We start from the raw sequence: 57,671 nt of genomic DNA on the forward strand, positions 1-57,671 counted from the left end.
TCAAAATATGCAAATTGTATTCGGCTAAGTCTAAATGAGAACTGTTTTTAATAAATTGTCCCGTACAAAGGAATATTTATGAAATTGTAATAATTCTTAAGTTTTTCTTAAGGTTTGCTCGGTATACTGCAGGCATTGATTCAAGGAGTTTTCATGCGTGTATTAATTGTCGAGGACAATGCATTTAATGCCTTTTGCTTAACACGTCTGTTGCAGTCTGCGCAGCCATCCGTGCAAGTGATCGTGGTCAATGACAGCCTCAGCGCATTAAATGTAATCGAATCAGAGGACGTCTCCTTAGTCATCGTCGATGGCGATTTAGGTGTTGGTGACGGGTTGCTTTGCAATGGCCCTGCCTTGGCAGATGCCCTGTGGGAGTTAAAGCCATCGTTGCCTGTGATTGCCTGGACTGACTCCGAAATAATGCGCAGTGCTTTTGCTGAAACATTCAAACAACAACAGAAATGCTTCAATGATATTTATTGCTGGCCTAAAATCGTCAGCCAGGAACGCATTTCCCTGGCGTTGAATTATCTCGGCAAACAAGCCAGCGCAACACCTGCAGCCAGCATCACCAAGGTTACAGACGCATTACACGCTTAATTAGAGTAAGGGATGAAGCGTGATATCCCGATCGTAATCGACCAGCAACAGGTGATTGGGCGGCACATCCTGCCATTCTGCCTTAAATTTGGTTAATTTTTCCGACGCCACCAACACACAATGATGATCCCCCGTTGCGCCTTTGAAATGGTTGTGTTTGTGCGGCGTAAAACAGTGCCCTGAAAAATAATGCATGGATTCGGGTTTTAGCTTCTTGTCAGAACAATAACGGCTTGCCAGCAAACGCTGCCCATCAGTCAGGCAAATATTAAAATAAGAGGCTTCTTTGGCGCCGAAATCATGGACCAGCCGATTGATTTCCGTCACCGTGGCTTGAAAGATCTCAGCGACAGTCGATAATTGCGACAAATCTTTTCCTTTCGCCAATTGCAGGAACAAGGCAAAAAAATGTTCCGAATCGGTCTCCCCCCGAATCCAGTTGTAAATATCATCCTCAAGCATGTGCCGCAAATGGCGTTTGACTGTGATGAAATTGTCAATGCCGCCATTATGCATCAGCATCCAGTTGCCATGGATGAAGGGATGGCAATTGTAATGAGTCACGCCGCCCGCACTGGCTGCACGCACATGGGCAAAAAAACAGGTGGATTGAATTTTAGCCGTCAAATGCAGGAGGTTTCTGTCATTCCAGGCTGGTGAAATGGAGGTAAACAAGGCCGGTGCGGGACTTAAGTGATGGGCATACCAGCCTAAACCGAAGCCATCACCATTGGTTGGGATGGTGGATTCCCGCGCATGGAGACTCTGCATAATAATGGAATTGACAGGCTTAACCAACACATCTTCCAGTAATATGTCATCTCCCAGATAGGCAACGAGTCGGCACATGATTCCTCCTTGGTTTTATTAACTATAGCAATAAAATCCGGGGAATCGTGCCATATTATTGCGGTTTGAACGCCGTGACGGTAGGGAAAAGCCTCGCTTGGTCATATAGAAACCGGATGTTTGAAAATCCGGCCTGCGAGAGGAGATCGTGCGTTTCGCGCGTGGATCGGAAGCAGCGGAATTTACTATCGATGAGCGTTGTAAATAACAGCTTTTGCAGGCGCAGATGCTCATGGTTTATTCGCGCCATGTCCCATTCCCCCGGATCAGTCGCCGTGGGCGGCGGGGTGATAAAGCTGGTGACTAATTTACCGCCAGGCTTTAATGCGGTGTAAAAGCGCTGGTAGAGCTGCAAAAGCCGCGCGGTGTCTGGTTCGTAAATACTCAAGCCATTGCTGGATAGCAAATCGAATTCATTGCAGTCAGTGATTTCCCAGGCGTCGGCTTGTTCTAAAATAAGCCATTGGCTTAAGCCTTTGGTCGTGGCTAAATGTTTCGCATCTGCCAGTGTGTCGGCATCGTAGTCAATACCAACCAATTGACACGCCTGAATGCCTTCAAAATCAAGATAAAGCAATTCTCCCATCATGCCGCAGGGAATACAGGCCAGTTTGGCGCCGGAACGTAGCATGGTCTGATTTTCTTTAAGAAAAAGCGTAAACCGCTCTTGCGTGGCTAACATCAAGGGGGAGTCATCGAGGATAAATTTTTCCAGCGATGAGAACCGGTCGCCGCGGTTATTTTTTCCGGTTAGCCGGCCCTGGAGGGGGTGTGTCAGCATGTAATGAGTCCAAAACCCATTGATGCCCTGATTTTGTAAAAGAAAACGTCCGAAATCAAAAGACTGCAAGGCTTGAAGAAGATCGAGCTGCTCTGCTACGGAAAATCCATCCTGTGCACCCTGTTGTTTAATTTTTTGGGTTAAACGCGCCACAACCAGCGGCAGTTCTTCCGTTTTTTGCTGATGAGAGATTAATGCAGTCGTCATGTTCATTTTTTAAAAAAGAATTAGACGGCTAAAGTAATGGAAAAAGAGGAATCTGGCAAATGTCAGGTTGGGTATTTGCAATGCCCAACCTGAATGAGATGTTAAGTGCTGATTAATCAGGATAGTTGCGGTTTATTGGCGGTATTGGCATCCTCTTGTTTCGGGGCTTGAACCAAAAAAGAAAGCGAGACCAGAATGTTGGCCACCTCTACTTGCGGTGTGGTAGCCGGTTGATTAGGTCTTCTCTTTTTGGGAATAGAATCACGCTTCTTAAATAATCCTTCATCCGTTGATAATAAGGGAGTCGTTTCGGTTTGTTTTCTCTTGGACGCTGTTTTTAAAAGGCTGTCAGCCTCATTCAACGCTTCCTTTACTTCCGTTTCGAATTCGGCTGTGATATCCAGGATTTTTCGGTAGTATTGGTTTTTATATTCTTTAGTGAGGGTCTTATAAAAAGCACTTATCGTCGTTTGAACTTTTTGCAGCTGCGCACGAAGGTCTGAATCAGCTTGCTCTGAACCCAATTGGTTCTTAATCGATGCTAATTCCCCTGCCGCTTTAAAGTATTCCATTTTTAAGGGACAGAATACAACGTCCAATTCAATATTACTCAATGTCGGTGTCATACTATTCGGTGCAACGGGTTTAATGATGTCGTGACTGGCTCGATAACAGGCGATCGCCTGGTCTAATAACCGATGATGTGTTGCCAGTTCCTCTGTATTTTCAAGCGCCAGGGCCGCATAACTTTTGGCTGCCAACAGGAGCGGGTCAAGGTAAGTCGGTAAATCCACTACCGCAACCGAGGCCAGTAAGCGCTTAACTTTCGAAAAATCAGATACCGTGGTTTCAAATGACTCAATGCTCTTTTTTAAAAGGGCAATCTGACTCTTGTCTTTTTGAAATAGTTTATACGCGCTGCGTAAAGTAGGACCTAATTCAAGCAGTATGTCTATTGTTATCATCATTTCTCCGTTAGGCTTAAGTAAGGGAGCGAATTATAGATAACATCGGGTTAAGGAAATCTTAAGGAAAGCATTATTTTGGTTGAAAAAAACCGCGAATACAGTCCGGTACCGGCACGGATTGATTTTTCTGATAATCGACCCAGACAATTTTACTTGTTCCCTGTGCCATCAATTGGTCATTCTGATACAGATCGTGGTCCATGATAAAACTGGAACGTCCGAGGCTATGCACGCTGCTGGTTAATGTCAAGGTGGCGGGATAAACCACCGGTTTCAAAAAAGTACAGGCGATGTGAATAACGACTGGACCGAGACTTTGCCGCATGTCCAGATTCAATTCCTGCAACCAGTCAATGCGCGCCTGCTGAAAATAGTCAAAATAACGGCCGTTGTTGACATGGCCCAAGGCATCCATGTCGCCCCAGGCGATGGCAACGGTTTTTTGGTGAACAGCAATTTTGGTTTCAGTCATGTTAAATCCATCGGATCGACGTCGATATTCCAGCGGACCTGGTGTTTAGTTATTGTTAACCACTCCCTCATGGCCGTCAATGACTGTTGCAGTAATTTTCGAGAAGGCGATTTCAATAACAATTGCATGCGGTATTGATTGGCTTTGCGCGGCATGGGCGCGGGGGCGGGTCCCATGATGTCAATCGGCTGAGTAAGTAACTGGTTTTTTACGGCATGGAGAAATTGCAGCAAGTGGGCCGGTTTTTTATCCTGAGCGCGAATAACGGCGAGGTAATGGTAGGGCGGCAAGGCGGCCTGCTGACGGGATGCTAACAAAGCCTCGGCAAAGGCATTGTAGCCCTCCTGAATCAGGGTATTTAGTAGCGGATGCGTTGGGAAATGGGTTTGAATAATGACTTGCCCTGGCTTGTCAGCGCGCCCCGCCCGGCCCGCGACCTGGGTTAATAATTGGCCCAGCCTCTCCAGTGCGCGAAAATCCTGATTGTAAAAGCCGGCATCCACATCAACAATCACGACGAGAGTCAATCGCGGAAAATGATGACCCTTGGCCAGCATCTGCGTACCAATAATTAGCTGTGCTTCACCCCGATGAATTTGACCAAGGCGTTCATCGAGTCCATTCTTTTTACGCACTTCATCCCGGTCAATGCGAAGCAGGCGGGTGTCGGGGAATTGCTGGCTTAAGTAATCATAAAGCCGTTGCGTGCCGATGCCGACAGGGACGAGTTCCTTGCCATGGCATTGCTTGCATGTCGCGGGGATAGCCTGACTCAAGCCGCAATGATGGCAAAGCAGCTGCTGGCGTTGGCGATGCAGTGTCAGATGGCTGTCGCAGGCCCGGCAATCCGCCATCCAGCCGCATTGATGGCAAAGCAGAACCGGGGCGTAGCCGCGGCGATTAATAAAGACCAATACCTGATTGCCTTCGCTTAAGTGCGAAGCCATGGCTTTAATTGTCGAATCAGCCAGACCATCGCGAAGGGGGATGTTACGCAAATCCGTGATCTGAATGTGCAGAGGCGACTGATTGAGGGCCCGTTGATTTAAACGCAACAGCGTGTATTTCCCCTGCAGGCAGTTTTGCAGGCTTTCAAGGCTTGGAGTCGCTGAGCCTAAAATGATGGGAATGCCGGCAAGATGCGCCCGCATCAAGGCGGTGTCACGTGCGGAATAACGCACGCCCTCGCCCTGTTTTAACGAGGGGTCGTGTTCTTCATCAATAATAATAAGCCCCAGATCGGGCATGGGCGTAAACACCGCGGTGCGGGTGCCGATGATGACTTTAACCGCTGCGATTTTAGCAAGGTGCCAGGCCTGTTGGCGCTCCTGTTCGTTCAGTCCGGAATGAATCACAGCCATCGGTACGTTCAATCGCTGCTTAAAACGGTGGATCAATTGCGGCGTTAAACCGATTTCAGGCACTAAAACCAGGATCTGGCGCTTTTGCCCAAGTATCGACTCGATGACCTGCAGATAAACTTCCGTTTTACCGCTGCCAGTCACGCCCTGTAAAAGATAGCCATGATAGCCTGAGGTTGCCGCAACAATTGTTTTAAGAGCTGACTGTTGCTCGTCATTTAAGGGTAGCGGCGTTTCCGGGGAGTGATTACCGGGCAGGGGAATGGCTAATTCCTGGGTACGTTTGAGGATACCGCGTTCGCACAGGGCATTGAGCAAACTCATGTTAAATCCTGCCTGTTGCAGTTCGCTTTTGCTGATTGAATGGTTATCGGGTGTGAACTGGGCGAGCAATTGCTGTTGCCTGTGGGCGCGTTCTGGAATTTGAACGGCGGCCTGCTCCATGGGGACTGCCAATTGAAAATAATCAAGGAAAGCCAATTGGGCCTCTTTGCCCAGGCGGTAATTTTTAGGGATGGCCAAGGGCAATACTTCAGACAGCGGTGACTGGTAATAACGGCTGACCCAGTGACACAGGGTCAGCAATGGCTGACTAACCAGTGGGTCTTCATCAAAAAGCCGCTCAATGGTTTTTAAGGCCGCTGTCTCCTGATCAGTTTCACCAAAGCCAATGACAATGCCTATGCGAGTGGCCTTTCGGAATGGCACCAGGACGCGCGAACCCACCGCCGGCAAGGACTCCGTAGGCCAATAATCAAAATAATCGCGGTGGGTATGAAAGACACAGACTTGAACGGTGGATGCCATTATGACGCGCGTTGCCATTCATGGCTGGCTGACTGACCAGGTGCTGAAAACACTTTAACCACCACTTTGTCAATGCGGTGACGATTGAGTTCAGCCGTGTCTTTAATCAATTCCTGTACAAACCAGCGGGAGAGTTCTTCCACAGTGATGTTGGTCAGGGGCATGAGCGTGACGTCTTCTTTCAAAAAAGGAATTTTTTTGTGGTTAAAGGTAAAGTAGAGGTAATTTTCATCCTCGGCATACTTGAGAAACGGCGAAAACTGCGGCATCAAAAACGTCTGATTTAATTGGCGGCAGAGTTTATGAATACGCTCTTTGTAATAGCGGTAATCGAAGGTCATGCCATTTTCTTCTACCCAGGTTGTCAACGCCAGATAAACACTGTACATATGGCCATGCAGGGGTTCGCGTTCGGTGGCGGAAAAAATGGTGGTGTGGCCTGCAGAAAATTTCATGGATTCTTTTTGCAATTCCACCGTGGTTAAATATTTGCTCATTTCACAAACTCACTCGTTTATCATGAAGTAGGAAGCCCTGCAGGGGAAAATCCAACCCTTTGGTCAGGGCAATGACCTTAAAAAGCTCACCCATTTCGCTTGGCTGAATTAACTGCTTCACGGCTTGCTGAGCCCGCAGGCGCGAAACCTCATTGGTCAGCCGTTCGAGTAAGCTTAACAAACCGTTAGCCAGCAAGAAAGAGGCTTGATTGGTGTAACCGGCGACATGAAAGCCGGCATCATAACCGGCCTCGGCTACCTGGGTGAAATCGACATGCGCGGTGATATCCTGTTCGCCGACATGAATGAGCGGGTTGCTGTGGGCATGATGGCGAAAATGACACATTAAAGTGCCCTGATTGCGATCGGGATGGTAATATTCATGGCGCGGGAAGCCATAATCAATAATCAGCATGGCGCCCTGGTTTAAAATCCGGCTGCATTCTTTAAGCCAATCCTCGATGAATAAATTCACCTCCGATTGATAAGGGCAAGGCAGATCAGGTAAGACCTGGTGAAGGTAGTTGAGCAGGCGTGGGTTGCTGGAAGGGTTAAAACGCTCGATGAGTTCACCCCGGTCATTGAGGGTGATCACGCTTTCCAGGATGTCGTCGTCTGTTTTCAAAAAGCGATGAACCGGCATGGCATCCAGCACTTCATTGGCAATCATGACTCCGTTAAATCCCTGTTCTGGCCATCGGTCAAGCCAATGAACCCGATCAAACAGTGCCGGTATTTCCGTTTGAATCAATTGTTGCTGGCGTTGCCGTAAATTACTGCTGACTTCCATAATCAGGTAGCGTTCCGGCAGGCATTGCAAGGCGTCCAGTGCCTTCAATATATCCACACAAAGACGGCCTGAGCCCGCACCAAATTCAAACAGAACAGGGTAGTCGAGCGTCTTGAAAATCTGTTGGCATTGCCCAGCCAATGTTTGTGCAAAAAGCGGGGTTAATTCCGGAGCTGTGATAAAATCACCGTCTACACCAAACTTTTGCAATCCGGCGCTGTAATAACCGCTGCCCGGTGCATAAAGTGCGTGCTGCATGAATTCTACAAAGGGAATTTCACCGCATTCCTGCAGGCGTTGATGGAGCGAAGTTTGGTTGTTCATAGGAAATACCAATAAAAACGGGGAAAATACCTTGAATCAAATGACTAAACAAGAAGACCGTGTCGCCTTAGTGACTGGCGGTGCCCGCCGTATCGGGGCAAGCATCGTCCAATTTCTTCATCAGGCGGGTTTTAAAGTGGCTATTCACTGCCATCAGTCTTCGACCGAGGCGGCTAATTTAGCAAAATTATTGAACAATTTGCAAGCCAACAGTGCCGAAGTTATTCAATGTGACCTGCAACGCAGCGATGCCGGGGCCTCGATTATCAATGACGTGACCCGCTGGGCCGGTCGTCTCGATCTGCTGGTGAACAATGCGTCCGTGTTTTTTCGTACCGATACTCAGCAATGGCAGGTGGACGATCAGAACCGTCTGTTTCAGATCAATGTGTTTGCGCCCTTTGCCCTAAGTACCGCTGCGTTTCCCTGGTTACAACTACAGAAGGGAAGCATCGTCAATATTACCGACATTCATGCGGATAACCCCTTAAAGGGCTATGCTTTGTATTGCCAATCCAAAGCAGCCTTAGCCATGCAAACCAAAGCGCTGGCGCGAGAATTTGCGCCGCTCGTGCGGGTCAATGCCGTGGCGCCGGGTGCCATTGCCTGGCCTGAGCATGAAAACAGCTTAAGTCTTAGCGCCCGTGAACAAATCATTGCCCGTACCCCCTTAAAAAGCCATGGGCAGCCTGAATACATTGCTCAGGCCGTATTGGCTTTAGCAAATAATGCGTTTATTACTGGCCAGATTTTAAAGGTCGACGGCGGCCGCAGCCTCACGTAAACGGGGTGAATGCAAGTAATCCGCGATAGCGGCCAGGCTGGTCAGGGCATAAAAAGCCGGCAGTTCAAAGGCCGCAAGGCGGTTCTTAAAATAATAGCGAATCAGGGATTTGCTTTGTAAAACGGCTTGGTATTCATTCTCCTGTTCACTTAAATAAGCCAAATGCAACAGGAACAACTCGATTAAATGTTCCTGGCTCACTGTCAACGCGGGTTCTTGCAGCAGTTGTTGATAAAGCCAGGGTTTTCCAGTGCCTGCTCTGGAAATCATAAAGGCATCACAACCGGTTTCAAGCCATGCCTGGTGCAGGGTTTCGGCATCATGAATATCACCATTGGCAATAACCGGTATGGCAATATGGCATTTAATGCGTGCAATCTGCTTAAAATTGCAGGCAATATCGTAATCATCCACCCAGCGGCGGCCATGCACAATCAGGGCATCAGCGCCGGCTTCCGTAATCTGCTCGGCCAGAATCAAATCGTTGTCATTCCCCTGGATACGGATTTTTACCGTCAAGGGACAGGGGGTGGCATCCTTTACCGCGCGAATAATGGCTTTCAGGGTGTCGGGTTGTTGCAGCAAGGCGCTGCCGGCGCCTTTTTTGCGAATTTTGGTTTTCGGGCAACCGCAGTTGATATCCAGTAAATCAGGTTGGAAGGCAGCCAGTTTTGCTGCCGCTTCAGCCATCAACCGCGGATCATGACCAGCAAGCTGATAACATAAACGGGTCTCTTCCGGCGCACGAAACAGGTAGCGGCTGCTAAAATTATGTTTATAGACTACATCGTGCGCGGACATCATTTCGCTGACACAGTAAGCCGGCGGTACAAAGCGATAAAACAAGCGTCTGAACGCGCTACAACTGAATCCGGCCAAGGGGCCCTGAATCAGGCGGTTGGGTAAAGACAGCGTGCCGATATGCAGCGGTGTTTTGAGAAAGGATTGCATGGGGTACAATGAAATAAAACAATCAATAATTGAGCGTATTATACACATCCATTATCATGATGCATGATTTGCTCCGCTTAAGGCACACAACGACAGAGGAAGGCCATGGACAAACACTATTACTCGCCTATTGAGATGCTTAAGATTGCAAGTCAGCATGCGTATTGTGCGCAGCATCTGCTGCAGAATGACGCTGAAGTTAATATTGCCCGCTACGGGGTCAGCGATGCCCTGGCGCCCATTTCATCCTTAATGTATACCGCTTTTGAGATGATGTTTAAAGCCTTCCTGCTGCACGATCATCGCCCGGTTAAACAACATAAAAATTTACAGGAACTGGTTGAATTAAATATTGATCTTGGCTTTTCCAATCAGGACATTCAACTCATGAAAAAATTGTCGCGGCAGGTGGCTTTCCGTAAAGGGATTGATTATGAATTGTGGGAAAATCGCCAGCAACAACATGTTTTTTGCATCGACATTCTAAGACTTTTTCAGCGGTTGCATGAATTGATGCCACTGGAATTGCAATACGATTATCAGGCTTAAATGCGGGTAAACAACCTGGTCTAACCTTGAATAAAGGCTCAAGGTTAACCGGTAACGAAGCAGGAAGCCAATTAATTAATGGAGCGGACAACGTCAAATTCTTCGTATAAATCCACGTCTCGATTAATCAGGGTTTTTAAAAATTCTTCGAGGTCATGCTGGGTCAAAACCAAGGAGATTTCTTCTTTTACTTTTTTCACAGGTTGATGGGCGTCCATGTCGTTCATGATAGCTTCCTTTCTTTTCTAATCCGGTATCTTTAAGGATAGTGCAAGAAAAAGAATAATCCAGTGAGTGTTAACCTGGATAGGACTAACGGCTCTTTCCTGGATGCGTTATACTGACCTGTTTTTAATTGAGTAGCTTAAATACGGTGTTTGAACGGGTCTTATGAATATTTTACTTGTAAGAATTGGCCGCCTGGGTGATATCGTCATGATCCTGCCCGCAGTGAAGGAAATCCAGCGCTTATATCCAAAGGCCACAATCCATGTCGTTACCAGCCCGGATGGCATCCGCCTGCTGAAAGCATTTGGCTTAAATCCTGGCACCATGGTCCAATATAAAAATAACATTTTGTCGCGATTGTGGGAGCTTTACAAAGTCAGGCGATTCATTCGTCGGCAGCCATTTGATGTGGTGTATTGTTTTGAAAGAAAAAAACGGACGCTCTCCTGGCTGCCCGCGCCGGCTAAAATAATAGAACCAAGCCATGAATTGCAACATTATGCCTGGCGTTGTTTAACATTGGTGACCGCCTCACCTGAACAGGACTATAAACGCCATTATCTCCCTGTGAATCCTCAAAAAATACCACCTCTCCATGCCTTTTTAAGTACCCAGGGAATTGCATGCGACACGATTCTGATTGGATTGCACCCGACCTACAGCGGATTTAATAAATGGGGTAAAGGCAAGGAGAGCAGGCATCGGTTATGGCCCTGGCAACACTTTGCAAAGCTTGCCTTGATGCTGGCTGATTATGGCAAAAAAAACGGCATGGATATCAAGGTCGTTATGGACCTATTGCCTGAAGAGCGTCGATTGGGAGAGCAAATCCAGGCGGCTAGTCAGGGCCGTGCCGTGCTGTTACCGACAGAACCTGATTTCCAGCGGTACCTTTGTTTTCTACAACGTTTGAATGTTCTGGTGGTGGCCAATACCGGTGTCATGCATCTCGCTGCAGCGCTCAATACGCCGCTGGTGGCCTTGTTTTCCGAGCTTCATCCCGGCGATTGCGGCCCCTACATGCCTGAGGAGCGTTTTAACGTTCTGCGGGCTGAAGACACGGCCAATCCTGAACGTGGTTTAGAGGCGATTGCAGTGGAAGCAGTCTTTGATGCTGTTTTGGCTTTGCTCATGAACCAGTCGATTAACCGCCCCGGGCAAGCCAGAGCGGTTGATGTTATTACAGGGTAAGCATGAAGGCAACCAGGTCCTGTTTTTCCTGGTTGTTGAGTTGCAATTCAAGGACCTGATTAAAAAATTCCACCGTGTCATCCAGTGTCAACAAGCGACCGTCGTGCAGATAAGGGGGGCTGTCTTTAATGCCTCGCAGCGGGAACGTTTTAATCGGCCCGTCGGCACTTTCCATTAAACCATTCACTAACTCGGGCTTAAAGAAGCGCTCGGTTTGCAGATTGTGCATGGTGTTGTCTGTGTAATAGGGCGGTGTATGGCAGGTCGAGCACTGGGCTTTGCCAAAAAACAAGGCCTGGCCGCGTAACTCAGCTTCCGTGGCTTTTTGGGGATTAAGTTTACCGTCCCATCGTAATTTGGGGGCGGGTGGGAAATCCAGCAGGGCTTGAAATTCCGCCATAAAATGGACCTGACTGCCTCGCTCGAGTATATTGACGCCTTTTTTAGTGGCAATAACCGGATCACCATCGAAGTAAGCGGCGCGTTGTTCGAACTCTGTAAAGTCCTCGATGGTTTTTAGGGCACGTTGTGATCCAAACAGGCGTTGGATATTCACGCCCCGTAAACTGGGTGTATTGATGCGATGCCTGAATTCCTGGGGACGGATATCACCGACCAGATGAGTGGCCTTGTTGGTGTGCCCATTTGCATGGCAATCAAGGCAGGCAACGCCCCGGCTGGGTGTAAGGGTCCGGCGATCATCCGTCTGGTTAAACTGTTGCTGCGGAAAAGGGGTAACCAACAAACGCAGCCCTTCCAGTTGTTTGGGGTTTAACAGGCCATTAAACAAATCGAAATAGTTATTGATAGTGACCAGTTGCCCTTTGGATACATCGCCCAAATCCGGACGGGTGGTCAGGAAGATAGCGGGTGGGAAAGGTGGCAGAAAATGATCGGGGATATCGAAATCCAGGTCAAAACGGGTTAAATCCCGTTGTTCCTGGCGCTTGATTTCATCAATCACAAAATGAGGAAACAGCATGCCGCCTTCGGCATGATGGGGATGGGGCAGGGGTAAGAAGCCTTTGGGGAATAGGCCTTTTTCCCTGATTTCTTCAGGTGTCATTTTAGATAGGGATTCCCAGGTGACGCCGGCTGGCAACTTCACCCGAACACCTTCCTGCACCGGTTTACCGCCAGTCATGGTGGCGGTTTTGGAGGGCTTATTGCTTAAATCATACCGTTGATTCAGCAAGTCATTGTGTTGTTTGGCCAAGGATTCTTTCTGTGACTCCATGCGCTTGACCACCTGTTGAAAGTCTTCCTTCATAATAACCGGCATATAGCTGGTTGGCGGTGAGGCCTGGGTTGCCAACGACAGGCTGCCGAGCAGTGCCAAGGTGAGACCTTGCCTTTTCTTATGCATAAATAATCCTTATTCTGATTTCCCTGAAGTCTTGTGGTTGCTGGTATTCAAGACGATAGTTTTTATTATAAGGTTTATGATTAAACGGCGAAAGTCATTCGACATACATTCCATCGGTAAATAGTTGTTATAATTAATAGAATACTCCGTGGATTGAAGGAACAACCATGAGGCGAGTACCGTTTAAAAAGTCCCAGGTAGGCTCTATTGGTGTGGAACTCGAATTTCAAATTATTTCACCCCAAACGTATACGCTGATTCCGCGGGCAAAAGATCTTATTCGCAGTATCCGTGAAAGTGATTTCAGCAGGCAAATTATTCCGGAAATTACCCAAAGCATGATTGAAATCAACTCATCGGTGCATGATTCGCCTGCCGAATTGCTGCGGGAATTTGCCACAATACATGCCTTTTTAATCGAGAAGGCGGCGGCGTTAACTATTCGTTTCTGCGGTGGCGGTGTGCATCCTTTTCAACGCTGGAATCTGCAGAAAATATTTCCAAGCTTACGCTATAAAAATTTATCGCAGAAATACCGCTACCTGTCCAAACGCTCGACGGTTTTCGGGCAGCATATTCATGTCGGTTGCGCCAGTGCCAGGGATGCGCTTTACCTGACGCATGCTTTGGCCCGTTACGTTCCCCAGTTTATCGCCTTAAGTGCCTGTTCGCCCTTTTATCAGGGCGTAGATACCGGTTACTACTCGTCCCGTTCCACAATATTTACCAATTTTCCCATGAGCGGCGTCATTCCCTATTTCCTCACCTGGGAAGAATTCTCTGACTATTTTTATAAATTAAGGCGTCTGGGGGTGATTAAAAGCATGAAAGATTTTTACTGGGATGTGAGGCCAAAGCCTGAGTTTGGCACGGTAGAAATTCGAGTCTGCGACACCCCGCTCACTATAAAAAAAGCGGTTGACATCACTGCCTATGTCCAGGCGCTGGCGCTTTATCTGTTGCGTGAGAAACCGGTTCATATTACCCATGATCTTTATTATCTCTATAACTACAACCGGTTTCAGGCAAGCCGTTATGGGTATGAGGGCGAATTCATTCACCCGGATTCAGAGACCAAGGTATCCATCCATGACGACATTTTGCAAACCTGGGATGCTATTAAAGATGTGGCGGATGAGCTGCACACGCGGGATTACATTGAGCGCTTGCTTGATGAGGTAAAAAGGAACCACAGCGATGCCTTGTATTTAAAAGGGATTTACCGGGAAAAAGGAACTTACCCGCAAGTGGTAGCGGCACAGTGTCAACGCTGGGCTGAAGCCCTGATGTAAAAGGAGGGGCGTCGCCCCTCTTGCTGATTCATTAATCGATACGCTTGCAGGTCATGCCCCAGCAGGCGCCAAAACAGGTGGACAGGGCTCCGATAAAGAATACAACGAAAATAACAAAGCCATTCCATGCCAGATTCGAGGGGCTTGTATCAATCCGTATGGTATTATCGGCGGCAATTTGCTTTTGACTTTGCGTGGCTGAAGCATTTGGATTGACTGCCTGAGGATTTGCCGTAACCACAGGAATCATTTGTTTGACTGAATGGGGAATGGCTGTGGGGTAATTGGCGACGTATTGGCTGATGTGGCCGATGGCTACGGCACTTAACAATAAAGCCACGGTCCAGGTTGTGAAACCATAGACAATGCCAAGGTTTCTTTTGGGGCAGTAAAGACGGCCAAGATAACCGGCTGCATAACCTGCAGTCAGCATGGACGCGATTAAACCAATCACGACACCTAAAAATCCACCTATCGCTAAAACAATAGCGCCATTACTGCTTAAGGTGAAGAGACTAAGCCCAATGGCCATACTAAACAGCGTCAATAAGAATCCTAATCCCACTCCAATCAGCGCACCGACAAAGATTGCTGTCCAGGAAATACGCTTGAAATGATGATGGTGTATGGTGCATGGTTCTTCGTGAGCCTCGTGCACCGGGATGGTTTGTTCAATCATGATGGCTTTCCTTGTCTATGAAGTCCTTGTTTAAATTAAAAGACGCGAGATACTAACCAAATCAACACTAATACACTCAACGGCACGCCTAATAACCAGGCAATCAGATATTTAAGCATTTTTTTTCTCCTTATAAAACACCAAAGATGCGGGTGCATCTTTGGTGTTCGCCTTTTTGTTATTGCTGAGTAGTCCCATAATAATTATGGATAGTCGTACTCCAATTGGGACTGGACATATCAGGCCAATGATCCTTGTCAAAGCCCGGAGAGTTTTTCAGTCTCTCTTTACTGATATTGATGATGTAACACTCATTTTCCTTGTCATAGGAAAAAGTAGACCAGGGCAAGGCAAATAATTTGTCGCCCATGCCAAACAAGCCTCCAAAAGACAATACGACATAGGCGACATGTCCGTCCAGTTTATCAATCATCAGGGCTTCAATTTTACCTAAGTCTTCGTCCTGAAGGTTTCGTACTTCTGCGCCAATGACATCATTGGCGTTCACTATCAAGCTTGTCATAATCTTTCTCCTTGTACTTCCGTTTACTCCGGGGAAACGGGATAACTCCGTTATTCCGTTTCAGTTAATGAAGCATCCCCGGAAAGCGTTAGCTGATCGTCAATTCCCTTAACACCTTTTACGGAGTTAACGACAGTCATAATGGCTTGCTTTTGTTGAGCGGAGGCTACCTCACCGGACAAAATGACTTTTCCGTCCTTGGTTTCAACACTCACAGACCAACTGGGAATGTCTCTGCCCATGATGTCCGATTTTAGAATGGCCGCTTTCACCTTGGCGGTGATATACGTATCCGTTAATGGCGCCCGGCTATCTTTTACGGTCAGGTTATCGGCATTGACATCGCCAATTCCATCCACGGATTCCGTTAGCATCACTACTTTTTCATAATCGGTATCGGAGGCTAATTGTCCGTCTAAATAAACAATCCCATTGGTTACAGTCACTTTGACATCGGGGTATTGCGTTAAAGCTGCTTCGACAGCATGCTTAAAGTCGGCATCGCTGGTTTTTACCGTGGCTGTTCCCTCAGTCGTAGTTGCAGGAGCTGTTGTGGTCGTCGTCGTGTCTGCCGGAACAGCGTTGGCGCTCACCAGAGGACTGAAAGCCAGGCCGCCCAGGATAAGAATGGTTGTTGCGTTCAAACGTAATCTATCCATGATATCTACCTCTATTTGCGTTTTTCAATAGCGGCATTAATTAATCAGAGATTAAACGAAGCATTATTCCTATATTACTTCGATTAAAACAGAGAGCCATATCCAACTATAAAACCGCTTTAATTCTAATCTATCAGGATTTATATTAATCCATAATAATATGGCTTGTATTAAGATTAGACCATTGCGCGCTTTTTGGCAAAAAATTAAGCTATAAATATCAAGTAGATGTTTGTTTTTTATTTAAAAATGAATGCAAAATAACTATCGCCAGAAATTAAGATTCTGGCGATAATTTTTTCTTAGTTTCTTGAATTGTCGTTTTGACGTGAATGAGCATGTCTTTGAGACGCCTCATCGCGGCTATAAGATTGATTTCCTTGCTTTTTATCGTTTTGAGCCCCGGATCGTTCTTTGCTGTCACGAGCGGTTCTAGAGAGGTTTGAATCGTGGCGCTTTTCTGATTTGTCCGCATTATTTTTATCATGATTCGGGTGGAATCGGGTATTGTCCGATGCAGAATTAATTTTTTGTTGGCCATGATGTCCCTGATCATTTCGTTGTGTCATTTTCATTTCCTTATGTGATAATTTATCAAGACAGCAAACTTAATATTAGTCGCGGTTTCCCAATATTTCCAATAATCAAAAAAATTTTTTATGATGCTGTTTTTATTGGTTTTTGTACCGGCTATCAGTCAGGGGCGGCGGACCTGGCTTGATGGGTGCGTCGATGTCCTGATCATTTAAGGCAGGGGATGTTGACGTAAACAAACGGTGCCTGCCTGAGGCAGAGTCTAGGAACGAGGCGTCCTTATTCCAGTGGCGTTCCAGCCATTCTTTTAGCTGGCCCGTGCCTGATTGCTGTTTAATCGCGAGAGGAATCACGGCCCGCCAGGCGATCAAGGTCAACTGGCGTTTGTCAGCCAGAAAATCAGCCGCGATTTGCAGGGCTAAAAGCTTATCGAGATGCTCTTCAAGCAAAGCATAGTCCGTTTCACTGAACTGATGGTGAAGATTTTTTAAGCGCATGAATAAGGCTTGCAGCGCATGGGCGTGAGTCGGATGGGTCAGGAAGAGACGCCGGTTGGGTGGAGTGAATAAATCCATTTCGCTCAGCCAGCACAAGTGCTTCAATGCCTCCTGTTGCCGTTTTGGCGGTAAAGACAATAACGCTGAAAAATCCTCAGAAAACACTTGATTTTTCCGGGCTAAGCGTTGAATTTTATCTTGAAAGTTAAGTCGGGTCGCGATCGTCTTTGCATGTAACAATGAATGGAGTGTGGATTGGTTCAACGCATTCCAGGCAGCAAGAAAATGAATAATTGCTGTTAACGTTTTAAATGCTGCTTCTGATGAAAAAATGCGCGTTGCAATGGTGTTGTCAAGTAGCTGCTGTTGTTGAAGAAGTTTTAGGCTATGGATGGCGGCTATTTTAGTGAAAGCCAGTGCGTTGCAGCAGGTGGTCGTATCAGCGGTTAAATTCAATTGTTTAAGCGTGTAAAGAAGACCTAAAAAAATGTCGGTTTTATTAAGGAAATATTGCTTGAATTTCTCGGGGTTTACTGATTCAAACAAACGTATTAACTGACATATTTTTTCATCAAAAAGTGTGCATTCAATGCTCAAAAACTGACTATCAGTATACAGTGAATCAATGGCAATTCGTTCGGCGAGATCATCAGCATCCCATCCCAACTTATTGTCAATCAGGCGCTGTTTCAGAGCGGCGCGGCGTTCATCCAAATTGTGTTCTGCCAAAACAAACTGCATCAACGAATCCAGGTGTTGTTTGCCTTGCAGCATGGGATCAGTCAGAAACAGCAGGGGCGTATTCGCTTCATGCAATAAGGCGGCGGGTGTTTTACCGCCGGCGCCAAGCGAAAAAAGACGGTATTGCGGGTATTCCTGTAACAGGGCGCGTCCATATTGTTTCAACAGGTGAATACCGGCAGGTTCATCGCCGGATCGCAGGCTTTCAAAGGAATCCAGCACCAATCCTGAAGTGGAATTCCACAGGTAACCATGCGCGACTATCTTATAGTCTGAGTAACGGATCGCCTGCTCTCGGTTAAGCGGAGGCCCTGCACCTGGCTTTTTTCCTTTAAGCAGAACCAGGAAGCCATTGTTTTCAAGAAGCAAACCATCACGCACCAGGGTTTCACTGGCAGCGCCAATGGATTGGCAGCTATGGCTGATGTCCCCAAGCAGGTAGGCGTTAGGATCATCTGCAGGCATTTTGACCAGGCAATACCCGTTATACCCATAATCGCTGCCTTCAACGACAAGGTGAGGCAACTTGTCGCGGGTTTTGATGAAGGGCCTTATGGCCAGGCATCGGTTAAACATGTCCTGTGGGCGATCATATTGATAGCAGAGACTGGCCAGGTCCGGGTATTCATTGGCACGTTGATAGCGCAAGGACGCGGCTTGATTTATGGCAGATGGCAGCGTCAGCCTGTTTTTTCTTAACCCCTGTTCAATGGGCTGGGCCTCTTGAAAGAGGGTGATTGCGATTTGACCATGCAGTTGAATGAGTTTGCGCCATTGCTCGAGTTTTTTAATGGGCGGGTCATTGATAGGCAAATCAGGTTTAAGGATATCGGATAAGGGTTTACTCAGCGATGAGTTGTGCGCACTGAAGTGGCCTTCTATGCGGGCAAACGGATTTCGTCCCGGAGCATATCCATACCAGACAAGCATCTTATAGGCTTGCAAGCCAATGGTTTCATCGAGCGCCCCGCTTTTTTCAAGAAATAGGTTGACTATTTTGCAGATCTTGAAAAACAGTTGGAAATGCACCGCTGTTTCTTTATCATCGTGCTTAAAAAAAAGGTAGTGGGTGTTTAACTGCTGAAAATGGACCAGGAGGGCCGCATCGTCCGGCAACGCATGCCCGGGCGTTATGGGACCGAGGTCATCCTCCTGATTACCATACAACACCTGTTCAAGTTCTGAGCCTGTCTGGCGTAGCATTCGTCTGAAATGCTGAGACAAGTCGTCATCCTCGGTCATATTCTTAAATTTTTCCCTGATGCAGGCAATGATGAAATGCTTGCGCTGTGCCTGTTTTGATGGGGGCATATGACTCACATCAATGCGAGCGTGACCGGCGAAGAGGTATTGATAATACTCTGAGAGCAAAGGTTTCATGAGGCAGCTCATTATCCGGCCATAATCAAAACATAGCACAACAATTGCTATTTTTTGGTCAAATGGATCAATCGGTAACGGAGATGGTTATATCCTGCGCATGAGACAGGCCGTGATCGTCAACCACCCGCACAATAAAGTGCCCGGGTTTTGCCTGCCACCAGTAGGTTTCATCGCGTTGGGTCCTGGTCAGATAGGTGTCATTAATAAACCAGTAGAGATTAGCCACATCGGCATCAGTCACTGCACTTAAAGGAATTCGAGTCGTTTGTGCAGCATGGGCCTGGACCATGTAATGAAGTTCCTGCTGCGGTGATGTGATCTGCGGCGGCAAGCCAACGCTGTTAATCCGTTCGCAACCGGGTTCGTAGACCGGAGGCGAGCGGCGTTGAATGCCGGCTTTTTTGAAAATCCTAAGCAGATCGGATGGCCAGAATTCGTATACCTCAAAGTGAGTGTATTCATTAAAGTGACAGGTTCTTAAACCGGTGCGGCTATCGACAGCCACTTCCCGATAGATGGTATCGCTTTTAATGGGTGATTTGCCGGGGATAAACCAGGTTCGTTCTGTTTCGGTACAATACCGGGTTGGCAGCATCCCGGACGCTTTGCAGACATCAATTTGCCGTAAATTCATGGTTTGGGGGTATTTGACCTGGTTCGGCAGGGAACCATATTCTTGCCGGATTGCCTCTATTACGTCAAAAAATAAGGGGGCGGCGATGTCTTTGCCGACAAACGCCGGGTTGCCCTTGTTGTTAAAATTACCAACCCAGACCGTGAGCACATAAGGGCCAAAAATCCCGACAGTCCAGGCATCACGAAAACCGGAGGAGGTTCCGGTTTTCCAGGCAATCGTGAGTTTATCCCGGTTAGACGGCAGGTTGGACGCACCGGGTTTTGCTGTTTTTGTCAGCATATCCAAAACCAGAAAACTGGCTTCCGGGCTCAACAGGCGTTTGCCGATATCGCGTGCTTCATCGTCTCGTCTGCGCAATGCGTGCCACATCCCATCATTGGCGAGCATGGCATAAAGAGAGGTCAGTTCGTTCATGGTCAATTCAGCACCCCCCAGACTGAGCGCCAGACCATAATAGGAAGCCGGTTTGAGTTGAGTGACCTCGGCTTCAATCAGTAATTGATGCAAATCGGGATTGCGCAGTTGGTTGGCCAACTCAATGGCAGGGATATTGCGGCTTAAGATTAGGGCATCCTTCGCTTTGATGGGGCCCATGAAATCATAATCAAAATTTTCAGGATTATAGGCGCCAAAACGATGGGGAACATCCTTTAGCACGGTGGCGGGATGGATTAAGCCTTGATCCAAAGCCAGAGCATAGATAAAGGGTTTTAAGGTTGAACCGGGCGAGCGCTTGATTTCAGTGCCATTGATTTGTCCGCCTATTTGCTGATTAAAAAAATCAGCGGATCCAACCGCTGCTTTAATACCCATGTTGCGCGTATCAACCAGCAACAGGGCGGCGTTGTCCGCGCCAAACCGCTTGGTTCGGGCCAAATATTGGTGCAAGACCCGCTCGACGATGCGTTGAAGACGCCCATCCAGCGTAGTGGTAACGTTAGTGGGGAGAGGGTGGCTTTGCGCTAGAGAATTGACAAAGTGAGGTGCTAAAAAAGGCATCTGGCGAATACTGCGCATGGATAAAGGCAAACTCATGGTGCCTTTCAGTTTGTTGTCTTCAGGATGCAGGGCAAGCCACCGTTTGAACAGTTTGTTGCGGATGCTTTGTAACTGTTGATTGCTGGGGGTACGTCGGGTGGGATTTTGCGGAATCACACTGAGCGTCAGCGCCTCAGGCAGGGTCAATTGCTTTGCCGGCTTACTGAAATAAATCAGACTCGCAGCGCCAACCCCCTCGATGTTATTGCCGTAGGGAGCCAGATTTAAATAGGCCTCAAGAATATCGTTTTTGCTGTAATGCCGTTCAAGCTGCAATGCCCGGATGATCTGCATCAGCTTGCCGGAAACTGTTTTTGAGTTTAAGTGAAAACGAATGCGGGCAAGCTGCATGGTAATCGTTGATGCCCCAAGCCGACGTGATTTCATAACGTAGGTTTGCCAGATGGCTTTGCCAAGGGCAACGGGATTGATTCCCGGGTGTCGATAAAAATATTGATCTTCCTGCAGCAGTATTGCATCAATCAATGGCGATGCGATGGCTGAGAAGGGGGTGTAGAGTCGATATTTGTCGTCGTGACTTAAGCCAAGTCGCAAGAGCTGGCCCTGCTCATCAAAAAAAGCTCGCGAATAATTGATTCCCTCAAGCAGGGGCGGTTTGGGAATAAAAAAATAAGCGGCCAATCCACTGACAAACAGCAAAACAAATATTATTCTAGAAGGTCTGAGGAATTTCATAGCCATACTATACCGCAACGGCATGCGAGTGGGTTATTTTTTCCCGCCAATTCGATAAAAAAGATAAAAAAAATGGACTTTGGATACCTCAAGCGAATTGAATTATTACGTGCCACCATTTCATTGGATCAAACATGAATAACAATCCTTTTTCACGTTTCTTTGCTGCATTGGGTTCTTTCCTGTCGCCATTTGTTGGCCGCATCAGCTGGAGCTCACCGCCCTGGGTTCGTGAGTTAGGGCAGCGGGCGCGTAAAAGACCGATTGCTTTCTTTGGTACGCTGGCGAGCGTCATCCTGTTACTGACGGCATTTGCCTATGCGTATCAATGGTATAAAAACCGCCCGGTTCCCGAATGGATTACCGCCAAAATTACAGCGCCTGAGATAACCCCCGTGGCGGATGAGTTAATCCCCGAACCGGTAATTCTTGATTTTGGAGTGAATCGCGATGGTGGATTGATAAGCAAATCGGTGGCCCCTTTAAAACTTATCGGTAAAGAAGTCACCGAAGGCATCACCCTGTCTCCCGATATGCCTGGACAATGGAAATGGCAAAGCGACAACCGGCTGGTTTTTACGCCGAGTCAGGATTGGCCCGCGGGTCAATCCTATGAGGTTACTCTGGACAAGAGCGCTGTGGCTGATAGTAGCCAGATGGACACGTTGACCTATCATTTTGCAACCCAACCGTTTAGCGTCAAAATCAGCAAATTAAAATTTTATCAGGATCCGGTGAAGCCCAGTGTACGGCAAATCGTGGCTACTGTACGTTTTAATTACCCGGTGGATACCGTAAGTTTTGAAAACAATACCCGGTTGATACTGGAGGCCATTAAAAAGGACAAACTTGATTTGGCCGGAGAGAATTATAAATTCACCGTCGCTTACGGCAAAAACAAGCGGGTGGCCTATTTGCGCTCAGAAACCTTGCAATTGCCTGAGGTTTCGCGATACCTCGTATTGAATATTGGTGCCGGGGTCAAATCAGCCAGCCAGTCCAGTGAGACGGATTCGGCCGTCAGCAAGAATGTGCTGCTTCCGGATATGGGCAGTTACTTTAAAGTTGTCAAAGCGGATGCCGCCATTGTGCGGAACGACAAGGACCAACCCGAACAGGTTTTAAACCTGGAAACGTCGGTGGGGGTCGCTGATGCAGAACTGAATAAGTATTTGCATGTTTACCTGTTGCCTCAGGACTATCCTGCGACACCTGCACAGGGTGAGATAAAGAATTATCAGTGGCAGAATCCCGGCGAAGTGACAGCTAACATCCTGGCGCTGGCAACACCACTTAATAAAACGAGCATTCCGGCTGAACATCATTTTGCTACCTTGCACAGTTATCGATTTACAGTGAATGAGCCTCGCTACCTGTATATTAAACTGAATAAAGGCATCAAGAGTTTTGGCGATTTCGTGTTAAGCAGTGACTACACGGCCATTGTCAAAGTGCCCGAATTTCCCCGTGAAATCGGCTTTTTGCATAAAGGGGCGCTGTTGGCTTTAAACAGTGAACGGAAGTTGTCAGTCACCGTACGCGGCCTTTCTGCAGTGAAATTTGAAATAGCACGTGTGATGCCAGATAACATCAATCAGTTGGTGACGCAGACGCAGGGGGATTTCAATAATCCCTATTTCATTAATCAAAGCTTTAACCAACAGAACATCAGTCAGCTTTTTTCAGAAATTCGCCAATTTGATAACTCGGATTTAAGTAAACAGCAGTATACGGCGCTGGATTTGGGCAAGTACGTCAATACAGACATCAACAGCCAGGGACCGCAGGGTTTATTCCTGCTTAAGGCAACAGGTTGGGATATGAGCAACAATACCCCGCTGGATGTCAAAAACAGCCGCTTGATTCTGATGACGGATTTGGGCTTGATTGTGAAGGATAACAGCGACAAAACTCACGATGTCTTCGTGCAATCCATTGCCCAGGGTACACCGGTAGTAAACGCCATGGTGGCGGTGCTCGGTAAAAACGGGCTGCCGGTCTTAACCCGCTTGACGGATGCCCAGGGTCGTGCCAATTTCCCGCCTCTCAATGACTTTATTGAAGACAGGGAACCGGTTGCCTATTTAGCCAGTTTCGGCAGTGACGTCTCATTTATTCCCTACAATAATCCGGGACGGCAATTGAATTATTCCCGCTATGATGTCGGTGGTGTCTATAATGCTGATGAGAAAAACCGCCTCAGTGCTTTTCTGTTCACGGATCGCGGCATTTATCGCCCGGGCGATGAAGCGCACATTGGCGTCATTGTCAAACAAACCTTTGCCAAACCCCAACCGGCGGGTTTACCTCTCCAGGCTACGGTAACTGATCCGAGAGCGACAACTATTCTGGATAAAAAATTCACCCTGGATGCATCAGGTTATATGAGTTTTGATGTGGCAACCAATGCCACGTCACCTACCGGCCCTTACTATGTCAATCTTTATATTGTGAAGGATGGCCAGGCGGACAGCTACCTGGGCTCGGTGAATTTCCGCGTGTCTGAATTCCAACCGGATCGCATGCGCATCACCTCTCAATGGTCGCAGCCGGGTTCGGAAGGCTGGATCTCGCCTGCAGATTTAAGCGCCAAAGTAGGGCTTTGGAATTTGTACGGCGCTCCGGCAGCGGATCGCACCGTCAGTGCTAAAATTTTACTGACCCCAGAGCGTGTGGCCTTTAGTAAATACCCGGATTATGTCTTCGCTGATCCGCTGCTGGATCCGGACAAACCGGCCAAAGTATTTACGGATAATTTGCCGGAGGCTAAAACAGATGCGGAGGGGATGGCCGTATTCAACTTAAATCTCGAGCGGTTTGATAAAGCCACCTATCAATTGACCTTTTTTGCCGAAGGGTTTGAGGCGCAGGGCGGGCGAAGCGTCGCAACCCGATTGACGGCATTGGTCAGCCCCTTAAGCTATCTTATCGGCTATAAACCGGATGGTGATTTAAAGTACATTAAGCAGAATACGGCGCGGCAAATTCAGTTCATAGCCATTGACTCGCAGTTAAAGCCCACGGCTGTCAATGACTTGAAACTGAATCTCTACGCCCTAAGACCTGTTTCGACGCTGGTTAAAAAACCGGATGGTACGTATCAATACCAATCCATTGTTAAGTCCACGCTGGTGAGCAGCCAGCCGCTGGCTATTGCTGAACAGGGCATACAATATCCCCTGCCAACGAATCAAATCGGAGATTTTTCCATCCGGGTAGTGGATAAAAGCAATACCGAGCTCAGCCAGTTAACATTCAGTGTTGTTGGCGAAAGCCAAATTCCGCTGGCTAAAAATGCTGAATTGAGCGTCAAGCTCAGCAAGGATGAGTACAATGCGGATGAAGACATTGAGTTACAGATAACAGCGCCCTACACCGGTGCTGGTTTAATCACCATTGAGCGTGACAAGGTGTATGCGACCCAGTGGTTTAAAACAGAAACAACCAGTTCTGTCCAGACGATTCATATTCCTGCCGATTTTGAAGGGAATGGTTACGTCAATGTCGCCTTTGTACGGGATTGGAATTCGCCTGAAATTTTTATCAGTCCTTTGAGTTACAGCGTGATTCCCTTTAAGGTTAGTCATGCCAACCACGCAGTAAAGATTGCGCTTAACACGCCGCAACTGGCTAGACCCGGTGAACCATTTACCATTGAATATCAAACCGACAAACCGGGTAAAATTATTATTTATGCTGTCGATGAAGGGATTTTGCAGGTGGCTAATTATCAGGTGCCCGATCCATTAAGCTTCTTCTTCCAAAAAAGGGCGCTTGAAGTGCTGACGCAACAAACCGTGGATCAGATTCTGCCTAAATTTGTTCAGGAGCGTGAATTATCAACGGTTGGTGGTGATGGCGGTGAAGAATTTTTGGCGAATCATTTAAACCCGTTCAAGCGTAAAACGGATTTGCCGGTTGTGTATTGGTCAGGGATTATGGATACGGATCAAACGCCCCGACAGGTGCAATACCAGGTGCCTGATTATTTCAGCGGGACCTTAAGAGTCATGGCTGTTGCGGTGGCTGAGGATGCTGTGGGTGGGGCAACCAAGGAATCGCAGGTACGCGGGCATTTTGTCATCAATCCCAATGTGCCAACCTTTGTAGCGCCCGGGGATGAGTTTACCGTGACGGCAAGCATTGCCAATAATATTGACAACTCGGGGGATGCGGCTGCCGTTCATGTTGCATTGACGGTTTCGCCCGGGTTGGAAGTTGTCGGCGATGCCAAGACCACACTGACGATTGGCGAGGGCAAGGAAAAGACAATCAGCTACACATTACGGGCTAAATCCTTGCTGGGCTCTGCCACAGTGACGTTCGTAACCAGCGCAGGGGATAAGTCCAGTAAAATGGATGCAACCTTAAGCATCAGGCCGCCTACTGCTTTTCTTACGTCCGTGACCAGTGGCGGCACGAATAGTGGAAGCAAGGGCCTGAATCTGGATAGAACCCTTTATCCTGAATACCGGCACGTTGAAGCGGCCCTCTCCAGCAGCCCGCTGATTCTGGTAGCTGGTCTGCAGCGTTATTTGGATGATTACCCCTATGGTTGTACTGAGCAATTGACCAGTAAGGCGTTGCCCCTATTGGCCATGGGTAAACAGCCCTGGTTTAACAACAGTACCGCAGCCATTACGGATCGCCTGACGACCACCTTCCAGATGCTGGGGCAACGTCAAATGACCAGCGGAGGCTTTAGTTACTGGCCAGGCATGATAGCCAATGACAGCGATCGCTTTGTCTCCGTGTATGCCATGCATTTCATTACAGAGGCTAAATCGCAGGGTTATGTCATTCCTAATGAATTGTATTATGCCGGCATGGCTTTCTTGAAAGAATTGGCGGCTCAAAACCCGAGAACGCTCGACGAGGCAAGATTACAAGCCTATGCCATTTATCTATTAACGCGTAATGAAGTGGTTACGACCAATTACCTGACTAACCTGCAATTGTATCTTGAGAAAGAACAAACCAGGGTTTGGCGCGAGGATATTCTGGGGGCTTATGTCGCGGCCAGTTACCAACTGCTGAAAAGCGAGGACGAGGCGCAGCAACTGATAAGCCGGTACAAGGCACCAGTGGATGCTTCATCCACCGATTTTTACAGTAAATCGATTGCCAATGCTCAATACCTGTATTTGGTTGCGAGCCATTTCCCCGACAGGGTGGAAAAAATGACGGACAAGTATGTTATTCCTCTGGTGTCTGCCATGAATAATGGCGAGATAAACACCTTGCTTGCCGGTTATTCCAGCCTGGCACTCGGCGCTTATGCCCAGGCAGTGGAAGCAGATGGTTCGGGACGTTTCTCGATTACGGAAACGCTGGCTAATAATGAATCGAAAACCTTGCCAGCCAGCAATCCCGTTTTCCAAAAAGCAGGAATCGACGAGGGCGTTAAAGAAATTACCTTTAATAATCCCGCGAAACAGACGATTTTCTATCAATTGATTCAGGCGGGCTTTGACAAACAAACCCCTGCCGAGCCATTGAAACAGGGTATAGAAATCGATCGCGAATACCGCAATCCGGATGGCGATGTGATCAATCGCATTGAACTTGGGCAGGAGATTGAAGTCCATATCCAGGTGCGGGCACTGGATGACCGGTACTTAAACAATGTCGCCATTGTTGATCTTTTACCGGGTGGTTTTGAAGTGGTCAGGGATTCAGTGAATATGAAATACCTGGATTATGCCGATGTGCGTGAAGATCGCGTGGTCTTTTTCACCGGTCTTGGCTCTGAAGCAACGGAAATTGTTTATCGCATTAAAGCCATCAATAAGGGGGAGTACATTGTGCCGCCTGTGTATGGACAAGCCATGTATCAACCCAATGTTCAAGCCTACAGTGCCGCTGGCAAACTTAGCGTCACGGCAAAGGAATAAGTCGCGACATTATGATTTTGGGGGAGTGAAGTAGCGTACGCACCGGACTCTCTCAAAATCATCTTCACCGGCATCATCATGATTTTTGTCGGAAAAATAAAGATCCTAGGCACTGTATTCAGGGTACCCTGCAAATTCGCTTGAACTCCAGTAATAGTCTTCAGAAAAGCCGCCGATTTCCTGGCGGTGTTGATAGAGGCAGTGGAGTTGCTTTTTAGCGGGTAAAAACCAGTCACGGTAGCAGGTTTTGCCTTCCTGACAAGGGGTGTTGCCTGCTTCATCGACTTCATAATCAAGGCACAGTTTGGCTGCTGAACGGGCATCCCCTAACTTGTCGCGGATAGCCTGGCTATTCCCCAAGCCATCGGTTTCGCTTTGAGCAGCAGGACCAATGGCAATGCCTTGTCCACCCCACCCGATGCCGTCGCTGTTGTCTTTGCTCGCCGCGATAAGGTTTTGAAGATCACCCTTGCTTTGCAGGCAAGCCACCACGCCGCCTTCAAAGGCACTGCCATAATGCAGGCTGTTTTCGGTGTTGGAGGCGTAAGCGGGCAGACTGAACAGAGCAGTAAGACATACGGAGCAAGTCAATTGACCGATCCCTTTCATTTCTTGTCCTTATTCGATAGTCAATGATAACCACAGCTTCTCTCAGTATAGTGAACGGCAAATCATTCTGCTTATCGGTAATTCAGCTGGTCCTGAGCTGGTGGTTCCGGCGCGGGTTTTACTGGGGGGACGATAAAAAAGTCAGGGGAGCTATTGTTCTGTATAGGGCTGTTGCTCCCTGTCAGTGGGAGGTTCGGTTCAAGGACAGGTGGCTTTGGTGCTTCATCCTGGGGCGGCCGGTTAATCACGTTATAAAGGTCGATTTCTCCAGATAGAGTAGGAAAATGTTTGGCGATTTGTTCCATCAATGCTGGACTTAAGTAATCGGGGGATAAAATTTTCATGCTGGAGAGGATATCAAACACATCATTACTGATGACCTGAATGACATGGTTTGGCAATAATTTCAAAGTCAGGTGATAAGGTTCGCCGTGCTTATTGTATTTCAAGGGAATTTTTTCTCTAGCGAGACGAATATACGCTTTGGTGAATTTCTTTGGTTCGATGCCATATTCTATTTTAACACCAAGCCCGCTGGTCGTCATGCGGACGGCAGAAATGCTGTATTGTTTTGGGTTTTGCTCAAGAAAGAAACGGGTCACCGTTAGATTGCCTTTGTGGTCATCCGGTCTTTCGGTCGCAACGTTAGTCTCATTGAGGCTGGCGCGATTGGGTGTGTGGTCTGCGGAGAAAGCTTTGGGTTTAAAGGGTTTCTTTTTAAAAAAAGCAACGAGTTTATCAAATTTCATTCGCTCAGCCTGACTGATTAAAGTTTAATGCAGAGCATTTTGCGAATAAACTCTCCTGTTAGCAAGACGTAAGCCGTTAAATCATGGAAACAAGGTAAAATAATTTCTCAAAGGTAATTGCGGAACAAGTTGTACAAATTTAAAATAGGTCCATTCAAGCGAGTTAATCTGTAGTCTTCTTTTCAAATGAATCAATCATCACCAGGGATAATAAAATGAATACACGTAAAGGCAATGCATTTTGTATTGGCTTGTTCCTTGTAAGCCTTCTTGCCAGCTTTAATTGTCAGGCCTGGTCGGCCGTGAGCTTTGGCGTGGGATGGTATGGCGGCAATACGCATTATCATCCGGGCTATGGACCACGCGCCTATTATTACGGCCCAGGCCCAGGTCCTTATTGGGGGCCGCCTGTACCCAATGTCATCATTAATGTGCCAGTAGAGAATTATTATGTTCCCCGCTGTCAGGAGTATGAGGTTTGCGATAATTACTATGATGAGTGCTGGATAGAACGCCGCTGCAATTAGACAGCTTATTCCGGATTTGCAGGCTTTCGTCTGCAACCGGATTTCTCTGAACGTCTACAGCATTCCCACACAAACTTGACACTATTTTTTCATTATTTTTAAAAAATAGTGTTATTTTTAAGTTAAAATAGCAGGTATTGTTTCAAGCGGTTTTCAATTATGCCTTTTGCCCATGTGTTATTAGCCCTCGTGGTGGTTCTCGTGTGGGGTGTTAATTTTCTCTTTGTGAAATTTGCCCTGGATGAAATGTCGCCGTTACTGCTCTGTGCCTTGCGCTTCGTGTTGGCCAGCCTGCCTGCTGTTTTTTTTATTAAACCGCCGAAAGTGCCCTTTACCCTGATAGCCTCTTATGGCCTGGTGATGTTTGCTCTGCAGTTTTCGTTATTGTTTTTGGGCATGCATTCCGGGATGACCCCAGGCATGGCGTCCCTCATTATTCAGGTACAGGTATTTTTCAGCCTGTTTTTTGCCGTTGTTTTTTTAAAAGAACAGCCTCATCTGCTGCAGATCATCGGTGCTGTTGTTTCGTTTACTGGCATCGCTCTGGTTGCCTTGCATCTTGATAACCACATCACTTTAACCGGGTTTTTATTCATTCTGGCCGCCGCTGCGACCTGGGGTGTTGGCAATCTGATTACCAAAAAATTTCAAGGCGTCAATATGATGTCGGTGGTGGTTTGGGGGAGCTTTGTCGCCAGCATTCCCATGCTGCTTTTGTCCCTTTTGCTCGAAGGGCCGTCGACCATGGTTTATACCTATCACCATATTAACTGGCTCGGCATTGGCTCCCTGTTCTACATTGTTTATATGTCAACCTGGGTTGGATATGGTGTATGGAACTGGTTAATAAGCCGTTATCCGGTGGGTATGGTAGTTCCCTATACCTTATTGGTTCCGGTCGTTGGGGTTTTCAGTTCAATTATTGTCTTGGGCGAGCCATTTGAGCTTTGGAAAATGGCGGCAGGATTACTGGTTATCTGCGGTTTAATGATCAATATTTTGAGTACCCGATTAGTCCGAGTCAAATTACAACCCGCTACTTAGCCGGGAAAGGGGTGGAAAAACGTAGCCTCGTGCTTGTTATAAAAGAGGTTTAACACCCGTGAATTCGGCAGGTTTTGCAATTCCCTTAAGATGTGAAGATCGGTTTCCCCCTGCAATTTAATCGTAAAGATCAATTGCCTGGCTTTACCTGAAGCCAGCCATTGCTTAATCAAACGGTAAGCTCGCTCGGGATAGCAGGCAACATCGGATAACACCCAGTCATAAGATTCTGTCAATTTGTCGGGGTGAAGCGCGAATGCACTTTGTTTTAGAAAATGAACGCCTGGCAAGCAGGCAATTTTTTCAGCCAGCGGTGCTTTGTCCACAGCCGTCACGGTGGCGCCTAAGCTTTGCATGACAAAGGTCCATCCGCCGGGAGAAGCGCCTAAATCCAGGGCTTTGTCGCCTGCCTTGGGATACTGCTTAAGCAGGGTCAGGGCTTCCCATAATTTTAAATAAGCTCGATTGGGAGGATTAACTTTATCTTCAATGAATAAACACTGCCCGTCTGGCCATGGATTGAGCCGCTCGGTGCTGAACACCAGGGTATTTTTATCGAGAAGAAAAAAGACATTTACCGGCGGAATATTGTCTGTCAACGGGAAATGGCGAAGCAGGGAGGGGGTTTTACGCAATTTTTCTTCGATTAACCGGCCACGCCGAACATGCGTTAAAGGATAAAAATACCACCATTTTCCTGCATTTTTTAAAACAGCAGCGGCTTCTGAAATCGATTGAAATTCAATGAATTGAGGATTTAACCACCTATCCTTTGCAAAGCAAACATCCAGTGGGTGCGGTGAGAAAAAGAGGTTTTCAATCGAGACGATGTCCTGACCAAGTTCGGTTGCCAATTCCTTGTGGTATTCGGGCTTGGCAAGATAAATCGCCTTGGCTTGCTTCAAGGTGTCCATATTAATCTGCATGAAGCCACAACAATAGGATAATGCCCAAGAAGGCAAAATGGGTGTTGCTGGCTGTGATGGAATTAAATTGCAGTGATTGCCAGCTGGCGAACCATTCACCACCGATGGTCATAAAAACAAAGGCAAAGAGCAGTAAAAAGAGCATGAGGCCCAAAGTGGCTAAGGATTTGGATGCATTAAACACAGCAGCGTTTTGCCTTAAGGCCCGTAGTGCCTGAACGCTGCCCATCCAGCACAATAAAGCGATACAGCATTCCCAAACAATAATGGTAAGAAAAGCAGAATGCACTAACCAGGGATGCTGCACGGCCCGCCATTTCAGTGTGCTCGCGGCAAAAATATCGTCCATACTCATGATCTTGGCGACATAAGACAGGTTCGATTGGTAATCAACGATATTTCCCCAGGCTATCAGTGTCGCAATAAGAGCCACGGCGACAACGAGCAGAATTTTAGACAAACGAATGGCTATGGGCATGTCAATCCAGTAAACGAGTTGAATCAAGATTCTATCATGTTATCGAGGCTTTTTTGACGATGTTTGTTTTTCCACTCCCGATCGATGGTGCCCTTTTGCAGCGAGGCTAAGGTCTCATCCACGGCGACGCGATTATCGAAAACAAAACAACGTCCCTCCCACAAGGATTTTTGTGCGGGGATTTTTTCAAGGTAATTAAGAATCCCGCCCTCCAGGTGATACACATTTTCAAAACCCAGTTGCTTTAAGTAAGCGGTGGATTTTTCACAGCGGATGCCGCCGGTACAGAACATGGCTATTTTTTTATCTTTCTTATCAAGCAGGTTTTGCTCTACATACGCGGGAAAATCACGAAAGTTAACCGTTTTAGGGTTAATAGCCCGCTTAAACGTACCCAATTCAATCTCATAGTCATTGCGCGTGTCAATGACCAGCACGTCATTGTCGCTAATCAGCGTATTCCATTCTTCTGGCTTAACGTATTCCCCGGCATTCTTCTCTGCATCAACGCCGGCAACACCCATGGAGACAATTTCCTTGCGTAACTTGACCTTGGATTTATCGAAGGGATTGCTATTATCGTAATTTTCCTTGAAATGGATTCCCTGAAATTCAGGGTAAGTACCAAGATAAGCCATGAAATCATCGACTTGTTCTCGACTGCCGCAGAAGCTGCCATTAATCCCTTCGTTTGCCAGGATGAGTGTGCCTTTTATGCCGAGTTCAATGAGTTTGGCTAACAAGACTTCACGCCATTGTTCAGGGTTGGCGATGTTTGTGAATTTATAAAAAGCAATAATAACAAACGAATTCATAATTCTACCTGTTGGAGTTAAAGCAACGAGTTGTCGGCGTATTCTATTACCATTTGCAATAAAACAGAACAGCCCTGCTTTAGATGGGGCATTTGTGCTGTAAAATTATACAGTATTTCACTTGATTCAACCAGTAACGCACTGGAATTTCACTGCTTTCGTTTTTTAGTTACAATGGGACGTTTAAAGTCATCCACAGGTCAATTATGCCGTCATTTGATATTGTTTCAGAAATAAACGAAGTTGAGCTTAAAAATGCCGTCGATAATGCGGTGCGGGAGATGGGTACACGGTTTGATTTTCGCGGGGTGGAATCCAGTATTGAATTAAAAGAGCTGACTGTCACACTAAAATCTGAATCGGACTTTCAGGTCAGGCAGCTGGAAGATTTATTTCGTAATCATTGCAGCAAGCGTGGCGTTGATGCCTCAGGCGTTGACATGGAAGACAAACCGGTACACAGCGGCAAAACCTTTTCTTTAAACATGACGTTTAAGCAGGGAATTGATCAACCGATGGCTAAGGAAATCGTCAAAATAATTAAGGATAGTAAGGCAAAAGTCCAAACATCTATCCAGGGCGACAAGGTGCGGGTGACAGGAAAAAAGCGTGATGATTTACAGGAAGTCATTGCTTTACTCAAGAAGTCAGATATTAAAATACCATTGCAATTTGAAAATTTTCGCGATTAAATTTTTGTTATAAAAGGGATTGGGTAAACAATATATTTCATGGAATTTTTCAAAAATTCTGCCAGATTTATGGCAGAATTTAAAATGAAAATTAGCGATTAACGTCGCATGGGATCATCGATATTATGACGCCCTTGGCTAATTTTGTCTTGGTTTTGGTCAGTGCTTTTACCCAAATTTTGCGAAGGTTTGGATTGGCCTTTGCCGCCTGTAACAGTTTGATTTTGACTGGTTTTTTGCTTAAGTCCAGCTTGATTTTGACCTTGACCTTGACCTTGAGTTTTCCCCATATTCCCCTGCGTCTGGTTTTTCCCGGATTGTTGATTATAGTCCATGATAATTCTCCTTATCATTGCTTTCCAAAAATTTAAAGTAAGCTTAAATAACCATAGAACATATGAGAGTATTATGCAAACACGGTTTTATTAAAAAACTTAATGAAATTTTTTACATGAAACAATATGCTGATATATAAAAAATTCCACGAAATTCGCAACATTTTTTGGGAAAAATTTGAAAAATAAATGAACAGTAACTATACTTAAAATGCCGGTAGTAGTGAGATGAGAATGTTGCTGTTACCGACAACAATAACCACCTTCGGGTGGTTTTTGTTTTTAGACGACAAGGAGTGGCAAGATGACGACGTTTGACAATTTAAATAAAGGGAAAACCAGGTCTTCCATGCCGGTTACCAGTAACGAGGAAGAAGAGCGTCTGGAAAACGATCATGGTTTCCAGGGACCGGCACCGATTGATAGAATGCAAATCAATAAAAATAAATCAAACAAAATCAAAGCAGTAAGGCCGAAGAATCCCCTGTAAAGAAGTAATTTTGCTTAAATAATGCACAACAAGCCCTTATGGTCTATTATATTAAACATATAGGTGATGACTGCCCTGGCTGAACCTAAATCAAATTTCGATTACGGAGATTGGTTTTGAAGAGCGGTGTGCGTCCTTGTGAATTAAGGAAACCTAAAGTCCTTCATAGATCGCCACAGTGAGAGCAGTTGCGGCTCAGAAACTCAGGAAAGTCGTTACCTGTATCGTGCTGGTACTTCCGTCCCTTTCTAAATTGCTATAATCTTGAGCTTTTGACCACTGTAAAGAAAAATATGGCCTGGTTAGCATTATTTCTGGCGGGAATTTTTGAGGTTTTCTGGGCCATCTGCCTTAAATACACCGATGGCTTTTCACGCCTGTATCCTTCCTTTGTATCCTTCCTTGTTGACTGGTGCGGGCATGGCCGTCAGTTTTCTTTTGTTATCCTATTCCCTCAAATCACTTCCCTTAGGGACGGCCTATGCGGTTTGGACAGGCATTGGCTCAGTCGGCACGGTGATTTATGGCGTTTATTTTCTCGGAGAATCGACATCACTGCTGCGCATAACCTGTATCACATTGATGGGTCTATCCATCATTGGCTTAAATCTAAGTGAAAAATAAAATCACAATTTGTCAATAATTTGTTCTTGTCTTATACTTTATACACGCCTATTGACAAGGACAATGTCATGAAAAAACTAATTCTGCTAAGCAGCCTCTCTTTGTCCGCCTTTATGCTTTCCAGTTGCACGGTCACCAGTACCACCTACTCTCCCGGATACAACAGCGATTACGTGTACTCCGTTGGCTATTATGGCTATAGACCTTATTGGGGAAGTTATTATAGTTCTTATTATCCTGGAGTAACCTGGAGAAACAGCTACTGGTACGGTAATCGCTCGCTTTACGGCGGTTATTATGGCAGTTCTTATGGCGTTGGATTATTCGGCCGCAGGTGGTAATCCTGCGAGCGACGCTGTTAATGAGCCGAATAAGCAATGGGTTGGTGAGTTGTTCTATTAAAGTGCTGACGCAAGGTGTCTGCGACTTGCGCTGATACCTGGCCGGCAATGTTTTTTGATTCAATGGTTGCGGCAACCGACTCAATCATCTCCTCAAGAATTGGTGCTTTATGCTGGAGGGCAAGAACATCCAGTTGCAGGCATACTTCTTCAATGGCTTCAAGAAAGGCACTTCTTGAGTCCTGATGTCGATCCCCTTTCGAGGCAAAACGAAGATTGTCCCTGACATCAGGAAAATGCCGAACATGGTATTGATTGGCTTTGGCAACATGATGGTCTGGATCAATAGCCAAGGCCGCTGAATACAAATCATGGGCCATCAACATGCGGTTTTTGAATTTAACCTGACAATGCCTATAAAAATAATCACCCACTATAGACAACAGATTGGCAAAGAATTTTTCATTCTGTGCTGTATCAGTAATGGAGCGCATGGCAGCCATGACCCTCATGGTTGTTGCACTCTCGGTGGGAGGCTGAAAAAATAACCAGGCGTTTGCTTGGTTTTGAGGCGCGGGACTTGGACTGTGGGATGCCGATGCGACGGTTGTCGCTGCTGTCGCCAGGCCCCAGAGTGTGACCGATAAGCTGCCTTGCGAGGAAGTGGAAGGGCTGTCTGATTGGTATTCGCTTGAAGGTGCACTGAATCCTGTATCATCCATGCGATCAGAATCGAAGTCGCTGTCATCCATTTCATCCCTCTCTTCTGAGGCAGGGTTGTATCTTTTATAGCGGTTAATGAGAGACTTGGTCTCTTCCACAACAACCAGTTCACTGGCAGAGGAATCAAGTCCTTCAAGGAGCTGTTGACAACGGTCCAGAAACACAGCGCAATCCTCGTTTTGCAATTCAAAGGCAGCAAGGGCCTGATAATAATAAACTTCTAACGTCTGTGTGATCGGTAATTCCATCGTAAGCAATTGACTGTTTTCGATGGTCGACAGCATTTCGGTTACTGTTTCACGGTTGGCATTTAACTTAAAGAGTGATTCCAGAATATTAAGATAACCGAGATGTTGTTCTATTGACCTTAAGCCTGCCTGATGACGGTAGTGGATGGCTTCTGCTATCCAGGATTTGCTGGCCTCAAGCAGCGCTAATCGAGCAGCAATAGAAGACTCATTGTCTTGTAAATCAAGAAGTTCATCACTGACTTGCTCGCAGGTTTCTGAAACCAGTCTTAAGAGGTCGTCAATAAATTCCTGGTTACATTTAACATGACTATGATTCTTGATCCGATTAAATACCTGCAGAATTTCAGGTATTTTTCCGCGAATTTGCTGCCAAAGCGCTTCTGTTTCCTGCAGTGAAAAACGCTCGTTCTCCATCGAGGAGAGAATGACCATGCATTGCGTGTGTGCAATTTCAACATTGACATAACAAACCGCATCATAGAATGAAGAAGGCGGATGAAAATGGGGTTGGGCGGCGTACCGGTTTAAGGTTTCCAGTGCACGGTGATAATGGCTGAGTGCGGTATAATAATCTTGGCGTTCATACGCTTCATCCGCTTTAACCTGATCGGGTGTGCCAAAATAATAAACCATAATGATGTCCTTGCCTGACAATAAAATAAAAAGAGGCTAGGTTACCATATGAATTTTTTTTGTTCAACCGGGTAAAAAATGATAAGAAATCAGGTGGTTGATGAAGTAGATGCGGCGCGGAGGAGCCCGCGCCAAATGCTATTATTCCTTGGCGCGGGAAACGTATTCGCCTTTACGCGTGTCGACTTTAATGAGTTCACCGGTTTGAACAAACAAGGGGACACGTACGACAGCACCGGTTTCAAGCGTTGCCGGTTTGCCGCCGCCACCAGAGGTATCGCCTTTTAAGCCCGGATCGGTTTCCGTGATGGCCAGGATAACAAAGTTCGGCGGGGTGACCTGAATGGGTTCATTATTCCAAAGGGTCACGATGCAGATGTCCTGTTCTTTTAACCATTGGGCGGAGTCTGCCAGGGTTTCGGTGGTGATGGCATATTGTTCAAAGTTGTCGGGAACCATGAAATGCCATTGTTCACCATCATTGTAAAGGTACTGCATTTCCACGTCGGTGACATCGGCAGAGGATAAGGTCTCGTTTGATTTTAAAGTGCGCTCGACGACCCGGCCGGTTTTTAAGTTGCGGATTTTGATGCGGGTAAAAGCCTGGCCTTTACCTGGTTTGACGAATTCGCATTCAACAATATTGCAGGGCGCGCCATCCACCATAACCTTTAAGCCATTTTTTAAATCATTACTGCCGTAAATAGCCATTCGTTCTCCACAGTTGAGATTTTGTCGTAATTTCGCTAAAGTTCACGCAGTTTACCAATTTTGTACAATGAATGCGAGATGCTTCTGTGAGCTGGCAAAAAATTCTGGCACAAGGTTTTGCCACAAAAGAGGCGCTACTGGATTACCTTTCTTTGCCTCACACGCTGGGTAGTGAGGGTGCGCAGCAACAATTTAAAACCCGCGTTCCCCAGGGCTTTGCCGGGCGCATGCAGGCGGGAAATCCGGCTGATCCCCTGTTGCTTCAGGTGTTGGCTGTCGAACAGGAACTTAAGGACGTACCTGGCTATGGTCCCGACCCCCTGGCGGAGGCGGCCGCCAATCCTCTGCAGGGTTTAATTCATAAATACCAGGGCCGCGTGCTGCTGACATTAACCGGCGCCTGCGCTGTCAATTGCCGCTATTGTTTTCGCAGGCATTTCCCCTATCAGGAGAATAATCCCGGCCGCGAGGGTTGGCGGCGTGTCCTGGATTATATTCGCCGCGATCCGGCTATTCATGAAGTGATATTAAGCGGGGGCGATCCGCTTATGGCGGCTGATGTTATTCTGGGTGAACTGATTGAAGCACTGGGTGAAATAAGCCATGTACGTACGCTGCGTTTTCATACCCGCATCCCCGTGGTCTTGCCGGAGCGGATCAATTCCGTATTATTGGCGCAGTTGCAGGCTTCCCGCTTACGGAAAGTCATGGTCATTCACTGCAATCATCCCCAGGAGATTGACGAATCCGTAGATCTCGCCTGCCTTGCCCTTTATCAGGCCGGTTGCCAGTTGCTCAATCAATCGGTTTTACTTAAGGGCATCAATGATAACCCTGCCGTGCTTGCGGCTTTAAGCGAGCGGTTATTTGATATTAAAATTCTGCCTTATTACCTGCATGTACTCGATAAGGTTAAAGGGGCGGCGCATTTTGATATGCCACAGGAGGAAGCCCTGGCCATTTATCGCCAATTACAAACACTGCTTCCGGGGTATCTGGTTCCCCGTCTTGCCCGCGAAGAGGCGGGTAAGCAACACAAAACCCTGCTGCTTTAACCTTTACTCATTGGCATGATAATACAGTTCGATTAGTTTTTCCTGAGCGCTGTAGCTGCCGTGAGTTAAGGCTTTGTAACTGCCGTCTGCCTGCATTTCCCAGGCATTGCGGTTATCTTTCAGGTAATTTTTAAAAATTTCATTTTTAATGCGCCGCTGGCAATCCTCATCGAGGATGGGAAACATGATTTCAATGCGGTTATACAAATTGCGCTCCATCAAATCCGCACTGGAGCAAAAATAAAACTCCTCTTCCTGTTTGCGGAAATAATAAATGCGGTGGTGCTCAAGAAAGCGTCCGACGATGGAAATGACGCGAATATTGTCCGAGACGCCGGGAATTCCCGGTTTAAGGCAGCAGAGGCTTCGGACCAGCAGCGTAATTTTAACGCCCGCCTGGGAAGCAAGATACAGCGCTTTCACCATGACTTTGTCGGTCAAGCCATTGACCTTAATGATAATTTCAGCCTCTTTACCTTCCTTGGCAGCCGCCGCACAATCCTCAATTAACTGCAGCAGGTTTTTCTGTAGCGTAAAGGGAGAATGGCACAGGGCTTTGAGCTTGACTGTTTTACCTAAACCGGTCAGTTGCTGAAAAATAATCTGTGTATCGGCCGTGATGGTCGATTCACTGGTTAATAACCCGAAATCGGTGTAGCGCTTGGCGGTCTGCTCATGGTAATTCCCCGTCCCCAGATGAACATAGCGCTTTAGCTTGCCGTGGGTTCTCCTGACAACCAGTGTCATTTTGGCATGTGTTTTATAACCCATCACTCCATACAGGACCAGAACGCCTGCTTCATGCAGGCGGTTGGCCAGTTTAAGGTTTGATTCTTCATCAAACCGCGCCCGCAGTTCAACAACAGCAGTGACTTCTTTACCCGAGCGTGCGGCCTCAATCAGTGCCTTGACCATGATGGAATCGGAACGGGTGCGGTACAGGGTTTGTTTGATGGCCAGTACATTCGGATCGGCTGCAGCCTGACGGACAAAATCAATGACCACATCAAAACTCTGGAAAGGATGATGCAGGAGGATATCCTGTTCATCGAGAACATTAAACAGGTTGCGTTTATGATTGAGAAATGACGGGTACTGCACTACCAGGGGCGGATAATTCAGGTCCGGTCGTTCGATTTGGTTAATGACGCTGGCATAGCGTTGCAAATTAACCGGTCCATCACAGTAATAACTGTCCTCATGATGAAGATGGTGTTTTTGCAGCAGAAAATCGACGATATGCGGCGGGCATTTTTTGTCGATTTCAAGCCGTACCACATGACCATAGTGGCGGGAAAATAATTCACGCTGGACGGCAACCGCCAGATCTTCAATCTCTTCTTCGCGTAAAAATAAATCGCTGTTTCGCGTCAGGCGGAACGGATAGCAGCCATTGATTTCCATGCCGGGGAAAAGACTGTGGATGTGTGTTTGAATAATGGATGAAAGGTAGACAAAGTAACTGCCGCCTTGCGTACAAAGTTCCGAGGGCAGGTGAATCATGCGCGGCAGCGAGCGGGGGGCGTGAACAACCGCATAATCAATGCTGCGATCGAAGGCGTCTCTTCCTTGCAGGGCAATAATAAAATTAAGGCTTTTGTTAAACAAGCGCGGAAAGGGATGAGCCAAATCAAGCGCAATGGGGCTGACGATGGGCAGAATTTCATTCTTGAAATAATGTTTGGCCCACAACTGGATATCATCACTCCACTCATCAATGCCTAAGAAGTAAATATTCTCCCGCCGCATGGCTGGCATCAGTTCTTTATTGAAAATCTCATACAGCTCATCACTGAGCAAATGAGCCTTGCGGCTTAAGTGATTAAATACATCTTCAGCCATTAACCCATCGATATTGGGCTTACGTGACGACAGGGCGATTTTTTCCTTCAAACCGGCGACGCGAATTTCAAAAAACTCATCCAGATTACTGCTGCAGATGCATAAAAAACGCATGCGTTCCAGCAAGGGAACCCGCTCGTTTTTTGCCAGCTGTAAAACCCGTTCATTGAATGCAAGGGCTGTGAACTCGCGATTGATGTAGTATTCCGGATTGTCCAGCGATTCGCTCACACCACTCTCCCCTTAAGCGCTCTTCCTGACCAAATACAAGCAAATTTCTCGCCTGTTTATCTTACTATAAAAAAACAAATGCCAATAAAGGCGATAAACCCCCAAAAAGGGGATAATTGCAAATAGACCAAGGCAATGAAAAATAGCACTGTCGCAATGGCTATAGGCAATGAATAATAGAGGCTGACCACACCTTGAGCGACAGAAAAAGACGCGGCGGCGAGCAAAGCCAGCGCACCATATTGCACGGAGACCATGATTTTGTGTGTCATCGGGCCGGTGCTGGTGCTTAGAAAACGATAGCCGAGTACGGCTAAAATCAAACCCGGTAAATTAATACTGGCTACGGCCAGAATCAAACCCCAGAAACCCGCGGCTTTATAGCCAATGACCGCTGACAATTTTACGGCGGTTAAGCCGGGAAACAGAAACGTCGTGCCCACCATGTTAACGAATTCTTCGGGGCTAATCCAATGCCGGTAGACGACTGCCTCGTATTCAATGAGTTTCAACATTGAATTGCCGCCACCCAGCGAGATAAAGCCAATTTTGCCGAAACTGGCCATTAACGCGAACAGGGTACTAATCATGATAAACCTGCTGCTTCAGGAAGTGCACATAATCGCTGGGCATTTGTCCAGGAAAAACATGCTCTGCAATGGCTTGAACCAGGCCCTGAGCGCGTCCTTCAATGCAGGCGCTGAAGAAGATGTCGGAACCCATTTTAAGTCGTGACAACTCCAGTTTAATGGTTGGTTCATCCGCTAATTTAAGGACGAGCGCATCCTTTTCTACCGTGATGATGTTTGAATTCTTCTCGACTAGTTCCAATAATTGCCGTGCTGAAAGTCCATCTGTTCCGGGTAAAACCATATCGGGCGGTTGTTCATGCAGGGGAATTTTTTTACCAAACCCCAGTAATAGCGCGGTCTCTTCAAGCAAGGGCTTGTACAATAGCTCACCGCGTCTAACCTTGATATTGAAATTAAAGGCGGCTAGTACGTGATAAGTGTCTTCACGATGCTTGCTTTCATAGCGGCTTAAATCCAGGTAGTCGTCGTTTAAGCTGTGAAGGCAGACCATGTCCTCACCCCGCCAGAAATAACGGGCTTCCCAACGCAGGGGCTCTTTGGTGGCGGGGGGGAGGAGCGGGAAGTGCTCCGCGTGCTCGGTATCAATTTCAAAATTCCAAACCAGACGTTTTTTCATGGTGAATTCAAGGGATTATTCTGGGATTAGTCTATTTCAAGGCGGCCTGCTAGTAAAAGCCCTTTTTACCCGTCATAACAAAAAAAAGGCTTTCGGTGAAAGCAATGGCTAATATTTGGGCATTGATATCATAATTCCTTAATAAAAGGGTTTTATACTCAATAAATAACCATTTATCCCTAAGCTGCAATGCGTACTAAACTGGATGGCAACCTCATTGCCGATGATAAAAAGAAACTCAGCCAGTTCATTCTGGATTTATGCGGTTTTACTCTGGACAAAGCTGGTTGTAATCCGGTCGCCTATGCCTTTCACCTCCACATCGCCCTGCGGCGGCAAATGGTGCTCAAATCTGATCAATGGAATAAATTATGCGAGGCCCTGCCTTTAAAATGGCATGAGGAATCCAGTGCGGCGACGATATCCCTGCTTAAAGCGTTTGCTCAAAGCATCGTCGATGAAGTCCAGCAAGCCAATCGCGATCCCTGGGGGGTGAAATTACTAAAAACCGGCTATTTAAGCGAACTGGATAAAGCCCGTAAAAACACCGAAATGGCAATTCGGACTTTAGCCAATGCGCCGGAGGATATGTCGGTTAGTTATATTCACGGAGAAGAATCCGGCGAAACCTTAAGCAAGGAATACCTGGATGCCTTGCATGCACACCGTAATTACCTGGATACCCTGCTGACGCTGCCTTTCGTGCTGGAGAAATTCTGTGTTGGCGTAGCCAATAATAAGGGCATTAATTATGTTCCCCGTAAAAGCGCGGAAATGCTTACCCGCGTGCTTGACGTGGTCAGTTTGTCGTTGGATGAGCACCAGTTAACGAACGCGTTGAAGCTGGCCGTGCAGATTGCTTTGCCTGAATTACCCATGGATGAACAGTTAATTGACCAGATCAAAGACGAGCTTTTGCCGTTTATTGTTCAGGTCATGCAACACAATGAGCGGCTTTCAAAGGCCAAAGGGAAAATTTTCCCTGCCGATGATCCGAAAAAAGCGGCTGCGCGCCAGAAGCTCTTGTCTCATCTTGGCATTCATTTTGATTCACTGCAGGATGTTATCCAAAATACTCTTCTCAATCCCATTCAACAGTGCGGGCAATTGACCAACGGGCTTTTGGGCGCCGCAGAGGCGACAGGGAAAGCCATTGCCAATGACAATGTGATTGATAGAGCCGCCCAGATTGGCAGAATCTTCGCCAACCTGGATCAGATGGCTGATGTTACCGCGCAGGTGGATGAAAGCCTGCTGCCGCCCTGGTTGCGGGAAACCAGCCGGTATTATAAAGAACTGCACCAGAAAGCAGACGGGATTCAGAATTTAATGCAGGCCGCCTATGACGGATTCGGCGTATTTTATAATCGCCTGACTTACTTTATCCCGGAGTCCGTCAGACAGTATTTAACCAATCGCCAAAATGATTTTGCCGAAGTCATTCGTACGTTTGGCGCCAAAGCGGATGGGGCTGAAGCCGCGCTGGTGTATCTTACCTTTAACGAATTGGCTGTCCGGGGCGATATTCAGGAACCCTTAATCGAGCGATTCTTCAACGCCTACATTCGCGATTTATATAAAGATGCGCAAGTCAAATTTTCTTACTCCGACTTTAAAGCCTTTACCAAAAGTCTTAATGAGAAGGATTTAGCGATCCCGTTACACCAGCGCCTGAATCAATTTGCTGACAAAAAAAGCGACAAACCGACACCGACTTTGATGGCAAGTGATGATTTCCGGGCCTTTGATGTAGTGTTAATGGTGCATCAGCTCAAGGAATTGCAGATTCAATTTAATGCGGCATTGAAGGTGAACGATTATAAAGCCCTATCGGAAACGCTCACGGCTTTGAAACTGGCGGTGGATGCAATAAACAGCAGAAAGGGCAATCCCACCCTGACAGCATACAGCCAACACTTTCTGAAACCTGCCCTCGAGGCCATGCTTAACGAGGCCATGGGGCATGAATTTATCCCCTTGCTGGAACGCGTCATTGGTTACGATAACCCGAGAGTGGAGCCTATTAATAAGGCTGACACGAATCATTTGCCCGCGATTTACGCCAAGCTTAAATCCAGGCAGCGATTATCGAAACAGGATTATGAATCCCTCCAGTCAGTCTTTGCCAACACGGCTGAATTCACCGCCTGCAAGGATTTGTTTACGACGGCGTTTTCCCTTGAAAAATCGTTTGCTAAATTATTCCCGGCTAGCGAAGTCAACCCTGAGCCCTGTCCGACACCACATCAGTCACGTATTCAGTTTATTACAACCACGGCATTTCCAAACATTAAGATAACACTGCAATACCTGCTAAACGGACTCGATGAGCAGAAAAAGGAATGCAACAGGTTATTGGCTTTATGTGAGGCAGGGAGTGAATTGCATGCACTCTGTCAAAAAAAGATAATGTACATCGACAGCGTTAAAACAAGCATTAATAAACTGAACGATGCGATAACTAACCACCCGGGTACGCTGGCTCAGGCGCTTGATGAATGGCTTGGCGGGCAAAAAGTGGAAGAGGGGATTAAAAATCTGTCTTTCACGTCCTTAAGTGGGAAACTGGTTCGCTTTGCCTGGACAGTCTGGCCAGCGGGTGAAGAGGCCAAACCCGATGATAATTTTCTCCATAATCTCCTGACCTATTATTTTAAGGATTCAGATGCCAGTGAGATTTATCAGGCGCAAAAAACATTTACCGATGCGTTAAACGCCAAGCCGATTCCCGAATTAATGCCCGTACTGACCGATCCTTTAAGCGTCGATCATCTAATTCCGGCAGAGGAAGCCCAGATGGATCAGCTATTGAATACCCTGCTTGGGATAAATGAACAATCCTTCCTGGCCTGGGGCAGCCAATTCCTTAAAACGTCGGTACAAAAAATAGTGAGCAACATTAACAAGGACACGTTAATGAATTTGTTCCCCTATCCTTTCATGGGCATTATTGCCTATCAGATGATGCAGAGTGAGGAAATGCGGAAGCTGCTGGGCGATTTTCTCGCCGTTATGGCCCTGGAATACGGTGATGTGATTGCCGACAAAACCCTGCAGGTGGCTAATGTGGCCAAAGAAAGGCTCTACATGCTGTTGGGCGTGCAATTAAAAAAGACCATGGAAAGCCGCGCCTACGATTATGCAATCAGAGCCGATAAGAAAGACGCCTCATCAGCTGACCGGGATGCCTTCGCTTATTATTATCTTCAATACCAGGCCCTGAAACGGCAAAATCCGAAAGCAAGTCCTGAGTTAACTTCTTCCTGCGTTGACTATCTGTTTAATGCCTTTTTGGGAGAAGAAAAGGACGCTCTCGAAAAGGAGAGGAAAAAAGAAGCGATCGTGAGTGCCTTCACGGCACTGGATCAACGGCTACAGGATAATACCCAACCGGTTCATGAGGAACAATCGGCTGTAGAAGAAACACAAAAGCAGTTGTTATTTTTAATTCAAAACCTGAATCTCAACGATCCAGACAACGACAACGTCATTCGCATCGCCTTGGTTAACCGCTACCTGCTGATGGCGCTGGAGGCAGCAGAAAAACTCGATGCCGAACAACAATATAAATTGCAGCAGCAGGCGATAGATACACTCGCTAGCGTGCTTAAAAAAATGGAAGCCGACGAGGCTTCTCTTAAAAAAGACGAAGAACAAGAAGTTGCTCAATCATCTGCCAGACTGATGCAGTTGTTAAAACCGGCAAAAGAAAAGGCCGCGGCGGCGCTCAATCAGCGGGCACTTAGACAACTTGATGCCGCAAAGAAAAAAATGAAGCAGGCAATCGATGATCGCGTGGCATTAAAAGAGGCCAAACCGCCGCGCCTCGGGCGCAGCGTTGTGGCCGTGGAATACGATCTTGCCAAAGGCAATAATCCCCGTCTTGCCGTGACGGTGCTGCGCTGGTTGTATGAAGCGGTGACCTTTACCTCGCTCTGGACCTCCATTATTGCACCGCTGGTGAGCATCGGCGGGGCGTCTGGTGCGTTGCAATCCGTATTGATTCTGCTGGGCGTCGGGGGCGCTGTGGGCGCGACGGCTTCCATTGTGGGGGCGGTCGTTCTTGGTGTTTTAGCCCTGGTGCGTTTCGGTATAAAAATGGGTAAAGAGGTTTTTGCCCATCGCAAGGAATTTAAAGACATCCGCGATAACCCCGATTATTCCGGCGCTAAAAAAGCCGGATTGATTACCCTGGTTGTTTTAAAGTGTTTAGGTCTTGCGTTCATAAAGACCTTGTTGACTGATTTTCTGGTGGCCAAAATGGCCAATGCGTTTGCCTTCGGTCCCATCGCGCGCCTGCGCAATGCCTTTCGAGTGTACCCCACGGAAGAAGAGGTGGCGTCAGAATTGAGCGCACTTCAGAGGGTGAATGATGCCATGAGTCAGGTTCAAGCCCGGATTGCCCAACCCGGTGAGGATCTGAAAGAGGCCCTTAATGAGTTGGATGAGGCCATTACGGAGGCTGAAAAGGTACTTGTTCTTCGGAGCAATGATGCGCGAAACACAGACGACTATGAGCGAAGCCTGGCAGAGTACAAGGTCATGTTTGACGAGATTAAAAAATTACATCCGTCGTTTGATGTAGTGCAAAAAATGACTGGCGCCATGGCGAACTCAAACGAGCCTGCCCCGCTCGCCATGGTCGAGCCTGTAAAAAAGCAGGAAGACAATCCTTTGCCTGCCCAGCCATCCGCGCAGATTGATTTGGAGGCTTATTACGAAAAAACCCATCCAAAAGCACTTGAAACCGTGCAGGGCGTAGCCGCCCCAGGGTACACAGCCACTTTAGTCAGCGGCTTTTTCCGGGTCATGGATTATGTCGGGCGGTTGTTTAGCTGGCAAAAACCACACGAGAGTCCCTCTGCACAGGGAATACCGGTTAACGAAGGTAAACAATCCCTCGATGAGAGCAGTCATTTAGGTGAGTCCAGTTTTATTCTGCTTGATATTAAAACCGAGAAGCCCCAACTCGTCGTCAGTGAAGAAGTGGATGTGTTGTTGACCAGTATTTCGGTGATTCCCGATCTGGCTAAAGCCGAACCCGAAGCCCTGGAGGCGCCCAAATCTCCAAACACCGGTTGGTTTAATTTCTGGCGCAAACCCAAGCCCGTTTTGCCTGTGGTTACCCAGAACGCGTCGCTCAACAAAGCCATGGATAGTTAAATACGGGATTTCAGTGTCAGTGTCTCGCCAATTTTCTTATTAACAGTATATACTTAGGTTTCATTTCGACTCATTTTGGCTGTTAAAAGGAAGACCACCATGGCCACGACGCTCTTGTTGATTGCCTATCTGGCATTTACCCTGATTGTGCTTTATCGGGCGATGAACCCCATTGTTTGGGAAGTCGGCAGTATTATCTACCTGCTGATTGCGACGCTGTATGTTGATATGCACTGGTTACCTACGCTCATTATCGCCCTGGGTATTCTCTCAGCTGTTGCGATTATCCGTGCCGAACCGCTGCGTCAGGCGATTAGCGACTTTTTCTATGCCCGCTCCGGCAAAGCAATTCCCAAACTGTCCAAAACCGAAGAAGAAGCATTAAATGCCGGTGAAACCTGGCTCGAAAAAGATATTTTTACTGGTACACCCGATTGGGATAGATTAAGCAGCGTTTCGACCCGCTTAACCGAAGAAGAGCAGCATTTTCTTGATAATGAAACCCAGCGCCTTTGCGATATGCTCGATGAGTGGGAAATTATTCAGCACGGTGATTTGCCAGAGAAAGTCTGGTCTTACCTGAAAAAGAATGGTTTTTTTGGCTTGGTCATCAGCAAGGAATTTGGCGGTAAGGGGTTTTCAGCGCGTGCGCATTCGGACATCGTCATGAAAATTGCCAGCCGCTCCGGTGTTGCTGCAGTGACCGTGATGGTGCCTAACTCGCTTGGCCCGGGCGAGTTGCTGCATTACTACGGTACGGATGAACAGAAACAGCAGTACTTGCCTAACCTTGCCAAAGGGGTCGACATTCCCTGCTTTGCCCTGACTGAACCCGGCGCCGGCAGCGATGCGACTTCCATCCAGTCGGAAGCCCTGGTGGTTAAGAAGAAAGTAGGCAATAAAACCGAATTGTACTTAAAAATTGATTTAAACAAGCGCTGGATTACCTTGGCACCCGTTGCTACGCTCATCGGCCTTGCTGTTAATTTAAAAGATCCCGATGGGTTGTTACAGGGTGAAGGGGAAGAAGGCATCACCTGCCTGTTAATACCACGCGATACAGAAAACCTCGAAATCGGTAATCGTCACCTGCCGGCGGATCAACCGTTTATGAATGGAACCATTCGGGGCAAAGACATTGTTGTTCCCATCAGCACCATCATAGGCGGCCAAAAAAATGCCGGCCGTGGTTGGCAGATGCTGGTGGAGTGCCTGTCCATCGGCCGCTCAATCTCGTTGCCAGCCCTGGGTGCGGCTTCCTCCACCGTGGCATATCTGGCCACGGGGGCATTCGCTCACATTCGCCGTCAATTCAATGTCGACATTGGTCAATTTGAGGGCATTCAGGAAAAACTGGCTGAAATAGCGGGGTTGAATTACCTCATCAATGCCACACGATTGCTGACAGTGGCTGCGGTCAACCAACACAAAAAACCATCGGTGGCTTCGGCTATTACCAAATATTTCAACACCGAGCTTGCACGAATTGTCATTAATAATGCCATGGATATACATGCCGGCCGTGCCGTGGTGGTTGGTCCTCGCAATTACATGACCAGTTTTTATTTAGGTATCCCTGTATCCGTGACGGTGGAAGGGGCTAATATCATGTCCCGCAATTTGCTCATCTTTGGCCAGGGCTCCATGGCTTGTCACCCCTATGTTCGTGATGAATTTTATGCCATTTCACGCGAAGACAAACCTGCTTTTCATGGCCTTCTGTGGAAACACATCCATTATTTCATGCAGAATTTTGCTAAAACCATTTGTTCTGGCTGGACTGGCGGCCTCTTTATCAGCGCACCCAATAATGGCATGAAAAGAGCATATCAACGCTTAACTCGCTTAAGTCATGCTTACGCGTGGCTTGCAGATTTATCACTGATTTACCTCGGCGGTGATTTAAAGCGGCGTGAGCGCTTGTCTGCGCGTCTGGCTGATGGCCTTTCCTACCTGTACATGGCGATGGGTGTGTTGCTGACTTACCAGCAGAATGAAGAACATGCCGATGAGAAACTGCATGCGCAATGGGCCGTCGATTATTGCCTCTATCATGCCCAACGCGCGATGATCGCCTTTTGTGCCAATTTCCCTTCACGCCTGCTCGGCATGGTCATGCGCTTGTTGGCTTTCCCGCTCGGGCAAACCATGCGTTACCCCAGCGACAAGGCCGATCATCAATTGGCAAAACGAATGATGACCAATAACCATTACCGCGATCGCATTAAAAAACGCATTTACCTGTCAGGGGATCGGCGGCAACCCGTGGATAAAATGGAAGAGACGCTGCAAATGGTGTTAAAAAGCGCTGACCTTTATAAAAAAGTCAGTGACCTCCGCCGCTTTAAATTTGACGACATGAAAACGAAGCTGGCAGAAAAAGTAAGCCAGGGGCAATTGACGCAACAGGAAATGGATGACCTGGTCGCAGTTGAAAAAGCGCGGTGGGATGCCATGCAGGTTGATGAATTCACGTTTGAATCCATGAAGAATAAAACATTCACCTCGGTGGCGGATAATTTACCCAATCCGGTCGATTAAACTTTACGCTCTTTTAACCATTTCTTTGAACGAATCGGTACTGCTTTGTCAGTGCCGGTTGCTATAATTGATTAATAATTAACAAAATGCTGAATGTACCCGCGCACATTGTGGAACTGGCAAAGACAGCGAGAGGTAAGAATGCCTAAAGTAACCCCATTACCCGATAAAGATGCCCTGTTGGCCTGCTTTAAATTCCCTGAGGCAGCTGACTATTTTCTGGAGCAATTTGAAAAGATTCTAAAAGAAGCCGGTGGTGATGTTTATAAAAAATCGGAACCCATCCTCAATAAGATCAAGGATTTTGTTAAAAATACCCACTATCAGCGCGATGACCGCGGGTTTCCCTGGGATGGTGACATGCAAATGCGCACCGATTTTCAAAACCTGCAGCATCATCTTGCCGAGGCTGCCATTCGAACCATCACAGCTATTATCAAAGGCATTGTCAAAATGGATGTGGCGGTCAGCAGCGTGGCGCAGTTGCTTCGAGGATACAGCGAGGAAGGGGTTGCATTGAAAGGTGTGCCGGTGGATTCACTGGATAAATTATTTAATGCCTGGTTGGCCGAAAATAATTATTTAAGCAAAGGCAGTGTCATCTATCAAACCAATGAACATGGTGAGATTGTAAAAGACAAAGCGGGTAATCCATTAAGGGCCGATCCGGAAAAAGTGATGCAGTTGATGAGCGATGAAAAGAAGGGATTTGGAAAATTTCTTCGAGACCGTGGACTTGAAGTCATTGTGCAGCAACATCGGTACCCTGAACAAGCCCCCGCGGCCGACAAACGGCACGAGGCACCGGGTACTAAGAAAGAAAAGGCCGCCCCTGCCCCGCAGGAAACACGCCCGGAAGTTCCTTCCACATCGGAGGCCCCGCAGAGCGGTGGCCGCATAGGCGGCTAATCACCCGCAATGGTATTGGCTTGGTTCAATCTATCGACCGAGCCGATATCCAGCCATTCTCCCAGAAATAACTCCCCGCTCGCCTGTTGAGCGCTCACCAACTGACGCATCAGCGGCACAATGGAATAACGTCCTGGTGTGCAAAGGTTGAGGGCCTGGGGATGGTAGCAGGCAATTCCATGGTAAGTGTACACCCGGTCATTGGTTAGCCTGCCTGCCGTTGTCAAACCAAAATCGCCTGCCTTGTTATGGAGGGGATTAGGAACCAAGACGAGATGAACCAGTGAGTCAGAAGGGAGGGCCAGGCGGGTAAAGTCGTAATGGGTCAGGATATCGGCATTGACGGTGATAAACGGTTCATCGCCCAACAGGTTCAGCGCATTCTGAATCCCGCCGCCGGTTTCAAGTCCCCCTGGGGGTTCCGGCGAATAATGGATGGTCACGCCAAAGCGTTGGCCATCGCCCAGATGGTGGCGAATCTGCCCGCCTAAATAGGCATGGTTGATGATGATTTTTTCAAATCCCGCCCGCGCAAGCGTGACTACATGGCGTTCGATGAGCGGCATGCCCTGCACCCGGCACATGGCTTTAGGGGTATAAAGCGTCACAGGTTTTAAGCGTTCACCGCGTCCCGCGGCTAGAATCATCGCTGTTTTCATGGTAGTTGAATCCTGCTTTGCATGAACTGATAAAAAGCCTGCAATTCTTCACAGGATTCAAGGAAGGCCAACGTATAGTGCAAGGTCAATGGCAAATCCTTTAAATACCCTGGCTTGTTATCCCGAATATACAGGCGTGAAAAAACCCCCAGGACTTTTAAATGCCTTTGCAGGCCGCATAATTCAAAGGCGCGGAGAAAATCCTGGAACGGCCATTGTTGGGCAATAGTAGAATGGGTATGAAAATAGCATACCCACTCGCGGACTTGTTCAGAGGGCCACTGGATGTAGCAATCTTTAAGCAGAGACACCAAATCATAGGTGAAAGGCCCGCTCATGGCATCCTGAAAATCAATGATGCCTAATTCGCCCGATTCGAGGAGCATGATATTACGGGAATGGTAATCGCGATGAATAAAAACCTGGGGCTGGCGGCTGATTTCGGCGATTAACCAGTCAAAGGTCTGTTCAATCATGGTCGCTTCAGACGGGGTGAGGTTCATATTCAGATAGCTGTCTAAAAACCAGGTGGAAAAAAGTCCTAATTCCTGCCGCATGAATGCCTGGTCAAAGCAGGGAAGCTTCTCACCATGCTGCTCAGTCGCGCATTGTTGCATAACAATTAAACTGGAAAGCGCCTGATGATAAAGCGAGCCCACCCGTTCGGGTGTTAATTGCGAAAGCAACAAGGTGTCGCCAAAATCGTCCAATACCGCAAATCCCTGAACTTCATCACAGGCGTGCACAGTGGGTGTCTTGACTCCGGCTTGACTTAATAAATGGCCAACCAACAGAAATGGCTTCATGGTCTCCTTATCCGGCGGTGCATCCATGACGATACGGCTGATGCCGTTGTAGCGAAGGCGGTAATAGCGTCTAAAGCTGGCATCCCCGGTAAGAGGCGCTAGCTCATAATGCTGCTCATGAAGCACGTCCTGAAGCCATTTGTTCAGTGCGTTTTGACGATGTTGCATGTTATACTCCAAACCCATTGCCTTACTGTACTGTCAGGGGGCGTTTAAAATGACTGTGCACAATGTGCACCAGGATCATAAGGTATTTTGGTGACGGTGAACATTAGATATTATCGATTAACGCCGCGCGGTTTAAGGCAGGTTGCTGCCATAGCGGGGTTCCTTCTGATAACGCTCGGGATCCTGCTTTACCAGGACGTTTCCAGCGCGGCAGAAACCTGGCTTGAGCCGGTGCAGGCTTGTATCATTCCGCGTGATGCCGTGTTGGATCCTGTGTTACGGGCCAGAATTTCCCGTTGCCTCGGTTGGGAGGACAATTCGGCTTCCCAGGTTTGCCGCGGCGCCTACCGCCCTGTCGATGTTGAACCCTTGACTCAGGAGGATGAAATCCGCATCGAGGCGGACGAGGTGTCTTTTTATAATCAGGGGCGCTCGACACTGAAGGGCAACGTTCAGGTTCATCAAACCGGCCGCATCGTCAATGCCGAGACTGCTTACGTGTACCGTGACGCCAAAACCAACCAGGTCAATCGCATTGAATTGTTGGGTGAGGTGAAATACCTTGAACCCGGACGCCTGATGATTGCCAGAAAAGTGAACATCAATCCCACCGATCGATCAGGCCTTGCAGAGGATGTGTTATACCGCTTTCATTCTCCACGTCCAAGCGCATCATTACCGGCCTGGGGGCGGGCAAGCCTGATTGAACGCTTTGCCAATAAGGATTATTTTTTAAAGAAGGCGACTTATACCACCTGCGCGCCAGAGGACAAAGCCTGGCAGATTGAGGCCGATTCGATTGCGCTGGATGATTCAACCGCTACCGGCGTCGCCCGTCATGCCCGTTTGCGGGTAAGGGATGTGCCGATTTTTTATACGCCTTATTTAAGTTTTCCGACCTCCAAAGACAGAAAGTCCGGTTTCCTGCTTCCAACCCTGGGTTCGTCCAACATCGGGGGCTTTAATTTTGCCCTGCCTTATTATTGGAATATGGCGCCTAATTATGACGCCACATTAACACCGGAGATTTACACTCGCCGCGGCGTGATGCTGGGCGGGCAATTTCGTTATTTAACTGAACACTCAACTGGCATTTTTAATGGGCGATTTTTACCTCAGGATCGTGCCTTTAAGCAGTTTCTGCGCGATAACGAATTGGAGTTTCCCGCATTGCGTAACGAATCCAGCAACCGCTGGTCCCTGCAATACAATGACATCACCCGGCTTACACCCAATCTGCGTTTACGGATTAACTACCAGCAGGTGTCGGATGATTATTTTCTTCAGGATTTCAGCAGCAATCTGGCGGTGCTGACTGAGAGGCAGTTGTTGCGTCAGGGGGATTTAATCTATACCACGGATAACTGGTTATTCCGCTCGACCCTGCAAAGCTACCAAACCCTGCAACCGGTTAATCAGACGCCTGTCAGCGATATCTATGAGCGGTTGCCGCAACTGGTTGCTCTGGGCACCTATAACGATCTGCCGTTTAACGGTAATCTGATTTTGCATAATCAGTTTGATCAATTCCATTGGCCGGATAACAGTTTTACTGAACAACCGGAGGGGCCGCGTTATCATTTCAATCCGGTGTTGTCCCTGCCGCAGATGAAGCCCTGGGGATATTTTACCCCGACGGTTGAACTGGTACAGAACTATTACAATGTCCAGGGGAATGGGGTGATGCCTGATTCTGAATTCAGCCCCACTATTCCCCGGTTGAGCGCGGATGGCGGCCTTTATTTTGACCGTCCTCTTAAGATTATGAATCGCTCCTTTACTCAAACGCTGGAGCCGAGACTGTATTATCTTTATGCCCCGTTTGTCGATCAGTCCGAAATACCGGTTTTTGATTCAGCCTACATGATTTTTAATACCGATCAGGTCTTTCGCGCCAACCGTTTTTCTGGCTATGACCGCATCAGTGATGCCAATCAATTGGCCTATGGTCTTACTTCGCGATGGATTGCTGATGAAACCGGCGTTGAAAAAGCCCAGGTCACCGTCGGCCAAATCCGTTATTTTGAAGACAGACGGGTTCAGCTGTGCCGCAATCGCCCAGGAAAACCGGATTGCATTGATCCCTCCACATTATTGGGTTACCTGTCGCCGCTGGCTGATTTTTCCCCTGTGGCCACGCGCGCCATGTATCGTTTTAATCCTTTGTGGACAGTGACCAGTGATTACGTGTGGGATCCTTATACCCGCAGCACCGATAACAGCAATGTGTATTTCCATTACCAGCCCGAGGCCAACCGCATTATTAATATCGGCTATACCTACTTAGTCAACGGCGATATCACTCAAGTGGCCCGCAGTACGGTTAAACCGCAGAAAAACCCCTTGCATCAGGCCACAATATCTTATGCCTGGCCATTCAATGATCGATGGAGCACCCTGGGTGCCTTCAGTTATAACATCAGCAAGCGCTATGAGATGCTGTCCTTCCTGGGCGTGCAATACGATAATTGTTGCTGGGCTGTGCGCCTGGTGGGAGGTCGTTCATTCCAAAGCCTGAGTAATACCCTGGCGCCGCAATACAACAACCATGTTTATTTACAGTTTCTGTTAAAAGGCCTGGGCTCATTAGGATACAGTGATCCAGTCGGCATGATTCGCACATATTTGCCGAGCTATGTGGATACTTTTCATCAATGAAGGCATAATGGCGGGTAATTAATCAATGCTTGTTTTTTGGTTACAAATGAACCAAAATGGCAGCAAAAAAACAATTTAGAGGAAAATTGGATGTTAAAGCGGATTGTCTCTTTGGCCCTGTTATTGCCAACTCTTGCCGTGGCTCAGCCTTTAGATAGTGTAGTTGCTATTGTTAATGACGGCGTCATCACCTCAAGTGAACTCAATACTCAGGTGAACGCGCTGCGTCAGCAAATGCAAGCCAGAAAAATGCAGATGCCGTCGGAAAAAACCTTACGTAAACAAGTGCTGCAGCACTTGATTGATGTGGATTTGCAATTGCAGCTGGCGAAACAGAATGACATGACGGTCGACAGCACCGAGTTGAATGAAGCCATTAACAAGATTGCCGCCAATAATCACTTAACGCTGACGGAATTGCGTGAAGAATTAACCCGGCAGGGGATTAGCTGGCAGAGTTATCGCGAAAATATCCGCAAGGAAATTTTAATCAGCCGCGTGCAACAAAAAGCCGTCGGCAAAGACGTGTCGTCAATTAGCAATGAGCAGGTTGAAGACTATCTTAAGACGGCGCAATTCCAGGATAAAACCCAATTTACCTATCATTTACAGAATATTGTCATCCCGCTGCCGGAAGAACCGACGACCGGGCAATTAAATAAAGCCCGCCAGAAGGCGAAGGAATTATTGGCCAAAATCAGAAAGGGGGAGGACTTTAACCGGTTGGCCATTGCGGAATCAAGCGGTGAATTTGCTTTGGAAGGTGGTGATTTGGGTATGCGTCATTTAGCGGAATTGCCCGACGTCTTTGCCAAACAGGTGGTAAACATGAAAGCCGGCCAGATTGCCGGTCCCATTCGCACAGGGAACGGTTTTCAACTGATTAAACTGATTGCCATTGGCGGTGCCGAGCAGAAGCATGAAGTGGTAAAAACGCATGTACGCCATATCCTGTTAAAACAGGATGCCAGCATGACTGCGGCTGAAGCAGAAAGACAGGCTAATAATTTATACCAGCAATTGAAATCGGGTAAAGATTTCGTGCACATGGCCAAACAGTATTCACTGGATGCAGCCAGTGCGGTTAAAGGCGGTGATTTGGGTTGGGTTAATTCCGGTGAACTGGTGATGGAATTTGAAAAAGCCATGGATGCCTTACCCGTCAACCAAATCAGCAAACCGGTTAAATCCGTCTTTGGCTGGCATATTATTCAAGTGCTTGGACGTAAAAAAGTCGATGACACCGAGACCTTCAAAAAACAACAGGTCCGCGCCTTCCTGCAGCAGCGTAAATTTACCGAGGCTGTACAGAACTGGCAGCAGCATTTAAGAGCCGATGCCTACATTAAAATTCTGGATAAGGATTTGGCATGAAGCCGCTGCTGGTTAGCAGCGGTGAGCCAGCTGGCATTGGCCCCGATCTTTGTCTTTCGCTGGCTGAGCTTGAACTCCCCCTCGTTGTACTGGGTAATAAGCAGCTGTTGGCGCAACGCGCCACGAAGCTTGGTTTAAATGTTGAACTCCTGGATTACCACCCCCGCAACAAACTCAGTGTTCAACCGGGGCAGTTGACTGTTTTATCCCTGCCTTGTCCGGCTCCGGTTGTACCCGGTCAACTCGATGCACGTAATGCCCCCTATGTTTTGGCCCTCTTAAGGCAGGCCGCCAACGCTTGCCTCGCGGGTGAGTTTTCAGCCCTGGTCACAGCGCCTGTTCACAAGGCCATCATCAATAAGGCCGGTATTCCGTTTACTGGGCATACGGAGTTTTTTGCCGATTATTGCGATACGAAAGAGGTCGTGATGATGTTGGCCTGTGAGACGATGAAGGTTGCGCTTGTGACCACGCATTTGCCTTTAAGTGCGGTGCCGCAGGCAATAAACCAGGATTTGATCACGCGTGTGGCGAGGCAGCTCCATCAATCCCTGCAACGTGACTTTGGTATTTCAGAGCCGCGCATCGCTGTCGCGGGCCTTAATCCCCACGCGGGTGAGGGCGGGTATTTGGGGCGAGAAGAAATTGATGTTATCGAACCCGCATTGGCAACGTTACGTCAGCAAGGTATCCATGTGAGTGGACCTTTTCCAGCCGATACCCTGTTTGCCACACAAAAGGCTGCCCAATGCGACGTCTATCTGGCCATGTACCATGATCAGGGATTACCTGTTCTTAAATACGCCGGGTTTAATCGCGCCGTGAATATCACCTTGGGCTTGCCCATTATTCGTACGTCGGTGGATCATGGCACAGCACTGGAACTGGCAGGAACGGGCCAGGCTGACACAGGCAGTTTACTCGCTGCAGTCCACACCGCCTTGTCTATGGTTCAAGCGAGAGGTCATCATGCCCATGATTAGTCTTATTGCCGCCGTGGATGAACACCGCGGTCTGGGTAAAAACAATCAGCTGCTTTGCCATCTGCCCGCCGATTTGGCTCATTTTAAGCAGGTGACCATGGGCAAACCGATTATTATGGGCAGGAAAACCTTTGTATCCATCGGTCGTCCATTGCCTGGCCGTCTCAATATCGTGCTCAGTCGCACCGAGTCTGCAATTCCTGGCGTAGTCGCCGTTTCATCCCTGTCTGAGGCGCTTAAACAGGTTTCGGAGTTTCCTGAGGCGATGATTATTGGCGGTGCTGAATTGTTTGAACAGGCTTTGCCTTTGGCTTCCCGTCTTTACCTGACAGTCATCCATCATCGTTTTGATGCGGATGTTTTTTTCCCTTGTCTGGATGAGAGTGAGTGGTCCTGTCTGGAGGCGCTTCCCAGACAGGCGGATGAGAAAAATCAATATAACCTGACGTTCTGTTATTACGAACGCCGTTAATCATCGCATTGTATTCTGTTAAAGTTATCCATCCGGCAATTCGTCCCACAGCGAATTTCATTGAATGAATTCATGACGCAATTTTTTGAGCGGCTACGCGCACAGGCTACTTTTAACGGCGACTGCACACAACCATAACCACAAACAATCCGTCCGAAGTTATCGCTGACACATTGCTGATCGGGTGATGCGGCACAAGCCACATTGTTCATTGATTTAATGCAATGATAACCGCATGCTTTATGACCGAAGGGGTCGGTAATACACTGTTGCTGAGGGTTTTGGCTGGCATGCTGGTGATAATTGGCTTGCCCGCCTTCCTGACTGAGAATACGGTAATTGTGGGTAATAA

The 57,671-nt window shown here is 47.5% G+C and carries 50 protein-coding genes and 1 pseudogene (1 of these 51 running past the window's edge); 21 read left to right on the forward strand and 30 right to left on the reverse strand.

Annotation, left to right across the window (positions count from 1 at the left end; translation table 11 throughout):
* Positions 1–153 precede the first annotated feature (153 nt).
* Entirely contained in the window at positions 154–603 is a 450-nt protein-coding gene (locus Lery_RS01075) for a response regulator (protein ID WP_058525403.1), read from the forward strand.
* Here the strand turns inward: Lery_RS01075 and Lery_RS01080 are convergent, their stop codons facing one another.
* The 7 genes from Lery_RS01080 to Lery_RS01110 all read right to left on the reverse strand — a co-directional run bounded on the left by Lery_RS01080 (position 604) and on the right by Lery_RS01110 (position 7,659).
* On the reverse strand, positions 604–1,452 hold the full coding sequence (locus Lery_RS01080) for a class II glutamine amidotransferase (protein WP_058525404.1): 849 nt from the start codon (positions 1,450–1,452) through the stop codon (positions 604–606). It abuts the gene before it with no gap.
* 55 nt (positions 1,453–1,507) lie between these two features.
* Positions 1,508–2,440: an SAM-dependent methyltransferase gene (locus Lery_RS01085; RefSeq protein ID WP_237759120.1), complete on the reverse strand. Its 933-nt coding sequence runs from the start codon at positions 2,438–2,440 to the stop codon at positions 1,508–1,510.
* Positions 2,441–2,556: 116 nt separating this feature from the next.
* Positions 2,557–3,408, reverse strand: a complete 852-nt coding sequence (locus Lery_RS01090; protein ID WP_131751077.1) for a hypothetical protein — start codon at positions 3,406–3,408, stop codon at positions 2,557–2,559.
* Positions 3,409–3,478: 70 nt separating this feature from the next.
* The gene (locus Lery_RS01095) at positions 3,479–3,880 is read right to left on the reverse strand and encodes an acyl-CoA thioesterase (protein ID WP_058525407.1); all 402 of its coding nucleotides are present in this window, start codon (positions 3,878–3,880) and stop codon (positions 3,479–3,481) included.
* A complete protein-coding gene (locus Lery_RS01100) occupies positions 3,877–6,048 on the reverse strand; it encodes a primosomal protein N' (protein ID WP_058525408.1) in 2,172 nt (723 codons plus the stop codon). Before Lery_RS01100 ends, Lery_RS01095 begins: the two co-directional genes overlap by 4 nt.
* Positions 6,048–6,545, reverse strand: a complete 498-nt coding sequence (locus tag Lery_RS01105; RefSeq protein ID WP_058525409.1) for a 6-pyruvoyl trahydropterin synthase family protein — start codon at positions 6,543–6,545, stop codon at positions 6,048–6,050. The genes Lery_RS01100 and Lery_RS01105 overlap by 1 nt, the downstream gene beginning before the upstream one ends.
* Before the next feature lies 1 nt (position 6,546).
* Complete coding sequence (locus Lery_RS01110) at positions 6,547–7,659, reverse strand: class I SAM-dependent methyltransferase (protein WP_058525410.1); 1,113 nt, start codon at positions 7,657–7,659, stop codon at positions 6,547–6,549.
* 31 nt (positions 7,660–7,690) lie between these two features.
* Between Lery_RS01110 and Lery_RS01115 the strand changes: the two genes are divergently transcribed.
* On the forward strand, positions 7,691–8,443 hold the full coding sequence (locus tag Lery_RS01115) for a pteridine reductase (protein WP_193392293.1): 753 nt from the start codon (positions 7,691–7,693) through the stop codon (positions 8,441–8,443).
* Here the strand turns inward: Lery_RS01115 and Lery_RS01120 are convergent.
* Entirely contained in the window at positions 8,411–9,394 is a 984-nt protein-coding gene (locus Lery_RS01120) for a tRNA dihydrouridine synthase (protein ID WP_058525714.1), read from the reverse strand. The genes Lery_RS01115 and Lery_RS01120 overlap by 33 nt on opposite strands.
* 105 nt (positions 9,395–9,499) lie before the next feature.
* Between Lery_RS01120 and Lery_RS01125 the strand changes: the two genes are divergently transcribed.
* A complete protein-coding gene (locus tag Lery_RS01125; RefSeq protein WP_058525412.1) occupies positions 9,500–9,943 on the forward strand; it encodes a hypothetical protein in 444 nt (147 codons plus the stop codon).
* A gap of 71 nt (positions 9,944–10,014) precedes the next feature.
* Here the strand turns inward: Lery_RS01125 and Lery_RS15185 are convergent, their stop codons facing one another.
* Positions 10,015–10,170, reverse strand: a complete 156-nt coding sequence (locus Lery_RS15185) for a hypothetical protein (RefSeq protein ID WP_156412467.1) — start codon at positions 10,168–10,170, stop codon at positions 10,015–10,017.
* A gap of 163 nt (positions 10,171–10,333) precedes the next feature.
* On the opposite strand from Lery_RS15185, the gene Lery_RS01130 reads away from it, so the two are divergent.
* Positions 10,334–11,362, forward strand: a complete 1,029-nt coding sequence (locus tag Lery_RS01130) for a glycosyltransferase family 9 protein (protein ID WP_058525413.1) — start codon at positions 10,334–10,336, stop codon at positions 11,360–11,362.
* Here the strand turns inward: Lery_RS01130 and Lery_RS01135 are convergent.
* Positions 11,352–12,728 (reverse strand): hypothetical protein, encoded by a 1,377-nt coding sequence (locus Lery_RS01135; protein WP_058525414.1) that lies wholly within the window; start codon positions 12,726–12,728, stop codon positions 11,352–11,354. The two genes, Lery_RS01130 and Lery_RS01135, sit on opposite strands and share 11 nt — an antisense overlap.
* 167 nt (positions 12,729–12,895) lie before the next feature.
* Here Lery_RS01135 and Lery_RS01140 point away from each other — a divergent pair, with 167 nt between their 5' ends.
* Positions 12,896–14,020 carry a YbdK family carboxylate-amine ligase gene (locus tag Lery_RS01140; protein ID WP_058525415.1) on the forward strand — a complete coding sequence of 375 codons (1,125 nt, stop codon included), beginning with the start codon at positions 12,896–12,898 and terminating at the stop codon, positions 14,018–14,020.
* Between the two features lie 31 nt (positions 14,021–14,051).
* Here the strand turns inward: Lery_RS01140 and Lery_RS01145 are convergent, their stop codons facing one another.
* The 6 genes from Lery_RS01145 to pbpC all read right to left on the reverse strand — a co-directional run bounded on the left by Lery_RS01145 (position 14,052) and on the right by pbpC (position 21,413).
* Positions 14,052–14,699: a hypothetical protein gene (locus Lery_RS01145; RefSeq protein WP_065230218.1), complete on the reverse strand. Its 648-nt coding sequence runs from the start codon at positions 14,697–14,699 to the stop codon at positions 14,052–14,054.
* 178 nt (positions 14,700–14,877) lie between these two features.
* On the reverse strand, positions 14,878–15,222 hold the full coding sequence (locus tag Lery_RS01150) for a PRC-barrel domain-containing protein (RefSeq protein ID WP_058525416.1): 345 nt from the start codon (positions 15,220–15,222) through the stop codon (positions 14,878–14,880).
* 50 nt (positions 15,223–15,272) lie between these two features.
* Positions 15,273–15,881, reverse strand: a complete 609-nt coding sequence (locus tag Lery_RS01155) for a BON domain-containing protein (protein WP_058525417.1) — start codon at positions 15,879–15,881, stop codon at positions 15,273–15,275.
* A gap of 302 nt (positions 15,882–16,183) precedes the next feature.
* Complete coding sequence (locus Lery_RS01160; protein ID WP_131751079.1) at positions 16,184–16,450, reverse strand: hypothetical protein; 267 nt, start codon at positions 16,448–16,450, stop codon at positions 16,184–16,186.
* Between the two features lie 102 nt (positions 16,451–16,552).
* Positions 16,553–19,033 (reverse strand): hypothetical protein, encoded by a 2,481-nt coding sequence (locus tag Lery_RS01165; protein WP_058525419.1) that lies wholly within the window; start codon positions 19,031–19,033, stop codon positions 16,553–16,555.
* Positions 19,034–19,100: 67 nt separating this feature from the next.
* Complete coding sequence (gene pbpC, locus Lery_RS01170) at positions 19,101–21,413, reverse strand: penicillin-binding protein 1C (protein ID WP_082657087.1); 2,313 nt, start codon at positions 21,411–21,413, stop codon at positions 19,101–19,103.
* Between the two features lie 128 nt (positions 21,414–21,541).
* On the opposite strand from pbpC, the gene Lery_RS01175 reads away from it, so the two are divergent.
* Positions 21,542–27,301, forward strand: a complete 5,760-nt coding sequence (locus Lery_RS01175; protein ID WP_058525420.1) for an alpha-2-macroglobulin — start codon at positions 21,542–21,544, stop codon at positions 27,299–27,301.
* 105 nt (positions 27,302–27,406) lie between these two features.
* Here Lery_RS01175 and Lery_RS01180 read toward each other — a convergent pair whose 3' ends face one another.
* Together Lery_RS01180 and Lery_RS01185 are read right to left on the reverse strand one after the other, a co-directional pair.
* On the reverse strand, positions 27,407–27,910 hold the full coding sequence (locus tag Lery_RS01180) for a hypothetical protein (protein WP_058525421.1): 504 nt from the start codon (positions 27,908–27,910) through the stop codon (positions 27,407–27,409).
* Positions 27,911–27,981: 71 nt separating this feature from the next.
* A complete protein-coding gene (locus tag Lery_RS01185) occupies positions 27,982–28,659 on the reverse strand; it encodes a hypothetical protein (RefSeq protein ID WP_058525422.1) in 678 nt (225 codons plus the stop codon).
* Between the two features lie 215 nt (positions 28,660–28,874).
* Between Lery_RS01185 and Lery_RS01190 the strand changes: the two genes are divergently transcribed.
* Entirely contained in the window at positions 28,875–29,186 is a 312-nt protein-coding gene (locus Lery_RS01190; RefSeq protein ID WP_058525423.1) for a hypothetical protein, read from the forward strand.
* Positions 29,187–29,345: 159 nt separating this feature from the next.
* Positions 29,346–30,230 carry an EamA family transporter gene (locus Lery_RS01195; protein WP_058525424.1) on the forward strand — a complete coding sequence of 295 codons (885 nt, stop codon included), beginning with the start codon at positions 29,346–29,348 and terminating at the stop codon, positions 30,228–30,230.
* On the opposite strand, the gene Lery_RS01200 is transcribed toward Lery_RS01195, so the two are convergent.
* Genes Lery_RS01200 through trhO form a run of 3 tightly spaced genes read right to left on the reverse strand, consistent with a single transcriptional unit; the run spans position 30,227 to position 32,449 of the window.
* Positions 30,227–31,144, reverse strand: a complete 918-nt coding sequence (locus Lery_RS01200) for an SAM-dependent methyltransferase (RefSeq protein ID WP_058525425.1) — start codon at positions 31,142–31,144, stop codon at positions 30,227–30,229. The genes Lery_RS01195 and Lery_RS01200 overlap by 4 nt on opposite strands.
* A gap of 1 nt (position 31,145) precedes the next feature.
* Entirely contained in the window at positions 31,146–31,661 is a 516-nt protein-coding gene (locus Lery_RS01205; RefSeq protein WP_058525426.1) for a DUF2165 domain-containing protein, read from the reverse strand.
* Positions 31,658–32,449: an oxygen-dependent tRNA uridine(34) hydroxylase TrhO gene (gene trhO, locus Lery_RS01210; protein ID WP_058525427.1), complete on the reverse strand. Its 792-nt coding sequence runs from the start codon at positions 32,447–32,449 to the stop codon at positions 31,658–31,660. Before trhO ends, Lery_RS01205 begins: the two co-directional genes overlap by 4 nt.
* Positions 32,450–32,655: 206 nt before the next feature.
* On the opposite strand from trhO, the gene Lery_RS01215 reads away from it, so the two are divergent.
* Positions 32,656–33,141 (forward strand): YajQ family cyclic di-GMP-binding protein, encoded by a 486-nt coding sequence (locus Lery_RS01215; RefSeq protein WP_058525428.1) that lies wholly within the window; start codon positions 32,656–32,658, stop codon positions 33,139–33,141.
* Positions 33,142–33,239: 98 nt separating this feature from the next.
* On the opposite strand, the gene Lery_RS01220 is transcribed toward Lery_RS01215, so the two are convergent.
* A complete protein-coding gene (locus Lery_RS01220) occupies positions 33,240–33,476 on the reverse strand; it encodes a hypothetical protein (RefSeq protein ID WP_058525429.1) in 237 nt (78 codons plus the stop codon).
* Positions 33,477–33,780: 304 nt separating this feature from the next.
* Between Lery_RS01220 and Lery_RS01225 the strand changes: the two genes are divergently transcribed.
* From Lery_RS01225 to Lery_RS14915, 4 genes and pseudogenes are all read left to right on the forward strand, one after another.
* Entirely contained in the window at positions 33,781–33,966 is a 186-nt protein-coding gene (locus Lery_RS01225) for a hypothetical protein (protein WP_058525430.1), read from the forward strand.
* A 293-nt stretch (positions 33,967–34,259) separates the two neighbouring features.
* A pseudogene (locus Lery_RS15905) lies at positions 34,260–34,304 on the forward strand (hypothetical protein); the annotation flags it as partial.
* Positions 34,305–34,386: 82 nt separating this feature from the next.
* Complete coding sequence (locus Lery_RS15910) at positions 34,387–34,590, forward strand: DMT family transporter (protein ID WP_272946887.1); 204 nt, start codon at positions 34,387–34,389, stop codon at positions 34,588–34,590.
* 68 nt (positions 34,591–34,658) lie between these two features.
* Entirely contained in the window at positions 34,659–34,931 is a 273-nt protein-coding gene (locus tag Lery_RS14915) for a hypothetical protein (protein WP_082651515.1), read from the forward strand.
* A gap of 17 nt (positions 34,932–34,948) precedes the next feature.
* Here the strand turns inward: Lery_RS14915 and Lery_RS01235 are convergent, their stop codons facing one another.
* Together Lery_RS01235 and efp are read right to left on the reverse strand one after the other, a co-directional pair.
* The gene (locus tag Lery_RS01235; protein WP_058525431.1) at positions 34,949–36,538 is read right to left on the reverse strand and encodes a hypothetical protein; all 1,590 of its coding nucleotides are present in this window, start codon (positions 36,536–36,538) and stop codon (positions 34,949–34,951) included.
* Positions 36,539–36,679: 141 nt separating this feature from the next.
* Positions 36,680–37,249, reverse strand: coding sequence for an elongation factor P (gene efp, locus Lery_RS01240; protein ID WP_058525432.1), 570 nt, complete (start codon positions 37,247–37,249; stop codon positions 36,680–36,682).
* A 71-nt stretch (positions 37,250–37,320) separates the two neighbouring features.
* Here efp and epmB point away from each other — a divergent pair, with 71 nt between their 5' ends.
* The gene (gene epmB / locus Lery_RS01245; RefSeq protein ID WP_058525433.1) at positions 37,321–38,304 is read left to right on the forward strand and encodes an EF-P beta-lysylation protein EpmB; all 984 of its coding nucleotides are present in this window, start codon (positions 37,321–37,323) and stop codon (positions 38,302–38,304) included.
* A gap of 3 nt (positions 38,305–38,307) precedes the next feature.
* Here the strand turns inward: epmB and ppk1 are convergent, their stop codons facing one another.
* The 3 genes from ppk1 to Lery_RS01260 are packed head-to-tail and all read right to left on the reverse strand — an operon-like array spanning position 38,308 to position 41,586.
* Entirely contained in the window at positions 38,308–40,377 is a 2,070-nt protein-coding gene (gene ppk1 / locus Lery_RS01250) for a polyphosphate kinase 1 (protein WP_058525434.1), read from the reverse strand.
* Between the two features lie 56 nt (positions 40,378–40,433).
* Positions 40,434–40,967 carry a chromate transporter gene (locus Lery_RS01255; RefSeq protein ID WP_058525435.1) on the reverse strand — a complete coding sequence of 178 codons (534 nt, stop codon included), beginning with the start codon at positions 40,965–40,967 and terminating at the stop codon, positions 40,434–40,436.
* The gene (locus Lery_RS01260) at positions 40,960–41,586 is read right to left on the reverse strand and encodes a hypothetical protein (protein ID WP_058525436.1); all 627 of its coding nucleotides are present in this window, start codon (positions 41,584–41,586) and stop codon (positions 40,960–40,962) included. Before Lery_RS01260 ends, Lery_RS01255 begins: the two co-directional genes overlap by 8 nt.
* A gap of 189 nt (positions 41,587–41,775) precedes the next feature.
* Between Lery_RS01260 and Lery_RS01265 the strand changes: the two genes are divergently transcribed.
* The 3 genes from Lery_RS01265 to Lery_RS01275 all read left to right on the forward strand — a co-directional run bounded on the left by Lery_RS01265 (position 41,776) and on the right by Lery_RS01275 (position 50,199).
* On the forward strand, positions 41,776–46,749 hold the full coding sequence (locus Lery_RS01265; protein WP_058525437.1) for an AAA family ATPase: 4,974 nt from the start codon (positions 41,776–41,778) through the stop codon (positions 46,747–46,749).
* A gap of 99 nt (positions 46,750–46,848) precedes the next feature.
* Complete coding sequence (locus Lery_RS01270) at positions 46,849–49,290, forward strand: acyl-CoA dehydrogenase (RefSeq protein ID WP_058525438.1); 2,442 nt, start codon at positions 46,849–46,851, stop codon at positions 49,288–49,290.
* Between the two features lie 141 nt (positions 49,291–49,431).
* On the forward strand, positions 49,432–50,199 hold the full coding sequence (locus Lery_RS01275; RefSeq protein WP_058525439.1) for a hypothetical protein: 768 nt from the start codon (positions 49,432–49,434) through the stop codon (positions 50,197–50,199).
* On the opposite strand, the gene murU is transcribed toward Lery_RS01275, so the two are convergent.
* The gene (gene murU / locus Lery_RS01280) at positions 50,196–50,858 is read right to left on the reverse strand and encodes an N-acetylmuramate alpha-1-phosphate uridylyltransferase MurU (protein ID WP_058525440.1); all 663 of its coding nucleotides are present in this window, start codon (positions 50,856–50,858) and stop codon (positions 50,196–50,198) included. The two genes, Lery_RS01275 and murU, sit on opposite strands and share 4 nt — an antisense overlap.
* Entirely contained in the window at positions 50,855–51,832 is a 978-nt protein-coding gene (locus tag Lery_RS01285; protein WP_058525441.1) for an aminoglycoside phosphotransferase family protein, read from the reverse strand. The genes murU and Lery_RS01285 overlap by 4 nt, the downstream gene beginning before the upstream one ends.
* A 96-nt stretch (positions 51,833–51,928) precedes the next feature.
* On the opposite strand from Lery_RS01285, the gene Lery_RS01290 reads away from it, so the two are divergent.
* The 4 genes from Lery_RS01290 to Lery_RS01305 all read left to right on the forward strand — a co-directional run bounded on the left by Lery_RS01290 (position 51,929) and on the right by Lery_RS01305 (position 57,319).
* Complete coding sequence (locus tag Lery_RS01290; RefSeq protein WP_337589159.1) at positions 51,929–54,490, forward strand: LPS-assembly protein LptD; 2,562 nt, start codon at positions 51,929–51,931, stop codon at positions 54,488–54,490.
* 90 nt (positions 54,491–54,580) lie between these two features.
* Positions 54,581–55,864, forward strand: coding sequence for a peptidylprolyl isomerase (locus tag Lery_RS01295; RefSeq protein WP_058525718.1), 1,284 nt, complete (start codon positions 54,581–54,583; stop codon positions 55,862–55,864).
* Positions 55,861–56,847: a 4-hydroxythreonine-4-phosphate dehydrogenase PdxA gene (gene pdxA, locus Lery_RS01300; RefSeq protein WP_058525442.1), complete on the forward strand. Its 987-nt coding sequence runs from the start codon at positions 55,861–55,863 to the stop codon at positions 56,845–56,847. Before Lery_RS01295 ends, pdxA begins: the two co-directional genes overlap by 4 nt.
* Complete coding sequence (locus tag Lery_RS01305; RefSeq protein WP_082657089.1) at positions 56,834–57,319, forward strand: dihydrofolate reductase; 486 nt, start codon at positions 56,834–56,836, stop codon at positions 57,317–57,319. Before pdxA ends, Lery_RS01305 begins: the two co-directional genes overlap by 14 nt.
* Here the strand turns inward: Lery_RS01305 and Lery_RS01310 are convergent.
* Positions 57,316–57,671, reverse strand: partial view of a DUF3421 domain-containing protein gene (locus tag Lery_RS01310; RefSeq protein WP_058525443.1) — the final stretch only. Its footprint extends 457 nt past the window's final position; only the last 356 of its 813 coding nucleotides appear in the window; its start codon lies beyond the right edge, outside the window — the gene reads right to left on this strand; the stop codon is at positions 57,316–57,318. The genes Lery_RS01305 and Lery_RS01310 overlap by 4 nt on opposite strands.

It is taken from the genome of Legionella erythra (assembly GCF_001467615.1).
GTDB classification, from domain to species: domain Bacteria; phylum Pseudomonadota; class Gammaproteobacteria; order Legionellales; family Legionellaceae; genus Legionella_C; species Legionella_C erythra.

Coding starts and splice junctions, on each gene's coding strand:
- Lery_RS01180 (WP_058525421.1), bottom strand. CDS start 27,910: ATGAAAGGGATCGGTCAATTGACTTGCTCCGTATGTCTTACTGCTCTG.
- efp (WP_058525432.1), bottom strand. CDS start 37,249: ATGGCTATTTACGGCAGTAATGATTTAAAAAATGGCTTAAAGGTTATG.
- Lery_RS01265 (WP_058525437.1), top strand. CDS start 41,776: ATGCGTACTAAACTGGATGGCAACCTCATTGCCGATGATAAAAAGAAA.
- pdxA (WP_058525442.1), top strand. CDS start 55,861: ATGAAGCCGCTGCTGGTTAGCAGCGGTGAGCCAGCTGGCATTGGCCCC.
- Lery_RS01185 (WP_058525422.1), bottom strand. CDS start 28,659: ATGAAATTTGATAAACTCGTTGCTTTTTTTAAAAAGAAACCCTTTAAA.
- Lery_RS01220 (WP_058525429.1), bottom strand. CDS start 33,476: ATGGACTATAATCAACAATCCGGGAAAAACCAGACGCAGGGGAATATG.
- murU (WP_058525440.1), bottom strand. CDS start 50,858: ATGAAAACAGCGATGATTCTAGCCGCGGGACGCGGTGAACGCTTAAAA.
- Lery_RS01135 (WP_058525414.1), bottom strand. CDS start 12,728: ATGCATAAGAAAAGGCAAGGTCTCACCTTGGCACTGCTCGGCAGCCTG.
- Lery_RS01085 (WP_237759120.1), bottom strand. CDS start 2,440: ATGACGACTGCATTAATCTCTCATCAGCAAAAAACGGAAGAACTGCCG.
- Lery_RS01195 (WP_058525424.1), top strand. CDS start 29,346: ATGCCTTTTGCCCATGTGTTATTAGCCCTCGTGGTGGTTCTCGTGTGG.
- Lery_RS01100 (WP_058525408.1), bottom strand. CDS start 6,048: ATGGCATCCACCGTTCAAGTCTGTGTCTTTCATACCCACCGCGATTAT.
- Lery_RS01200 (WP_058525425.1), bottom strand. CDS start 31,144: ATGGACACCTTGAAGCAAGCCAAGGCGATTTATCTTGCCAAGCCCGAA.
- Lery_RS01090 (WP_131751077.1), bottom strand. CDS start 3,408: ATGATGATAACAATAGACATACTGCTTGAATTAGGTCCTACTTTACGC.
- Lery_RS01260 (WP_058525436.1), bottom strand. CDS start 41,586: ATGAAAAAACGTCTGGTTTGGAATTTTGAAATTGATACCGAGCACGCG.
- Lery_RS01125 (WP_058525412.1), top strand. CDS start 9,500: ATGGACAAACACTATTACTCGCCTATTGAGATGCTTAAGATTGCAAGT.
- Lery_RS01105 (WP_058525409.1), bottom strand. CDS start 6,545: ATGAGCAAATATTTAACCACGGTGGAATTGCAAAAAGAATCCATGAAA.
- Lery_RS01225 (WP_058525430.1), top strand. CDS start 33,781: ATGACGACGTTTGACAATTTAAATAAAGGGAAAACCAGGTCTTCCATG.
- Lery_RS15185 (WP_156412467.1), bottom strand. CDS start 10,170: ATGAACGACATGGACGCCCATCAACCTGTGAAAAAAGTAAAAGAAGAA.
- Lery_RS01130 (WP_058525413.1), top strand. CDS start 10,334: ATGAATATTTTACTTGTAAGAATTGGCCGCCTGGGTGATATCGTCATG.
- Lery_RS01165 (WP_058525419.1), bottom strand. CDS start 19,033: ATGAAACCTTTGCTCTCAGAGTATTATCAATACCTCTTCGCCGGTCAC.
- epmB (WP_058525433.1), top strand. CDS start 37,321: ATGCGAGATGCTTCTGTGAGCTGGCAAAAAATTCTGGCACAAGGTTTT.
- Lery_RS01095 (WP_058525407.1), bottom strand. CDS start 3,880: ATGACTGAAACCAAAATTGCTGTTCACCAAAAAACCGTTGCCATCGCC.
- trhO (WP_058525427.1), bottom strand. CDS start 32,449: ATGAATTCGTTTGTTATTATTGCTTTTTATAAATTCACAAACATCGCC.
- Lery_RS01160 (WP_131751079.1), bottom strand. CDS start 16,450: ATGACACAACGAAATGATCAGGGACATCATGGCCAACAAAAAATTAAT.
- Lery_RS01145 (WP_065230218.1), bottom strand. CDS start 14,699: ATGATTGAACAAACCATCCCGGTGCACGAGGCTCACGAAGAACCATGC.
- Lery_RS01215 (WP_058525428.1), top strand. CDS start 32,656: ATGCCGTCATTTGATATTGTTTCAGAAATAAACGAAGTTGAGCTTAAA.
- Lery_RS01155 (WP_058525417.1), bottom strand. CDS start 15,881: ATGGATAGATTACGTTTGAACGCAACAACCATTCTTATCCTGGGCGGC.
- Lery_RS15910 (WP_272946887.1), top strand. CDS start 34,387: ATGGCCGTCAGTTTTCTTTTGTTATCCTATTCCCTCAAATCACTTCCC.
- Lery_RS01190 (WP_058525423.1), top strand. CDS start 28,875: ATGAATACACGTAAAGGCAATGCATTTTGTATTGGCTTGTTCCTTGTA.
- Lery_RS01285 (WP_058525441.1), bottom strand. CDS start 51,832: ATGCAACATCGTCAAAACGCACTGAACAAATGGCTTCAGGACGTGCTT.
- Lery_RS01255 (WP_058525435.1), bottom strand. CDS start 40,967: ATGATTAGTACCCTGTTCGCGTTAATGGCCAGTTTCGGCAAAATTGGC.
- Lery_RS01110 (WP_058525410.1), bottom strand. CDS start 7,659: ATGAACAACCAAACTTCGCTCCATCAACGCCTGCAGGAATGCGGTGAA.
- Lery_RS01175 (WP_058525420.1), top strand. CDS start 21,542: ATGAATAACAATCCTTTTTCACGTTTCTTTGCTGCATTGGGTTCTTTC.
- Lery_RS01235 (WP_058525431.1), bottom strand. CDS start 36,538: ATGGTTTATTATTTTGGCACACCCGATCAGGTTAAAGCGGATGAAGCG.
- Lery_RS01295 (WP_058525718.1), top strand. CDS start 54,581: ATGTTAAAGCGGATTGTCTCTTTGGCCCTGTTATTGCCAACTCTTGCC.
- Lery_RS01075 (WP_058525403.1), top strand. CDS start 154: ATGCGTGTATTAATTGTCGAGGACAATGCATTTAATGCCTTTTGCTTA.
- Lery_RS01270 (WP_058525438.1), top strand. CDS start 46,849: ATGGCCACGACGCTCTTGTTGATTGCCTATCTGGCATTTACCCTGATT.
- Lery_RS01305 (WP_082657089.1), top strand. CDS start 56,834: ATGCCCATGATTAGTCTTATTGCCGCCGTGGATGAACACCGCGGTCTG.
- Lery_RS01150 (WP_058525416.1), bottom strand. CDS start 15,222: ATGACAAGCTTGATAGTGAACGCCAATGATGTCATTGGCGCAGAAGTA.
- Lery_RS01275 (WP_058525439.1), top strand. CDS start 49,432: ATGCCTAAAGTAACCCCATTACCCGATAAAGATGCCCTGTTGGCCTGC.
- Lery_RS01080 (WP_058525404.1), bottom strand. CDS start 1,452: ATGTGCCGACTCGTTGCCTATCTGGGAGATGACATATTACTGGAAGAT.
- pbpC (WP_082657087.1), bottom strand. CDS start 21,413: ATGGCTATGAAATTCCTCAGACCTTCTAGAATAATATTTGTTTTGCTG.
- Lery_RS01140 (WP_058525415.1), top strand. CDS start 12,896: ATGAGGCGAGTACCGTTTAAAAAGTCCCAGGTAGGCTCTATTGGTGTG.
- Lery_RS14915 (WP_082651515.1), top strand. CDS start 34,659: ATGAAAAAACTAATTCTGCTAAGCAGCCTCTCTTTGTCCGCCTTTATG.
- Lery_RS01120 (WP_058525714.1), bottom strand. CDS start 9,394: ATGCAATCCTTTCTCAAAACACCGCTGCATATCGGCACGCTGTCTTTA.